This is a genomic window from Polaromonas sp. CG_9.11, assembly GCF_015752225.1.
Taxonomy (GTDB): Bacteria; Pseudomonadota; Gammaproteobacteria; order Burkholderiales; family Burkholderiaceae_C; genus Polaromonas.
Genome location: NZ_JADOVE010000007.1, coordinates 115,344 through 170,567, shown reverse-complemented (window position 1 = coordinate 170,567; position 55,224 = coordinate 115,344). Strand labels below are relative to the sequence as shown.

Sequence of the window (55,224 nt, the reverse complement as noted above, 5' to 3'; positions counted from 1 at the left end):
ACCTTGTTTCGACCTGCCGTTTCCCCATCGGCCATACGGTTCGCCAAAATGCCAAACCGACATGGTCAGCAATATCAGCACCATCAACCAGCCACTTTGTGCGCAGACCATGGCAAGCAGCACGACCGCCCCGACATAAGCAAGCAAAGCGCCTGCCAGGCGGCGTGCGCCGGCAAACTCGCGCTGCATCAAGACGATATCGAGAGCACCGTGGAAAAAGCCTGCCGTCAAGGTCAGACCCACAAAGAGCCATAGCCCAGTTCGCGCAAAGTTTTGGTCCAGGTAACGCATCGCGGCCAAAGCCAGCATGGCCAGCACCGCCAGCGCAACTTGGACAAGTGGGGGCCTGGAAAATACGGGGGAGGGCATCAGTGCGAGACTCCCGATAACTTCGACGCCCGCTTAAATAACAATGACAACGCCTGCGCCGAAAAAGGCAGGGTGGGCAGTGCACGGGTCACCAACAAACGTTGTCGCCAGCTTGCCTTGCCACTTAAAAACGCAACCATCGTCTCGGCATCGAGCCGCTCAAACAGCTGCATGAAGTACCATGAACTTCGACTCCAGTCACGCTCCAGCACTGTCAGAAAAACCGTGTCCATCCACTCATCAATCGCATGGCGCTTAAATGCCGCAGGTATCCAATTTTTCAGATCGCCCGTGCCGGCATGACTTTTAAGAGACATCGCTATTTGCGCTGAGTGCGCCAGCGTTTCTAAAAATGCGTAGCCGGTTGAAGCGCGCAAGGTTCCGGCCCCACGCCCCAAACGCGCCACATGCAACGCATGATTCGGCGTGGTGTGGCTCAAGCTCAGGTTCAACGAGCCTTTTTCTTCGTACACCACTTCATAGGCAGCCGATCCGACAAAGCTTGCAATAAATTGCTGCAATTCAGTGTCAAAGTCCGGCTTGACGGAGGCTGGGGAAATCCAGGTTGTCTCGATTAAAGCGTTGCGTGGGCTGTAGGGCAGCACATAAAAAAAGTGCAATCCGGCGGTGCTGGGCTGAAAATGCATTAACTCCACCATTGTGGGGTCGAACACATCGCTGTTGGTTGTTATCTCACGCCCTAAAAATTGCTGAACCAAGCGATTTTCGTTGGTTTGTATGGGTGGCCGGGCATCAAATACCCATGCAGCCTGTATCACTTCGCCTTCGCTGGTTTCTACGCTCGGCGTGTCTCCACCCACTATTTGCCGCACCGATGTGCCCAAACGCAACTCGACATGACCGCTTTTCGCGATGGCGCTTTGTGCCGCTGAATAAAAGGCGTCGCCGTCGAGTGTGCAATAACATGTCGCTTTGCCGTCTTCACCGTCTTTGGTGACAGTGGGTGACGCTTGCTGATGAGTGCTTACGCCTTGCCGCACACACCATTGGCTCCACTGCTGCCGCTCTAGGTGGCTGTAGCGATGTGCGGCGTTGTGGGGCGTTTTCCAGTAACTCCACGTACGGTCACGCACGTAGCTTTTGCGTTGTTCCAGCACCAGCACCCGCAGCTTTGAAAACTCAGCTTGCGCCAGTTCAGCGGCTAACGCTAAACCGCTAAGGCCCCCCCCCACAATGACGATATCGAACGCCATGGGCAGGGCATCAGACGTTGGCCGGAAAACCCGGAACCAGCGCCAGGTGTTTCAAGTCGTGGCCCACCACATCTCTTACTGCGGCGCTGGGAAATTGATCTGCGCCTGCGTAGCAAGCCAAGATTAATCTTATTTTCTCTAACCGTCCAAGCGATGTTCTGCCGAGCCAGTAACGGCCTGCACCACCGGTCAAAATCTTTTGTCCAATGCCCCGGTACAGGGCCGCTGCGACGCGTATGGCCCGGCGATTGCCAGAAGGTATGTACACCAGCCCTTGTTGTGAATAGGCGTAAAAGTCATCGGCCAAGTACAACAGCTTTTGGATGGCCGCAAAGCTCTGGATGGCTTGCGCAGGATTTTTTGGTGCGCGCAACGTTTCTGCGCGCACGCCCCACTGCGCGGGGATGTAACAGCGCCCGCGCGCTGCGTCTTCAACCACGTCGCGCGCAATATTGGTCAGCTGCATTGCCACGCCCAAAGCCGTCGCGTAGGGTTGCCCTTTGTTGGCAGTTCCCAAAATGGGACACATCATTTGCCCCACCGTGCCTGCAGCGCCATACGCAAATCGTAAAAGTTCTTCTGTTGTCTGAATACAGCGTGGGCTGGCGTCTTGAATCAAGCAGTCCATGAAATTGCGAATCACCTCGGCGCTAACCATCTTTGAACACAGCATCTTGCCGACTTGATGCCCCAGCTCGCTACCAGCACCGGGATTCAGCACATTGCTTTCCAACGCTTGTAATTGCCCCATGCGTTCAGCCCACTGACCCAGTGCCTCTTCATCGGCCAAGTCATCGGCCAATCGGGCAAACGCATAGAGTTGTGCGGCGTCGCGCCGCGCTTCGGGCAATAAAAACCGGGCAGCCCATGAAAAAGATTTGGCATGCAGATCCATCACGTTTTGCGGTGTCATTGAACAGATCCAAACATCAACCGCTCCACCACTTTGGCAGAAGTCATCACGCCGGGAACGCCCGCACCCGGATGGGTGCCTGCGCCGACAAAATACAAATTTGGGATGGTTTTTGACCGGTTCGGAAAGCGAAATCCCGCAGACTGCATCAGCGTCGGTGTGATGGAAAACCCCGCGCCCCACGGCGACAACAACTCTTTTGAAAAGTACTCCGGCGTCACGTAAAAATCATCAACGATGTGCTGTTCGAGATGAGGAAGTGCGCGCTGTGCCAAGGTTGCTTGCAGTGCTGCCTTGAATGTCTCGGCAACGTCTTCCCAAACAATATTGCCTCGCAAGTTGGGCACAGGCACCAGGGCATAGAAGCTGTCATGACCCGCAGGTGCGCAAGCGGGGTCTGTTGCGCTGGGACGGTGCAGGTAGATGCTCAAATCTTCCGGCAATTCAAGCGTGTTGAAAATTTTGTGGAGCACCTCGCGGTAGGTGTGACCAAACAAAATTGTGTGGTGTGCAACGTCGGGATAGGTAATGTCAGTGCTGAAATACCACACAAACAAACTCATGGAATATTGTTTGCGGTCTATGGCATCGACTTTGCGGTGAGGACTGGGGAGCAAGTGGGTCAGCACATAGCCCGGGTCTGCATTACAAACCACTGTGTCTGCCTGAACCGTGCGGCCATCATGCAGGCGTATGCAACTCGCCAAGCCACTGCTCACCTCAATAGCCGCCACTTCGGCGTTCCATAAAAACTGCACGCCATGGCGTGTGGCAAGCGCTACCAGCGCGTCCACCAGCCTCGCCATGCCACCGCGAACAAACCACACCCCCCATTTGCGTTCAAGGTAGTGGATCAGGCTGTAAATACTGGTGGTGTCGAACGGGTTGCCGCCAACCAGGAGCGGCTGGATACTGAAGGCTTTACGAACGTGATCATGCTTGAAGTAGCGTGCCGTCAGCGCGTAAACCGAGCGGTCTGCACGTAGCCGCGCCATGGCAGGCAGCGCCTTGACCATGGCGCGCCAGCCTAAAAACGGCTGCGTGCCCAGTTCTTCATACCCTTTTTCAAAAAGCTTTTTAGAGTGCTCTAAATAGGCTGGATAAGCCGCAGCATCGGCTTGGGAAAACTTGGCAATCTCCGCCTGAATTTGCTCAGTCGTGCCGCCGTAGTCCAAGTGGGAACCATCGGCAAATTGCATTTGATACCAAGGCTTGACGGGCATGAGTTCGACATGGTCTTCAAGCCGCTCGCCTAGCAATGCGAACAATTCTTCGAACAGCACGGGTGCAGTGAGCACTGTGGGTCCGGCGTCGTAGCGAAAAGTCAGACCTTCAGCATGACGAACAAACTCGGCAGCCCGTCCACCGGGCTTGTCCAGGCGATCAACCACCGTTGTGCGTACACCGCGTGCTGCAAGGCGAATCGATGCGGCGAGGCCACCAAATCCTGCCCCGACGACAACAGCCGTGTTGGTTGCAGCCGAAACGCTATTTTTACGGTTAGCGTCAGAAAGGAAATTAGATCTCAAGCTATCAATGGCCACCTATCAATGCCTCAAATTTATGCCCGAGTAAAACAGTGCGAAGCTGATGCGCGTAATCGCCCAGAAGTTCGCCCGTGTTGTACGGCAAACGCTTCGCCAACGCGATCGCAAGATCAATTTTTTCAAGTCCGAGTGTTCTTGCTTTTTCTATCGAGTCGTCCAAGGAGCCCGTTGCTTCAAGAACGGAAATAATGTTGTACGTGTTTTTTGCAGTGCGAGGGGATAGATCGCTTTGCAAGTCGTGCAAGTCATCGACTATTTGATAGCCGACTGCAAAAGCCTCGGCTGCGCACAAAACCTGCGGCAAATAGTTTTGATGGCCTGCTGCCAGAAGTACCAGTTCAAGGGGCAAGCTGAGCAAGGCACCCGACTTTGCCATTGCAATTTGCTCGTATCGCCTAAGCGCTGTTGCGTCATCACTGAATGATGACGTGCCTGCCGCCAGGTCAGCGCTTTGCCCCTCTATGGCTGTGGCCACACGTTCGTGCATCAGTAAAATCAGGTTGGCCACTGCCCCTGAATCATCAAGCTGACAAATCGTCGCATGGGCTGCAGACAACAATAAATCTCCAGCGCAGATGGCCGTATTCACACCGAAGCGAACCCATACCGCTTCCTTTCCACGCCGGACCTCATCGCGGTCCTGGATGTCATCGTGAATCAACGACGCGTTATGCAGCAGCTCTGCAGTTGCCGCAATGGTAATTACGTTTGTCGTGCTCAAACCAACGGCGAGTCCTGCATGAAGAGCCATCTTGGCTCTGACGCGTTGCCCGCCTGCACTTAAATGGTATGCGGCAGCGTTTGCGCCTCCCATTTTTTCTTTTGAAAAATTATCTGCTTTGGGCCGGATGGATCCAATCATTTTTTCCTGCACTGCATGCAGTAAAGGCAAAAGGGGGTCCGGCACCAATGCTGGATGGACTGCAATACAAGTTTGCATGGTTGATCCGGATTAAAAGGCTGCACGCACGGGTGAACGAATGAATTAATTCATTCATTCATTTTTTACAATAGGCTTTTCATGTTGTTGAAAGGCCTATTATTCAAGAACTGCGCGTCAATTACTTCTTCGAACCCTCAGTTTCGCTTACAGCAACCTGCCAGATAATCAAGCCGAATGCGATTTTATTGAGCACGTCTGCCAGGTTATAAATGATGTTCAAGGCATTGACGCTGCTCTCAGGGCTGCTACCGGTTAGATAACCGAAGAAATAGCCGACCGGATAAATTGCCCACCCGAAGGTCACGATCAAGCGCATGGTCTTGAATGCGGATTGCACAGAAGGAGGCGCGCTTTGGGCATTGATTTTGCTGGCTTCGCCCGCAAAAATTTCATACAAAATATATGCCCAGCCAACCATGCCGATGATGAAGGCAATCCATGTATTGAGATAACCAGCCTCACCCACATAACCACCCACCAGCATTACCAGTGTACCGACCATCAGGCGCCAGAAAACACCAACGGGGACCTTGGCGATGGCCGACAAGATGAGGTAGAACTCGATCATCAACAGCGGCACTGTGATTAACCAGTCGATGTAGCGGAACACGGTGGGCGTTGAGCCCGTGGTGACCCATACTTCCCGCATGTAGAAATAATGGACTGCTGCAACCAACGTGACAAGGCCAGACACCGTGAGTGACGTCTTCCACTTTGGCGACACCCTGTCGCGCTCCAGAAAGAAAAACACGGTGGCGGCAATTAGTGCCATGGAAATCAGCCAGAAACTGATTCCGACGAAATCGTCTGGTTTTAATACAGCCCCTGCTGCAGCGCTGGCTTGAGCAGTAAACAAAGCCAAAGATGCGCCGATACTAAAAACTGCTGCCGTTTTTGATTTAATGAACTTGAAAATCATGCGGATCTCCAGAAAATGCATGACCGGTTAAAACGAAGAATCCTAAGGTTCTTCACCAACCATGATTTCAGTGATCTCACATGAGCGAGTCCAGACTAATCATGAATTTGCAGTGTATGTGACCCTGCCAATTCCCTCGAAAAATATAACGGATAACCCCAGGAATAAGGTCTTTCAGCACTTCCGGAAGGCTGCAGGACCACTTCAAAAGGTAAAACCTCCTGTCGGGAAGGTCATCCCATTGAGCTCCACCGATGGGTCTTCGGAATAAGGTCTGTCGAGACCTGCAACACACAATATCTCGAGATTTCGAACTCGTGGGCGCTCTGCGTCGCTCCAAACGGCTTCGTATCGCTTCACAGGTCGGGCTAAGCGGCGGACTGTTCATGAAGCGGTCGGAACTCTACAAATTGGCTGGGTCGAGGTTGAGGGCCAACATCGTCAAAGAACGCGGCATACCGGACGTGGGCCTGGCGAAGGCATGTCGCCGGCATCACCTTCGCAACCTCAAAGGCAAGGTGGTCGCCAAAGGACTTCGGACTGGCGTTGGCAACGCATCTGGGCAGGTCCGGCCATTCAGTCTATCGCGCGTGCCGGTTGATCGCCGCAGCCAGCCATGCGGCAACAGCAGCCACCCAACTTGCCATGCCATTGGGGCGGGTTTGCCCTGTGGCGCGCCGATACAGGCCTAGTTGCCCAACAGATGCCCCGTTTTCACGAAGATGGTGCAGCCTTCTTGACTGAACGGTTGGTGCATGCTCATGTGCGGACTCCTGATCCATGAGCCGACCGGGTAGCGCCCGTGCTCATCTTCAAATACGCCATCCACGACAAAAATCTCTTCCCCGCCAAAATGCCTGTGCGGGTTGAAGTAGGTTTGTGGCGCCCACCGAACCAGCGTAGACCCCAGACCCTGGCGCATCAAGGGCATGACGGTAAGGCCCGGCACCATTCCTTGATGCCACTGCGCAGTGCGTGTATTGATGACTTCTCTGTGCTGTTGATCAGCCCCCAGGTGTCTAAGCTTCACGAAGAGAACACAACCCGTGTCGCTGCGGGGTGCGTGTGATGAACCGGGAGGGTTCATCATGTACGTTCCCGCCGGATAGTCTGCGTTTTCATCACTGAACACGCCTTGGAGCACCAGTATCTCTTCGCCCAATTCATGCGTGTGTGATTCGAATTTTGCGCCCGGTTGATAGCGCACGACCGAAGTGGCTTGGGCAACCTCGTCACCGACACGATCGAGCATGCGGCGCTTTACACCTGTTTGTGGACTTCCAACCCATTCAAGGTCGTGGTGGTTGAGAACAATCCGCTGACTGTAGTCTGCATTCAAGTGCATGGAATTGATTCCTGTTGCCGATTGACTGGATGAACCGTCAACCAAATTCTTCGAATTGCCGATTGAAAACAACCTGGATCATGCTGCTGATCGAACCCCCTGGATAAAAGAAGGGTTGCTGCCAGGTGCTGTGTGTTGCGGCAGTCCAGTAACGGCTGAATAAGCAGCCAGGCAGCGGGTCTGGTCCGACCCGCTTCACTCCACGGTCACGCTCTTGGCCAAATTGCGCGGCTTGTCAACATCCGTGCCCCGCGCACACGCCGTGTGATACGCCAGCAATTGCAACGGCACCACATGCAGCAGCGGGCTGAGCGCGCCGTAATGCTCGGGCATGCGGATGACATTCACGCCTTCGCTGCTGTCGATGCGGCTGTCGGCGTCGGCCAGCACATACAGCACGCCGCCCCGGGCGCGCACTTCCTGCATGTTGCTTTTGAGCTTTTCCAGCAGCGCGTCGTTCGGCGCGACGGTGACGATGGGCATGGCGTTGGTCACCAGCGCCAGCGGGCCGTGCTTGAGTTCACCGGCCGGGTAGGCCTCGGCATGGATGTAACTGATTTCTTTCAGCTTGAGCGCACCTTCCAGCGCAATCGGGTAGTGCATGCCCCGGCCCAGGAACAGCGCATTTTCCTTTTTCGCGAAGTCCTCGGACCAGCTGATGATTTGCGGCTCCAGCGCCAGCACGGCCTGCAGCGCGGCGGGCAGGTGGCGCAAGGCTTTCAGGTGGCCGGCCTCCTGGTCTTCGCTCAGGCGCCCCTTGGACTGGGCCAGCGCCAGCGTCAGCAGGAACAATCCAGCCAGCTGGGCGGTGAAAGCTTTTGTGGAGGCCACGCCGATCTCGACGCCGGCGCGGGTGATGTAGGCGAGCTTGCATTCGCGCACCATCGCCGAGGTGGCGACGTTGCAGATGGTCAGCGTTTGCGTTTGCCCCAAGCTTTGTGCATGGCGCAGCGCGGCCAGCGTGTCGGCGGTTTCGCCGCTCTGGGTGATGGTGACGACCAATGTGCGCGGGTTCGGCACCGAGGTGCGGTAGCGGTATTCACTGGCAACTTCCACTTGCGTCGGGATGCCGGCAATGGATTCGAGCCAGTACTTGGCGGTGCAGCCGCTGTAGTAGCTGGTGCCGCAGGCCAGGATCAGCACCGAATCGATGTCCTTGAAGGTGCGGTATGCCTCGTCGCCGAACAGCTCGGGCACGATGCCCACGACGCCCTCCAGCGTGTCGGCAATGGCGCGCGGCTGCTCGAAGATTTCCTTTTGCATGTAGTGGCGGTAAGGGCCGAGTTCGGCCGCGCCGCTGTGCGCATGCACCGTCTTGACTTCGCGCAGGGCGCGCTGGTGGTGGCGGTCAAAAATCCAGTATTTGCCGAGTTGCAGATCGACCAGGTCGCCTTCTTCCAGGTAAACGATCTGATCGGTGACGCCGGCCAGCGCCATCGCGTCGCTGGCGAGAAAGGTTTCACCGTTGTCGGCGCCAACGCCCAGGATCAGCGGTGACCCGGCGCGTGCGCCGACGACGCGGTGCGGCTCGTCCTTGCAAAAGGCGGCAATCGCATAGGCGCCGTGCAGTTGCGCCACGGCAGCCTTGAGCGCGTCGAACAGATCGCCGTCGTACAGGCTGTCCATCAGGTGGACGATGACTTCGGTGTCGGTCTGGCTTTCGAACACATAGCCCCGGGCCTGCAGGGCGGCGCGCAGTTCGTCGTGGTTTTCAATGATGCCGTTGTGCACCAGCGCGATCTTGCCCGGCCGCGCCGAACTGTCGGGGCCGGTGCCGTGGCTGAAATGCGGGTGCGCATTGTGCACCGCCGGCGCGCCGTGCGTGGCCCAGCGCGTGTGGGCAATGCCGGTGCCACCCTGGATGTGTTCGCTGCTGACCTGCGCCTGCAGCTCGGACACGCGCGCGGTGCTGCGCGCGCGTTTCAGGCCATTGGCGTACACCGCCACGCCGCAGGAGTCGTAGCCCCGGTATTCCAGCCGCTGCAGGCCCTGCACCAGGATGGGAACAATGTTTCGGCTGGAAACCGCTGCAACGATGCCGCACATAAAAAGTACTCCTGAAAAATGATGGGCTGATGCTAAGGATTAACCGCTTTTCTATGTGTTTGATTTTTTGTTATTTTTGAAATTAAATTTCAGGAATCAACATTCGTGAAATTTAATTTCTTTAATAATACTTTCATGGAACAAATAGAACTTGACCCTACCGACATCAAGCTGCTCGAATGCCTGCAAAGCGATGCCAGCCTGAGCAATCAGGCGCTGGCCGAACGCGTGCATGTGTCGCCGCCGACCTGCTTGCGGCGCGTCAAGCGGCTGCGCGATGCGGGGCTGATCGAGTGTGAAATCGCGGTGCTCAACGCCGACCGGCTGGGCGCCGCGCTGGGCCATGGCCTGACCGCGCTGGTCGAGATTTCGCTGGACCGCCAGGGTGCCGAGGAGCTGGAGGCGTTCGAGGCGCGGGCGGTGGGGGATGACGCCGTTCAGCAGTGTTACCGGGTGTCGCCGGGGCCGGACTTTATGCTGGTCGTGCATGTGGCCGACATGCCGGGTTATCTGGCGCTGGCGCAGCGGCTGTTTACCAGCGACGCGAATGTGCGGAATGTAAAGGCTTTTTTTAGTGTCAAGCGCGCTAAATTCAAGCCTAAAGTGCTGTTTGCGCAATGACTGCTTGCGTATTCAGCTATTTAATTCATAGCTCTGTTTTGTTTGTATTCGCTCCCTGTTTGGTCACGTGGTGGCGCTGCAGGGCTTGGCTGGCCGGGGGTAGCCCGGCGGCTACTCACTTTCTTTGCTTCGCCAAAGAAAGTAAGCAAAGAAAGGCGACCCCTGCTGTCCGCGACCCTTCGCTTCGCTACGGGCACCCTGCGGTGCTCGGTCCAGCCGGGGTCTCGTGCAAACTCGCCTTCGGCTCAAACAAGCACGAGCCCTGATCCGTCTAGCCTTCCGCTCCTCAGCGCAGACAGAAGGGGCTGGGAAATGGAATACACAGGCCAACACGAGCAGCCGAACAGCAAAACAGCAGAAGTCAAATAGACATCGCGCCAAATAAATAACGAATCTTACGAATTTGATAGCTGCTTGCGCATACCCCACCTGCACAAAAGTCGCTTTTAACTCCGAATCCGCCCCCGAACTCCACACCATCCCGTTCTGGCTGGGCCTGTGATGACCAGGGAAAGCGGGATCAGGGCGAGCGATTGTCTGAGCCGAAGGCGAGTTCGAGCTCGACCCCCGCTTTGCCTGGGCAGCACAGGTTGCCCGAAGCCCAGCGCAGGGACCCAGCCAGTCGGGTCGCCTTTTCTTTGCTTACTTTCTTTTGGCGAAGCAAAAGACAAGTGAGTTGCCGCCGGGCAACTCCCGGCCAGCAAAGCTATGCAAAGAAACCCGAGCTAAAAATTCGATAGCAGCCAGCGCAAGACAGCATTGCACCAACAGCCAATCAGCACCTCAACCCTTGGATTTCTTCAAAGGCCGCGACCAATTCGCAAGGTTCACCTGCTTGCCCCGCGCCACACTCAAACTGCCAGCCGGCACATCCTTGGTAATCGTCGAGCCGCCGCCTACCGTGCCGCCCACGCCCACCGTCACCGGCGCCACCAGCACGCAGTTGCTGCCAATGTGCACATCGGCCTCGATCACCGTGCGGTGCTTGTGGGCGCCGTCGTAGTTGGCGGTGATGCTGCCGGCACCGTAGTTGACGCGCTCGCCCACCGTGGCGTCGCCCAGATAAGCCAGGTGATTGGCCTTGGCACCCCGTGCCAGCGTGGAATTCTTGACCTCGACGAAATTGCCGATATGCACTTCGGCGCCCAGCACCGCACCGGGCCGCAAGCGGGCAAACGGGCCCACCAGCGCACCTTCGCCGACCTGCACGCCGAGCCTTTCGCCGTCGATGTGGGTGAAGGGGTGAATCACTGCGCCGGCGGCAATCACCGCATTCGCAATCACGCAGTTTGCGCCGATGCGCACACCCTGCCCCAGGCTGACCTGGCCGTCAAACACGCAGTTCACATCGATCTCGACATCCGCGCCGCAGGTCAAGGTGCCGCGCACGTCCAGCCGTGCCGGATCAGCCAGGCGAACACCCTGCTCCATCAGCGTGACGGCCAGGCGCTGCTGGTACACGCGTTCCAGTTCGGCCAGTTGCACCGGGCTGTTGACGCCGGCGACCTGCGCGGCGTCCGTGATCTGGTGCGCCACCACGGCCACGCCGTCGGCCACGGCAAACTTCACGATGTCGGTCAGGTAATACTCGTTTTGCGCATTCTGGTTGTCCAGCCGCGCCAGCCAGCGGCGCAGCAGGCGCGTCGGCACGGCCATGATGCCGCTGTAGATTTCATGGATGGCGCGCTCGGCTTCACTGGCGTCCTTGTGCTCGACGATGGCGCGCACCTGGCTAGAGGCCTGCGTGCCGGCGCGAACGATGCGGCCGTAGCCGGTCGGGTCGGCCATGCTGAGCGTCAGCAACGCCAGCCGCTGGCCATCGCATTGCGCCAAAAGCGCTTCCAGCGTGGCGGCCTGCGTCAGCGGCACGTCGCCCGACAGCACCAGCGTGATGCCGTCATCGGCCAGGAAAGGCATGGCCTGCTGCACCGCGTGGCCGGTGCCCAGCTGCGGCTCCTGGCGCGCAAAATTCAAACTCAAAGCGGCTGAAGCGCCCATCCTGCGGGCGCAGGCTGCTTCCACTTCCATAGCGCCATGACCGGTGACCACGACCGCCTGGCGGGCCGACAACTGACCAGCGCAGTCCATGACATGCGCCAGCAAGGCGCGTCCGCCCAATCGGTGCAACACTTTGGGCAATGCGCTTTTCATCCGCGTGCCTTTGCCTGCGGCCATGATGACAACGTCAAGAGGGTTCGACATGAGATTTCCTGTGAATTTTGGGCTGCTAAAAAGGGACAAAGCGCGGCCCGGCCTGCGCTTTCACCACCGGATTATCGGGGTGCTCGGCCTGCTGGCCGTGGCCGGCGTGCTGCAGGCCTGCAGCGTTGTGAAGCTGGCCTACAACCAGGCGCCCGACCTGGCTTATTGGTACCTTGACACTTACCTGGACCTCACGGGCGAGCAAAGCCTGCAGGTCAAGGCCAGCTTGAGCCAGCTCCAGGCCTGGCACCGGCAGACGCAGCTGCCGGTCTACATCACGGCGCTGCAGCAGCTCCAGCAGCAACTGCCGTCGGACACCACCGCCGCCGCAGCCTGCGCGGTGGCTGCCGACGTGCGCAGCAATCTTGGCGCGGTGGCGCAGCAGGCCGAATCGCTGGCCGCCGGGGTGGCCGTCATGCTCCAGCCGGGCCAGCTCAGGCACCTGGCGCAAAAATTTGCCAAAACCAATGCCGAGGCCGAAGACGAGTTGCAGGGCAACAACGGAAAAACCCGGCAAGGCAAGCGCTACCGGCAGTTGCTCAGCCGTGCCGAGAGCCTGTACGGGACGCTTGACGAGCCGCAGCGCGCCGTCATTGCCCGGCGCCTGGAGCAATCCCGGTTCGACCTGCGCGTGCTGTTCGCCGAAAGGCAGCGCCGTCAGCGCGACACGCTGCAGACCCTGCAGCCGATGGCGGCAGGCCAAGTCTCGCCCGCGCAGGCAAAGACCGCCCTGCGCGGGCTGGTCGAACGCACGCTGAACCCGCTGGAGCCGGTCTACCGGCGCTACCTGGACCAACTGGGCCAGGAAAACTGCCAGAGTTTTGCCGAACTGCACAACAGCACGACGCCGGCGCAGCGCGGCAAGGCCGTGGAAACCCTCAGGGGCTACGAGCAGGACTTCAGGATTCTGAACGCCCGCACACTCTGACGCGCCGCTACAGCAGCGGCACCCTGCGCGGCGGCGCGTCGTAGTAGTCGGCCAGCCGCTCCAGCGCCTTGGAATTGAGCAGCCAAAGCCGCCCGCCGCGTAGGTCGTGCAGCCCGAGCAACTTCAGCCGTCGAAGCGTCTTGTTGGTGTGCACCAGCGACAGGCCCAGGGTGTCGGCGATGTGTTGCTGGTTGATCGGAAATTCAACCGATCCTTCGTGCGCCAGCCCGAGCCGCTCCAGCCGGCGGTACAAATGCATCAGCAGCATTGCAACACGCTCGGCGGCATTGCGCTGGCCGGTGGTCAGCAGGTTGTCATCGACCATGCCTTCCTCGCGCGCGGCCAGCCAGGTGGTGTCGTAACCCAGGCGGGGAAAACTGCGGAACAGATCCAGCAGGCCTTCACGCGGAAACCCGCACAGGCTGACATTGGTCACGGCCTCGATGCCGCGCATGGCGCCGTCGCTAAACTCCTGCTGCAGGCCGATCAGGTCGCCCGGAAGCAAAAAGTTGAGAATCTGCCGGCGCCCGTCGCTCAAGGTCTTGTAGCGAAACGCCCAGCCTTCGTACAGCGTGTACAGCCGCCCGTTGGGCTTTTGCTCATGGATCAGGTACTGCCGGCCTGCCGGGTCAGGGCATCGCTGCGAAACGATTCGATGAACGCCAGCTCTTCACCCGACACCGCCGTGAAGGCACCGGTCTTTCGCAGCCGGCAAGCGGTGCAGGGCGGTGGACAGGAGACGGGAACGGGTTGAAAAATACGCATGCATGCCCCTTGGCAAAAATGAACTGAAACACTGTGTCTTTTGACATTGTTGTGTACTGCACAGCCTTGTACATTCTGCCGTACCACCATGCGCATGCCGTCTCCCGATCTCCACGAAATCATTTACGTCAGCACTTACGTCAGCACCCTTGCGGATGACGCGCCGGTCCGCGTGGTCGCCCACAGTGCCATGCAGTCGCGCAGCCACAATCAGCAGTCGGACATCACCGGCCTGCTGGTGTTCGACGGCCTGCATTTTTGCCAGCAACACGAAGGCTGTGCCCATAAAGTGGCAGCGGTCATGGCGCGTATCCAGGGCGATCCGCGTCACCGCAACGTCGAAGTCCTGCACCAGGGACCGCTGGACCAGCGGCGCTTCAGGCGCTTCAGGCTGGGCTATACGTCAGTGGAAGACATCGAACTGCTGGAGCGGCTGCAGCGGCTGAAGGGCCAGGCGGCGGTTGATGGTTTCGCGGCATTGCTGTCTGGGCTGGACGTGGATGGGTAAAACGGATGGATTTGGAGCAAAACGCTATGCCGCCAAGCCCAGGACACGGTGCAGACATGCGAAGCGATTGGCGCTGTGCCGTCTATATCACCTGCCGATAAAAATCAACGAAATCATCGTTTAGCGCATATAAAGCGTGCGCAGGCAGCTATATATTCAATAGCATCCCGATAAATGGCCATGCCTTCACAGCGGCCAGGCCACGCCCTGGTCATTGAGCAGCACATCAAGCGCAATATCGTGCGGCTCGGGCAGCAGGTCGGGCAGCCAGCCGTGGCTGAAACCCAGGCCGACGGTGACCGGGCGCGGCGACAGCGTGGCCAGCGTGCGGTCGTAGAAACCGCCGCCATAGCCCAGCCGGTAGCCGCCCGGCCCGTAGCCCACGCAAGGCACGAACAGCAGCGTGGGAACGATCACCTCGGTGTCCTTGGGCTTGGGAATGCCGTAGGCGTCTTCCTCCATCGGGCAGCCGGGGTACCAGGCGTGAAAGGTCAGCGTCTTGTGCAGCTTGTTGACCACCGGCAGGCCGATCTTGCGCGGCGACCTGCCCGCTATGCTTTCGGTAGCTAACTGCGCTTGTCCCGCCTGCGCAGAGGCCGTATTTTCTTTGAATTCCGGGGCCAGCACGGCATCTTCCTGCCAGCGGTACAGCGCTGGCAGCGGGTCGAACTCGCCCTTGATTGGCCAGTAGGCACCAATCACCTCATGGGGCGAGCCGACCAGCCAGATGCGCATCACCCGCTGGAGCAGGTCGGCCCGGGCCAGCCGGTCGGGCATGTCGAGGCGCGACTGCACCAGTGCTTTTCGTGTGCTTAATTTGTCCATAATCCTCCGATGCTATACAAAATTCTATGCAGCGCGGCAGTTTCAGCCGTGCTGGCCGCGCCAGCCCTGGCGCAAAGTCCTCCAATCGCCTGGACGCCGGGTGCCAATGCCGACGGCGACAGCCTCATCGTGGAGATGAACAAGGCCTTTCGCAGCAGCAACAAGGGCCGGCTGGCGCAACTGCTGCCGCAGGCCCGGGGCCATGCGCTGGAGCCCTGGGCGGCCTACTGGGAACTCAAGGCGCGGCTCGGCGAGGCCAGCCCGCAGGAGGTGCAGGGTTTCCTGTCGCGTTATGCCGGCAGCTACCAGGAAGACCGGCTGCGCAACGACTGGCTGCTGCTGCTCGGCCAGCGCCGCGACTGGGCCGGGTTTGCTGCCGAATACCCGAACTACCGCATGAACGACGACCGCGAGGTGCGATGCTACGCCCTGCTGATCGAGCACCTGAAGAATCCGGCGATCGATGCCCGGCTGTCCGACGAGGTGCGCAAGAACTGGTACGCCCAGCGCGATGCCGATGACGGCTGCAATGCCGCCGCTGAGCGGCTGGTGGGCAGCCAGAACCTGACGCCGCTCGACGTCTGGCAAAAGGCCCGGCTGGCGATGGAAGCCAACCGGCCGCGCGCCGCCAGCAATGCCGTGGCCATCGTCGCGCCCGAAGCGCTGGGCATGGTCACCGAGCTGAACAGCAGCCCCATCAAGTTCCTGGCCGGCAAGTACCTGGCGGTGCGCACGGTGCGCAAGGAAATCATCACGCTGGCGCTGGTCAAGCTGGCGGTCAGCGATTCGGAAGGCGCCGCTTTTCAGCTTGACGGCAAATGGTCGCTGCAGCTCACCGCCGAGGAACGCAACTGGCTCTGGGGCCTGATCGGCAAGCAGACCGCCAGCCGCATGGGCACGGTGCCGGCCGGCGATGCGCTGGCGTATTACGCCCGGGTCACCAAGGACACCGACCTGACCGATGACATGCTGGCCTGGAAGGCGCGCGCCGCCTTGCGCGCCGGCACCCTGCCGAGCTGGCAGCTGGTGCTCCAGGCCATCAATGCCATGAGTGAAGAGGGCCGCAAGGACCCGACCTGGACCTACTGGAAGGCGCGCGCGCTGCTGGCCACGTCGCCGCCCGACATTGCCACCGCCGCCATCACGCCGCAAGGCCCGGCGACCACCACGGCCATCGCACCGCAGCGCGCCGAGGCGCTGGCGCTGCTGCAGTCCATCGCCTCGGTGCGCGGCTTTTACGAGCAGCTGGCGCTCGAAGAGCTGGGCCTGAAGATTTCCGTGCCGCCCCGGCCCGCGCCCCTCACGGCCGAGGAAAAAGAAGCCGCGCGGGGCAACCCGAGCCTGATGCGGGCGGCCTACGCCATCCAGTCCGGGCTGCGCTCCGAAGGCGTGCGCGAATGGAACTACGCCACCAACCTGCACCGCAAGGGCGGCATGAACGAGCGCGACCTGCTGGCCGCCGCCCAGCTGGCCTGCGACCGTCAGATTTGGGACCGCTGCATCAACACCAGCGAGCGCACCAGCAGCGTGGCCGACTTCGAGCAGCGTTTTCCGATGCCGTTTCGCGAGGCCGTCGTCAGCCGCAGCCGGACCATCGGCCTGGACCCGGCTTATGTGTATGGCCTGATCCGCCAGGAAAGCCGCTTCATCATGGATGCCCGCTCGGGCGTGGGCGCTTCCGGGCTGATGCAGGTCATGCCGGCCACGGCGCGCTGGACTGCCAACAAGATCGGCTTGAGCAGCTTCACGCCCGACCAGATCAATGACCGTGACACCAACATCACCATTGGCACGGCCTACCTCAAGCTCGCGCTGGACGATTTGAACGGCTCGATGCCGATGGCCGCCGCCGCCTACAACGCCGGGCCGGGCCGGCCGCGCACCTGGCGCAACGGTCCGGTGCTGGATGCCGCCATCTGGGCCGAGAACATTCCGTTTGCCGAAACCCGCGACTATGTAAAAAAGGTGGTGTCCAACACCACCAACTATGCCGCCCTCCTGACCGGTCAGCCGCAGTCGCTGAAAAGCCGCCTGGGCAAGGTCGGACCGCGCGACGCGGCCACGCCCGAGCCCTACAAAGACCTGCCCTGAAGCGCCGCCGGGCGGCCGCCCCGGCCTGGCGCTGGTCTTTTGAGGGTGGCAACGTTCAATGAGCTCGCGGACTGCGCATTGACCTACAGGCAAACAGCCCGCTATCTGCTATGGTTTTTGGATGTTCTTGCCTTCTGAAAACCTTCCCCGCATCACGCCCGAGACGGCGCTTTTTCTTGACTTTGACGGAACGCTTGTGGCCCTGGCCGCGCAGCCCGAACTGGTGCAAGTCCCCCACGGCCTGGCCGGCACCCTGGCCGAACTGCACCGGCAGCTGGACGGCGCGCTGGCGCTGGTGTCCGGCCGGCGCCTGCTCGACCTGGACGGATTCCTGGCCCCGCTGCTGCTGCCAGCGGCCGGCGAACATGGCGCGCAGCGTCGCACGGCCGACGGCCTGATGATCAGCGCGCCCCCGGCGGACCTCGAGCTGCTGCTGCAGGCGGCGCAAGGCCTGGTCGCCCGCCATCCGGCGCTGAAGCTGGAACGCAAGAACCTGGCACTCAGCCTGCACTACCGGCAGGCGCCCGAACTCGAAGCGCTGTGCCTGCAGGTGATGCGCGAAGCGCTGGAACGCAGCCAGGGCGTCGAGTTGATGCAGGGAAAATGCGTGATCGACCTGAAACCCGAGGGCTTCAGCAAGGGCACGGCGATCGCGTTTTTCATGGGCGAAGCGCCGTTTGCCGGCCGTGTCCCGGTGTTTGCCGGTGACGACGTGACCGACGAGGCGGGTTTCGAGGCCGTGCAGCGCATGGGGGGCCACGCCATCAAGGTCGGCCCGGGGCCGACGCTGGCACAGCACCGCTGCGACGGCGTATTGCAATTGGCCGTATGGCTGCAATCGGCCGTGGCATCCCTGCCCGGCACCGGCTCGCCCGCCAGCCATCCGGGATTCACAGCATGAGCGCCCCGGCTGCCGCAGCCCCGCAATTTTTGCCGCCCGCGCCGCCGTCGCTGTCGCTGGGCGTCATCGGCAACTGCGCCTTCAGTGCACTGGTCGATGCGCGCGGGCGCATCGTCTGGTGCTGCCTGCCGCGCTTTGACGGCGACCCGGTGTTCAACGCGCTGCTCGACGCTACCCCCCAGGCCAGTGCTTTTGCCATCGAGATCGAGAATTTTTCCCACGCCACACAGTTCTACGACCCGAACACCGCCGTGCTGCGCACCCAGCTGTTCGACAAGATCGGCCAGGCGGTCGAGATCACCGACTTTGCGCCGCGCTTTTACAGCCGCTCGCGTTTTTACAAGCCGATGATGCTGGTGCGCCGGGTGCGCCCGGTCCACGGCGCGCCGCGCATCCGCGTGCTGCTCGACGTGCTGTTCGACTGGGGCCGCTCGCGGCCGGTGGTCACCCAGGGCAGCAACCACCTGCGCTATGTCGGTGATGCGCTGACGCTGCGCCTGAACACCGATGCGCCGCTGTCGCACCTGCTGGCCAAGCGGCCTTTCGTGCTGACGCGCGAGTACAATTTTTTGCTCGGCTCCGACGAGTCGCTGGCCGAAGGCATTGCCGACACGGCGCGCCTGTTCGAGCAGGAAACGCTGGCCTACTGGCGCAAGTGGAGCCAGCGGCTGCACGTTCCGCTGGAATGGCAGGAAGCGGTGATCCGCGCGGCCATCACGCTCAAGCTGTCGCTGTTCGAGGACACCGGCGCGATCGTCGCGGCCATGACCACCAGCATTCCCGAGGCGCCGAACAGCGGCCGCACCTGGGACTACCGCTTTTGCTGGCTGCGCGATGCCTTTTTCGTGGTGCGGGCGCTCAACAGCCTGTCCGAGGTCGGCACCATGGAGGACTACCTGCGCTGGCTGGGCAATGTCGTGGTGCAGGCCGACGGCGGGCATATCCAGCCCCTGTTCGGCATCGGCCTGGAAATGGAGCTGCCTGAAGCGGTGTATGGCCATCTGGGTGGCTACCGGGGCATGGGGCCGGTGCGCGTGGGCAACCAGGCGCAGGAGCATTTCCAGCACGACGTGTACGGCAACGTGGTGCTGGGCGCAGCGCAGGCATTCCACGACCATCGGCTGCTGCACCGGGCCGGCGCGGCCGAGTTCAAGCGCCTCGAAGCGGTCGGCGAGCAGGCCATTCGCTGCTACGACCAGCCCGACGCCGGCATGTGGGAGCTGCGCACCCGCGCCCGGGTGCATACCTCGTCGGCGCTGATGTGCTGGGCAGCCTGTGACCGGCTGGGCAAGATTGCCGTCACCCTGAAGCAATCCGAGCGCGCGCTGTACTGGAGCGGCCATGCGCAGGTCATGCGCGAGCGCATCCTGCGCGAGTCCTGGAGCGAGGAACGGCAGGCCTTTGCCGAAAGCTTTGGCGGACGCGACCTGGATGCCAGTGTGCTGCTGATGATCGAGGTCGGTTTCATCGAACCGAAGGACCCGCGCTTCGTGGCCACCGTGGATGCGCTGGAAAAGTACCTGTGCGACGGCCCCTACATGCGCCGCTACGAGGCGCCCGACGACTTCGGCAAGCCCGAGACGGCGTTCAACATCTGCACCTTCTGGCGCATCGACGCCTTAGCGCGCATCGGCCGCAAGGACGAGGCCCGGGCGATTTTCGAAACCATGCTGGCCGCCAGGAACCATGTCGGCCTGCTGTCCGAGGACACGCACCCGGTCACCGGCGAGATGTGGGGCAACTTTCCGCAAACCTATTCCATGGTCGGCATCATCAATGCCGCGATGCGCCTGTCGGCCCCTTGGGACAGCCAAGTATGACCCCCACGCTCCCCACTGCGTGTGGTTCGCACAACCCCTGAACCCCTGCACAGGAGAAACCCAATGAGCCGTCTGGTCGTTGTTTCCAATCGCATCGCCGATCCGCGCAAGTCGGCGGCGGCTGGCGGCCTGGCGGTGGCGCTGGGCGATGCGCTGTCGGCCAATGGCGGGCTGTGGTTCGGCTGGAGCGGCACGGTGGTCGAGAACGGCACGCCGGGCGAGGGCGAGGTGCATACCCAGCATGTCGGCAACGTCACCCTGACCACCGTCGACCTGTGCAAGGAAGACCACGACAGCTACTACTTGGGCTACAGCAACGGCGTGCTCTGGCCGGTGTTCCATTACCGGCTCGACCTGGCCGATTTCGATGCCGGCTACATCGGCGGCTACCGGCGGGTGAACAAGCTGCTGGCGCGTAAGCTGATGCCGCAGCTCTTGCCCGACGACATCATCTGGGTGCATGACTACCACCTGATCCCGATGGCGGCCGAGCTGCGCGCCATGGGCTGCAAGAACCGCATCGGGTTTTTCCTGCACATTCCGCTGCCGCCGCCGCTGATCCTGGCCGCCGTGCCGCAGCATGAATGGCTGATCCGCTCGCTGTTCGCCTATGACCTGGTCGGCTTTCAGGCACAGGCGGACGTCGAGCATTTTTCAAGCTATGTCGGCAAGGAGGTGGGTGCCGAGGCGCTGGACAAGCACCAGTTCCGCGCCTTCGGGCGCAAGGTGCAGGCGCAGGCCTTTCCGATTGGCATCGACGTGGACGAATTCGCCGCGCTGACGCATGCCAAGGAAGGCCGCGACATGTACGAGCGCATGAAAAACGAATATTCGCGACGCCGCATCCTGCTGGGCGTTGAGCGGCTGGACTATTCCAAGGGCCTGCCGCAACGCGTGAAGGCGTTTCGGGAACTGCTGAAGAACTACCCGGAAAACATCAACAGCGCCACCCTGATCCAGATTGCCTCGCCCAGCCGCGAGGCGCTGGACACCTATGCCGGCCTGCGCCAGGAGCTGGAAAGCCTGTGCGGCGCCATCAACGGCGACTATGGCGAACTGGACTGGATGCCGGTGCGCTACATCCACCGCAACGTCGCCCGCAAGCGCCTGCCGGGGCTGTACCGCGTGGCCGACGTGGCGCTGGTCACGCCGCTGCGCGACGGCATGAACCTGGTGGCCAAGGAATTCATCGTCGCGCAAGACCCGGCCGACCCCGGCGTGCTGGTGCTGTCGCGCTTTGCCGGCGCGGCCGAGCAGCTCAAGGAAGCCATCCTGGTCAATCCCTACGACACGCATGGCACGGCCGAAAGCATCCAGCTGGCGCTGCAGATGCCGCTGATCGAGCGCCAGCGGCGCCACCAGCAGCTGCTGGAGCGGGTGCGCAGCCAGGACGTGCACTGGTGGCGAAAAACCTACCTGGCTGCGCTGGCGGCCTGCGAGCCCGACTGAAGTCCCTGCCGGCGGCGTCAAGCAACCAGGGCCAGCGCTGCAAAGTCGCCTACCCGCTCGCCCAGGCCAGCCGGCACCAGCGTGCAGCCGTCGGTCAGCGCGGGCAGCCGGCCCTTGAGTTGCGCCTGCAGGCGCGGCAGCAAATAATCGCGGTGGTGCCAGAAGACGCTGCCGCCCAGGCTGATGCGCTGCAGGTCCAAGGTGACGACCAGGTTGTAGAGCATCCGGCCCATCACCCGGCATATTTCATCAATAATGGCTATGGCGCCGGTCTCGCCTGCCTTGGCAGCTATCAAAACGCTAGCGGCGTCAAGCCAGGCCGGAAAACGCCGGGGCAACGCGTTGCCCGCCACCAGCGCCTCCACATCGCCGATATTGCCGCAGCCGCACAGCGCATCCAGGTTGTCGCTGACAAACATGTGGCCGGCATGCCCGGCATTGCCGTTCTTGCCGCGAAGCACCCGGCCATCGACGCACAGGCCAACGCCGACGCCGGTGCTCCAGGTGACGTAGGCACAGTGGTCCAGGCCCTGCAATGCGCCCCAGCGGCGCTCGGCCTGCAGCGCGGCAATGCCGTCGTTTTCTACCCGCACCCGGGCAAACACCTCGCGCAGCGGCGCTTCGAGCACGGCGGTGGTCCAGTCGTTGGGCAGGCCGCGACCGCTGCCTGCCAAGGCACCGCAAATGTTCGGCGACGCCAGCTCGACCAGTCCCTGGTTCAACACAAACGGGCCGCAGGAGGCCACCCCGACGGCGGCGATGTCACGCGCATCGATATGGGCGGCCTCGCAGCTGGCGCCTATCATGCCCAGCACCTGCCGGGCCAGCGCATCGGGCGCGCCCTGTTTGGCCGTCGGCTCGACCCGCCGGCCCAAGGCGCCACGATGGTCCACCATGTTGACGGCCACCTTGGTGCCGCCAATATCGACACAGGCCACCGGCGCCGCGCCTTGTGCCAGACGAAGTTCGGGTGGCATGGCTTGGGGAAATGACGGAGCGTTCATGGCGGGCGTGTCCTTTGCATCAGATCAGCTGGCTGACCAGGCTGGCAACGAAGCTCAGCAAAATGGTGGTGGTCACCGGAATGAACCATTCGCGGCCAAACAGGCGAAAGCGCAGGTCGCCCGGCAGCTTGCCGAAACCGAGTTTTTGCAGCAACGGACTGAACCAGCTGATGAGCATCAGGGCCAAAAAAATGACGATGAACCAGCGGATCATGGCTGCAGCTTACAGCGTATGCAGGCGGTCACCCGCCGAAAAACCGAGTGGTTTCCATACCGGGCGGCCCTTGGCGCCAAACGCGATCACCTTGAACAACTCGCCCATTTCATGCTCGTTCACCAGCTTTTGCACCATGACGCGCCGCGCCAGGCTGGCGGCGTCAATGCCGCTGTCAAGACCCTCCAGCAGGCCGCAGTTCAGCAGGAAACGCCCCTGGCTGGTGTAGCCCAGCACTTCCAGCCCCGCGTCCTGCCCGGCCAGCGCGATGCCGGTGAAGTTGACATGGGCGGTGATGTCCTTTTCACCGACATCGGCCAGCGGATCGGCGTCCGCCAGGTGCGCGCGGTGGCACATCACCGTGCCCATGCTGCGCTGCGGATGGTAATACTCCTGCTCCGGAAAACCGTAATCCAGCAGGAACACCGCGCCGGACTCCAGCCGGTCGGCCAGCGTGCGGATGAAACCTTCGGCCTGCAGATGAATTTCGGTAACGTAATCGTGCATGCCAGCCACCTCCAGCGGTGGCCGCAGCTCGGTGGGGCTGTCAGCGTAGGTAAAACGCCCTTCGTGCATCGCCACGCCGCGCTCGTACCAGGCACCGTTCAGCCGGGCCAGCAGCTTGACCGGCATGGCGTCGAGCACTTCGTTGCCCAGCACCACACCGCGCATCCGGTCCGGCAATTCGCTCGCCCAGTGCACCTTGCCGGCGTGGGCCGCCAGCCGCGTGCGCTGGCGTTCGCGCAAGACGCTGGAGAGATCGACGATCGTGTAGCGCGCCACCTGGCCGCCCAGCGCGTCGAGCAACTGCTGCGCCAGCGCGCCGGAACCTGCCCCGAACTCCCAGACTTCGTCCGTGCCCGAAGCCTGCAGCGCCTGCGCCACCTGCCGCGCCAGCGTGCGGCCGAAATGCGGCGACAACTCGGGCGCGGTGACGAAATCGCTGCCGCCGCCCTGCGCGCCATCACCCATGCGGGCTACCGCAGGCATACGTCCGAATTTCTGCGAGTCATTGGCGTAGTAGCCCAGGTCCGGCTGGTACAGCGCCAGCGCCATGAAGGCGTCAAAACCCTGCCATCCGCCAGCCGCGTCAATTGCCTTGGCCATCACGGCCTGCAAGGTGGTCGTTAAAATAGAGGAATTCGTCATGTTTGTCACCGAGCCTGATTGTCTGCGATTCCCCCGACCCTTTAAACGCCCTCCTGCGCCACCCAATGACACCTGCCCTGCCCCGACCCGTTGTCCTTGTGACCGGCGCTGCCCTGCGGCTGGGCCGCGAAATAGCGCTGACACTGGCGGCCGCTGGCTGGCGAGTGGCGGTGCATTACCGCAACTCCGCAGAAGACGCTATTAAAACCGTAGCTGACTGTGACGGCCTGACGTGCGGAGCAGCCGCTTTTGATGCAGATTTATCGAGTGAAGCCGCCGTGCGCGGCCTGCTGCCCCGCGTCATCGCGCATTTTGGCCGTGTCGATGCGGTGGTCAACAGCGCCTCGACCTTCGAGCACGACAGCGCCGCGTCCTTTGGCTTTGCCGCGCTGGACAAGCACCTGCACAGCAACGCCGGAGCGCCCATTTTGCTGGCCCAGGCGCTGCATGCGCATGTCGTGTCACGGGGGGCGCTGGATGGTGAGCCGGAACACGCCGGCCAGTGCGCGGTCGTCAACCTGCTCGACCAGAAGCTCTGGAACCAGAACCCGGATTTCTTCAGCTACACGCTGTCAAAGGCCGCGCTGGAAGCGGCCGGCACCATGCTGGCGATGGCGCTGGCGCCACGCGTGCGGGTGGTTGGCGTCGCGCCTGGCCTGACGCTGACCAGCCACCTCCTGAGCGACGAGCAGTTCGCCGCGCACCACAAGCTCTCGCCGCTGGGCCGCTCGTCCACGCCGGCCGATGTGGCCAGCGCGGTGAAATTTGCGCTGGAGAATTCGTCGATCACCGGCACCACGCTGCTGGTCGATGGCGGCCAGCACCTGATGCGCTTCGAACGCGATTTTTCGCTGATGTAAGCCTTGCCACGACCCAAGCGTCGGCAATGGCTGACAGACTCCCTCTTCTTACCTATTACAGACTGTCAACATGTTCACCACCCGGGGCACCCAGATCCTGAACCTCACCGGCTTGCGCTTTGACGCCAACCTGGGCATCCTTGAGCACGAGAAAAACGCGCCGCAGCCGATCCAGGTTGATGCCGAACTCAACCTGGGCGCGCAGCCGCTGCAGCCCCGCGACGACGACATCACGCATGTGCTGGACTACCGCAAAGTGCGCCAGATCATCATCACCGAATGCACCGCAGAACATGCCAACCTGCTGGAAAGCCTGATCGGCAAGCTGGCACACCGGCTGATGCAACTGCCCGGCGTGCTGGGCGTGCGGGTGAAAATCGCCAAACTTGAAATTTTTGACGACTGCGAAGTGGCCATTCGCGTCGAGACAGGACAGTGGTGACCGACATGAGCGCCATCTGGATAGACGAACAGCTGGAAACTTCATCCCGGGTGCAGAACGCGATGAAGATCGAACGCGAAGACCACAAGCTGGAAAAGCGCCTGTGCCGCGAGGTTGGCCGGGCCATTGTGGATTTCAACATGATTGAGGAAGGCGACAAGGTGATGGTCTGCGTGTCGGGCGGCAAGGACAGCTACGCCATGCTGGACATTTTGCTGAAATTGCAAAAGCGCGCGCCGATCAATTTCGAGTTGGTTGCCGTCAACCTCGACCAGAAGCAGCCGGGCTTTCCCGAGCATGTGCTGCCGGAATACCTGGCCAAGCTGGGCGTGCCCTTCCACATCGAGAACCAGGACACCTACAGCATCGTCACACGCGTGATTCCCGAGGGCAAGACGCTGTGCTCGCTCTGCTCGCGGCTGCGGCGCGGCATCCTGTACCGCGTGGCGGGCGAGCTGGGTTGCACCAAGGTCGCGCTGGGCCACCACCGCGACGACATGCTGCAGACCTTCTTCCTGAACCTGTTCTTTGCCGCCAAGCTCAAGGGCATGCCGCCCAAGCTGGTGAGCGATGACGGCAAGAACATTGTGATCCGCCCGATGGCCTACGTGACCGAAAAGGACCTGACGCGCTGGGCCGAGGTGCAAGACTTCCCCATCATTCCGTGCACGCTGTGCGGCAGCCAGGAAAACCTGCAGCGCAAGCAGGTCGGCAACCTGCTGCGCGACTGGCAAAAGCAGTATCCCGGCCGCATCGAGAACATGTTCGCGGCGCTGCAGAACATCGTGCCGTCTCACCTCATGGACAGCAAGCGCCACGACTTCAAGGGCATCAAGACGACCGGCGTGGCCAATCCCGAAGGCGACAAGGCCTTCGATGCCGAGGAGTTCATGGAGGTGGCCCCCCCGGGCCGCACCGCAATCGGCATCAGCCCGCGAACGTCCGACTGACCGTTTTTTCTTACCCGTTCCTACAGGAGGCCTTATGAAACGAGCGCTTGCGGCAATTTTTTCAATCGCTTTGCTGGGATTTTTCATGGCCGGCTGTTCCGGACTGCAGGTGGTTGAAAACAACGTCACCGCGTTCCACAACTGGAACGCACCGCCGCCCGGGCCCGGCACGCCCTACCGCTTCGAGCGCCTGCCGTCGCAGCAGATAAGCGCCGCCTACCAGGGCCGCGTCGAGGAAGCCGCGCGCATTGCGCTGGCCAGGGTCGGGATGGAACTGAACCCCGCGTCGCCGATCTTCAGCGTGCAGGTACGGGTCAGCACCCAGGTGATCGAAGCCCTGCCCTATGGGCCCGGCCATGATGGCTTCGGATTTGGCATGCCCGGCGTTTTTCTGGGTGGCGGCAACCGGGGTGCGGCCTTCGGCCTGTCCTTTCCGCTGGGGTATTCAACGCCCAGCCCTTACTTTCACCGCGACCTGACGCTGCTGGTGCGCAACCTGGGCAGCAGCCAGGTTGTTTTTGAAACCCGCGTCACCAATGATGGCGTTCAGAACGAAACGCCTGCGGTGTTGTCAGCCATGCTGGACGCGGCGCTGCAGGGCTTTCCGCAACCGCCGCCAGGGCCGCGCCGCATCAATGTGCAAATCCCGCGGTGAATATGACCCCCACGGTCGCCCACTGCGTGTGGCTTCCTGCCCCCCCCCGAGGGGGCCGCTGCACCTGCGGCCCGGCAAAGCCGCTGAATATGGCCCCCACGTTCCCCACTTCGTGTGGTTCACTGCCCCCCGAGGGGGCGTTGCGCCTGCAGTCCGGCAAAGCCGGTTCTGCGGCCCCGGCGGGGTAGAACGGGGTCAACCGCACCTATCACCTGTCATCCTTTTTTCACCTTGACCTTTTCCGTCAACCGGCACTTACCCCATGCTTGAACCGACCCGCATCATTGCCATCCGCCATGGCGAAACCACCTGGAATGTGGACACCCGCATCCAGGGCCGCCTCGACATTCCCCTGAACGCCACCGGCCGCGTGCAGGCTGCCCGCATGGCGCGGGCGCTGAAGCATGAGCCGATCACGGCGGTGTACGCCAGCGACCTGGTGCGTGCCTGGGAAACGGCGGAGTACCTGGGGCGCGCGCACGGGCTGCCAGTCAACGCTGAAACCGGCCTGCGCGAACGCGGCTTTGGCGACTTCGAAGGCAAGACCTTTGCCGAGATCGAGGCCCTGCTGCCCGACCAGTCGATGCGCTGGCGCAAACGCGATCCGGAATTTGCCCCAACCGGCGGCGAGTCGCTGCAAGACCTGAATCTCCGGGTAGTCGAGGCCGTCGAGCGGCTGGCCGCCAGGCATCCAGGCGAGTTGATCGCGGTGGTTGGCCACGGCGGCGTGATGGATGTGCTTTACCGCGCGGCCACGCGCCTGCACATTCAGGCGCCACGCACCTGGACGCTGGGCAACGCGGCCATCAACCGCTTGCTCTGGACGCCACAGGGCTTCAGCCTGGTGGGCTGGGCAGACACCCAGCACCTGGACGACGAGTCGCTGGATGACGGCCTGTTCGCCGCCGGTCCGGCTGCTGCGGGCACCGGCACCCGATGAACAAACCTGCGCCTTACCTGTCCGAGTTGATCGGCAAATCCGTCCACGACATCGACACCCCGGCCCTGGTGATTGACCTGGACGCCATGAAACGCAACCTGGGCCGGATGGCCGAATTCGCCAAAAAACACCACGTCCTGTGGCGCCCCCATGCCAAGCTGCACAAGTGCGTGCTGCTGGCCAAGATGCAGGTCAAGGCCGGCGCCGTCGGCGTGTGCGTGCAGAAGACCTCCGAGGCCGAGATCATGGTCGCCGGCGGGGTGAATGATGTGTACATCAGCAACGAGGTGATCGCGCCGGCCAAGCTGGCGCGGGTGGCAGCCCTGACGCAGGCCGTGGCCGGGCAGGGTGGACAGATCGCCATTGCCGTGGACAGCCTGGAAGGCGTGGGCCGGCTGGCGCAGGCGATGACCGAGGCCCGGACGGGCTCGCGCAACGGCACACCGAACGCAGCCACGGTGATCGACGTATTTGTCGAGATCGACGTCGGCCAGGGCCGCTGCGGCGTTCAGCCCGGGCCGGACGCGGTCCTGCTGGCACTGGAAATCCGCAAGCATCCGGCGCTGCGTTTTGCCGGACTGCAGGCCTACCATGGCAAGGTCCAGCACGTACGCAACATACAGGAGCGGCGCATGGCCGCCGCCGATGCCATGAAGGCGGTCGAGTTGACCTGCCAGTTGCTCAAGGCCGAGGGCATCGCGCCAGGGCTGGTGACCGGCGCCGGAACCGGCAGCTTTGCGCTGGAGGCCGCCAGCGGTGTTTATGGGGAATTGCAGGCCGGCTCCTTCATCTTCATGGATGCCGACTATGCGCAGAACCAGCGCGACCCGGTGCAGCCCTGCTTCGAGCACGCCCTGTTCGTCAGGACACAGGTCATCAGCGGCCATGCCAGCCACGCGGTGTGCGACGCCGGCCACAAGAGCCACGCCATCGACTCCGGCCTGCCCCAGGTGCATGCCTTTGATGGCCAGGGCGGTCTGGACTACTTCAACGGCGGCGACGAACACGGCATCTTGCGGCCGTCGGCCGGCCACACCCGCCTGCCCGACCTGGGCCAGCTGTTGTGGCTGATTCCCGGCCATTGCGACCCGACCGTGAACCTGCATGACGTGATGATCGGCGTGAGCGGCGGGCTGAAAAGCGGCACCGTTGAACGCATCCTCCAGGTGGATGCGCGTGGCGCGATCACCTGAAACTCAAGAAAATAGGGCTTTCCCGCACTGTTGGCCAACACAAGAGGCTATTAAATTAATAGCAAAAAACTTATCAGTCCCACAGCATGCCATGGCGAAGCTAGGCTGAGATCGTGTTTAATTGGGATTGCAATGCACCAGCGCTTGGTCCTGCGAGAATCGGACCAAGCTGTCAACCGTCCCGATGCGTTCCGGATGCATGCCCCGGACGCTCCGGCATCCGGCCACGGTCACGCCGGGTATGTGCAGGCATCGGAACGACTTCGTCCTGAATTTACGCCTGATTCCAGCCTATAAAGCCGGCGCCGGGGCATTGAAATTTCAGGCATGCCGAAGCCCGCGAAATGCTCGCAAGTCCTACAGTGCACTGCCGGGGGACTGCCCATGATCAAATCCGACAATTGGAGCCTGACCTTGAAAAACGTTTTTGCCATTCTTGCGGCCTGTGGCCTGTCGATGTCAGCCCATGCAGGCTGCTACAGCGTGTACAACCCTGCGGGCAGTCTGATCCACCAGTCCAGCGAGGCCCCGGTGGACACACGGTATGAATACCATCGGACCGTGCCCCAGCGCTTTGGCCAGGGCGCGACCCTGGTGTACGTCAACGACGACCAGCACTGCCCAGCAGTGGGCACGATGGCCGGCGTGTCAGACGCCAGCCCCGGCAGAATCCAGGGCAGGACAGGCCGGGCGGACAGGGGCTGAGCCATCGGTCCGCATGAAGGTATTGCCTCGTGGCAGGGACGCCAGGAGTCTGGTCGGCAGAAAGGACGTGCGCTGCAAAGCGGCCGCACCGGTCCATTTTTCACCGCCTTTTCTCCATGCATACCTTTTGCCGCCCAGGCTCCTGGAATCGTTTCGGCGCGCAACCAGACTTTGTTTTAAATCTGTCCGGGACTGGAGCCGGAGCCGCAAAAAGTGCTGTGCGGCCAGGCCAGGCATAGCCATACCGGAATTGATTTGGAAATTGAACAACCCACAGGAGCTCGCATGCCCGACCGTCCACCCCATTTCAAACCGCTGGACCCCGGTCGCATCGACATCATTGACCGGGAAGAACTTGCCTACTGGAGCAAGGAACTCCACTGCACCGAGCCCGAACTGGCGCAGGCAGTCACCCAGGTCGGCGAACACGTCACGGCCGTGCGCGAGCATCTGGCGTCGCGCAAATAAGCACAAGGGAAACGGTGCTCCCCGGGCACACCGGGCGCGGCAGAAGAACATGACCAAAAAGGCCGGCTGAAAAATTCAGCCCGCCCGTTCGTGTCAGGTTACTTCACGTCAATCCAAAAGCTGTGGCTGCGGCGCTTGCGCTCAGACTCGAGGCTCGCCCTGGCCATTCACCGTGATGGTCCTGCCAGGCTGCGACGTGGTCTGAATCGTGTGCTCCTGGCCCCGGAAGGTATAGCTCACGTCCCAAAACTCCGTCTTGGCCTGGCTTGGCCCCGTTTCGCACTTCTGCACATCCTGGCCAGCCATCTGCGGACTGGCTCCCGCATTACGGCCCACGTTGGCGCCGACCGCCGCACCTGCCACCGCGCCGCCAACCGTGGCGATCTGTTTGCCGGTTCCGCCGCCTACCTGATGGCCGAGCACGCCGCCAATCAGGGCGCCAACAAGGGCGCCGCCAATGTTGTAATTAGTGCCTGGCTGTGCCGCCACCGGCTCACGCTCTATCCAGCAGCGCTTTTCGGGCGCGGCCAGCACGGCGCGCACGGACGTGACCTCGACGTCGTAAAGGCGCTCCTCGCTGCGGCGGCGGTTGTCGTACACCGGCGCCGGCAGCGGCGCATAACGCTCATTGCCGACCCGCGCATTGGCCGCCACGCCGCGGATCGACGACACCCGGTCCTCCATGCCCATGGACACCAGCGAGGCATAGCGGCCAGGCCGCAGCACCACGCAACGGCCGCTGAACCGGACGTTTTCGCACACCTCCCACTGGTCACCCAGCACCACCACCGAGGAAGCCCGGTCGTTGAAGCCGTAGCGGGTGAAATCGTCAATCTGGCTCTGCGCAGTGAACGACTGGCCCTGGAAGTTTTCATTCGCGTAAAAAATCACCTGGGCGTTGGTCGGCACGGCAGCTGCCACTGGCGCGTAACGGCTTTCATCGATCCGTTCATTGCGGTCCACGGCGCGGACAGACGCCACGCGCTGCGCCAGTCCCAGCGCCGCCAGCGACGGGTACTGGCCAGGGCGCAGCACCGTGCAGTGGCCGCCAAAGCGCGGCCGGTCGCACACTTCCCACAGCTTGCCGGAAACGATGACCGATGCTGCCTTGCCATTGAAGCCGGACTGCCTGAGGTTTTCGACGGGCCGGTCGGTGGTGAAGGTGGCGCCCTGGTAATTGTCGTCCTGGTAGAACGTGGCCTGTGCCATGGCCTGGCCAGCCGCCAACAGCGCCGCAATCGCCAGGGTTGTCTTGAGGAATGATGTCATGTGGGTTTTCCGGTTGGAAATACGGGTGGGGGTCACCAGTCTGGGGTTAATACGTGTTCTGCAGCGAATGGCCGTTTTTCACGGCTTTTTCTGTTCAGCCGAGCAAGCCCACGATGATGTCAACGATCAGGTTGTTTTGCTGCTGCACCAGAACGATGTCGCCGCCAATGCGTGCATACCGGTAGCCGTAGGGCGCCGGAGGCAGGCGACGAAGCACCGGCGGGGCGACCGAGTAAACCGTCACGCCCCGGGGTACCGGCTGGCCGACAGACCAGTTCCGGGCCTGGCCCGGAGGCATGCAGCCGTTGTGCTTTTTGGCCAGGCCGGGCGGGCAATTCCTGCCGTGTCCGTAGTTCTGGCTGTAGTACTGGCGCGCATAGGTGCGCTGCTGGTCATTGAAATACGCACCTGGGCTGATTTCCTGCCGCTGGCGCTGCACGGCATGTTGCTGCTCCTTTTGCGGCTTGACCTTGTGCACCTCGGCATGCTTGCCGTGGCCCTTGTCCTTTTGCTTGTCCCTGCCGTGTTCCTCGTCGCCGTGGTCTTTTGCAAAGCTGGACCCTGCCATGAAAAGCGACGCAATGGCCAGCGCAACGAGGCGATGGGAGTGGGTAAAACGGGTCATTGTGTTGTCCAGGCCGTGGTAAACCTGTTTAACGGCTGCCAGTGCATGAAAGTTGACCCGTCGGAAGGTAAAGAGGAATGTAAAGACCGATGGATAGTCAGCCGGCCGCCAGGCAATGCCGGCGTTCCGGGTCTGCGCACGGGATGAAACACGGACGCGGCCGATGCCCCTGAATGCTTCTGAAAAGAGGAAACAACCGATCGAACGGGCATGGCGCAGACGCCAGCAACGCGCCCCCCCCGATAACGCTGGCAGCGTCCTACAGGGCCGTTGCATGCGGCGGCCTACCATGTCCTGCTGTGTCAAGGAAAATGCCATGCCGACTGCCAAGGTGTCCGCAAACTGTCTGTTTTTCCTGCGCTTCGTGAAGCCGGTGGCATGGACATGCCTTGCCGCATCCGCCTGCTTGAACGCGGTCGCGCAGGGTACAACCGGCGGCGATCTCCCGACGGTCACGATCTCGGCCAAGGCGAACCCCGACCCTGTCGAAAAATCCTACCGGAAAATGATCAGCGCAATGGACCTGTTCGACCAGGAGCGCGGCCTTCGGTCTCCCGACGCGACGCTGCGCTTCAAGCTGCTGCCGCGCCGGCCTGACACCAACATGCAGCGCATCGAGATGGAAGTGGTCGGCTCCACGGTGGATTTCGGGGTGCCGATTGCGCCGGACCAGACCTTCACGCTGGCGCGCAGCCAGAAAGCCTATGACGAAAACGCCCAGGTGTCGCCCAACCGGAGGGCGCAAAGCATGACCTGGCGCAGCCAGATCAAAACGCCCGGTCTGCCGCCCGACACCCGGCGCCTTGGAGACCTCCGGATGGAATGCCGGGTGGGCATGGAAGCCGGCCTGATTTCCAACCCGAGCAACCTCGTGGGCCGGATGGTCAAGGCCGTGCTGGACACGCCGGCCTACTGCGACAGGCAGGTGCCGCTCTACCTGTTCTTTGCCGACCGGCCACTGTTCAGCGTCGCGCTGGTGGCCGGCCCGCGCCGCGAAATTCTGCCCATCGACATGCTCTACGCGGCCGCCAGCGACGATCCCAAGCTGAAGGACGAACTGCCCTATTGCGATTGCGAGGTGTTGGTGGACCGCACCTATGTCTTGCCGCTCGGCGACCGCAGCTGGCCGGACGACACGCGCGTCGAATTTGAATACATGGAGGACGAATGAAGACCGGCGCCATCCAGCCTTGGCTGATGGTCGCGTGCCTGTGGCTGGCCGGTTGCGCCGGGCCGTTCAACGCCTCCGGCACGGCCGGGCTATTTCGCGATCCCGGGCTGTCGATGCAGGCCGCGAGCGGGGCAGTCGTGCTTGGCCAGTCCAGCAAAGACGATGTGCTGGCGGTACTCGGCCCAGCCACCGTGGTGCGGTTCGACAGCGCTTATGAAGTCTGGGTTTACCGCCAGAATCCGCTCAGGAGCGAGGCGGCCAATGCTGAACTCGTCATTTTGTTCGACCCGTCAGGGCGCGTGAAAAAATCGCGCGTTCGCCCCGCTTATGCCCCGCAGGGCGGTTGAACCCGGCCGCTGGCCGGGCAGCTCGGGCGCAAGGGATGCGTCAGGCAAACTCAGCGGGGCTGACAAACAGATTGCTATGTTTTCAATAGCTTTTTATTCAAGCCCAACCTGCGCAAGCGCCTGATTTGATAACCCAACCAGCGCCCGGTCACGTGCCAAACAGCCCATCGCCCGACTGCGGCGGCGCCACACCCAGGTGCCGATACGCCGCCAGCGTGGCGATGCGCCCGCGCGGCGTGCGCTGGATGAAGCCCTGCTGGATCAGGTAGGGCTCGATCATGTCTTCAATCGTGCCGGGCTCCTCACCAATGCTGGCGGCAATGTTGTCCAGCCCGACCGGGCCGCCGTCGAAGCGGTGGATCAGCGCCTCCAGGAACTTGCGGTCCATCAGGTCAAACCCCAGCGGATCAACGTCCAGCATCGCCAGCGCACGGTTGGCAATGTCCAGCGTGATGGTGCCGCTGCCTTTCACATCGGCATAGTCGCGCACCCGGCGCAGCAGCCGGTTGGCAATGCGCGGCGTGCCACGCGAGCGCCGGGCGATTTCAAAACCGCCGGCCTCGTCCATCGGCGCATTGAGCAGGCCGGCGCTGCGCTTAACGATGCGCGCCAGTTCCTCGGGTGTGTAGAACTCCAGCCGGGCGACGATGCCGAAGCGGTCGCGCAGCGGGTTGGTCAGCATGCCGGCGCGCGTGGTGGCGCCGACCAGCGTGAACGGCTGCAAGTCGAGCTTGATGGAACGCGCCGCCGGGCCTTCGCCGATCATGATGTCGATCTGGTAGTCCTCCAGCGCCGGGTAGAGGATTTCCTCGACCACCGGGCTCAGGCGGTGGATTTCGTCGATGAACAGCACATCGTTTTTTTCGAGGTTGGTCAAGAGCGCGGCCAGGTCCTTGGGCTTTTCCAGCACCGGCCCCGAGGTCTGGCGCATGTTCACGCCCAGTTCGTGCGCAATGATGTGCGACAGCGTGGTCTTGCCCAGGCCCGGCGGGCCGAACAGTAGCACATGGTCCAGCGCCTCGCCGCGCTTGTTCGCCGCGCCGATGAAGATTTCCAGTTGCTCGCGGGCCTTGGCCTGTCCGACATAGTCGTCGAACAGCTTGGGCCGCAGCGCGCGCTCGATGGCCTCTTCCTTGGGCGAAGCCGGGGCGCTAGAGAGCATGCGCCGGGCAGGCGGCAGGTCGGCCATGTCGAAGTCGTCGGTTTGGATACTCATGGTTTTTCAGACCTTCAAAATAGGGCCGGGGTAGCTGGCCAGCAGAGCATCGGCCGTGACCAGCGTCAGGTCTTCGCGCATCGCCTGGGCCAGCAGCAAGCGGTCAAACGGGTCTTTGTGCAGATCGGGAAGGTTGCGAACGTCCATGGCGTGCAAGGAAGTGATGCCAAGCTCCTGATAGCCGTTGGCCAGCATGCCGGCTCGCCACTCCTGGACATCAATCGCCAGATCCTTGCGTGGCCGACTCAGCTTGATGTTGATTTCCCAAATGCTGGCGGCGCTGAAATACAGCGTATTCGCCGTATCACGCATCAGCCGGTCTGCTTTTTCAGGCAGGCGCTCTGGAAACAAGGCCGCCCATAACAGCAGGTGGGTGTCGAGCAAAAGCCGCTGGCTCACGGCGTGCCGTCGCCATTGAACAGGTCTTCGATTTCCTTGGCATACATCGTGTCGAAGTCTTCAGGGATTTTCCCCTTGCCCCGCATGAAGCCCAACCGCGCCGGCGTGTGCGGCGTCTCGGGCTCTATCGGCACCACCCGCACCATGGGCTTGCCCGCCTTGGCAATGATGAAGGATTCGCCTTTGGAGGCACGCTCGACGAGGCGCGACAAATGGGTTTTGGCTTCGTGGATGTTGACGGTTTGCATCAAGGGCTCTTGTGGACCAAGTCGGGTTAGTTTAATCAATCCAATGGAAAAATGGATCAAGCTGACCGTGCGGATTTATTTCCCCAGACTCTTCAGCGCCAGCTTGATACCGTCGCTCACGCCCACGTCCTGCGGCAGGGCTTTCAATGCCAGGGCGGCATCCTTGTCGCTGTAGCCCAGCGCGACCAGCGCCTGCAGGATGTCGAGCTGCGCTTCGTTGCTCACGCTGACCTGCGCGCCAATGTCGGCGCCGAGCTTGCCCTTGAGTTCCAGCAGCAAGCGTTCGGCGGTTTTCTTGCCGATGCCCGGCACCTTGATGATGCGGCCGGTCTCTTGCAGGGTCACCGCCTGCGCCAGATCGGCCACGCTCATGCCACTGAGCACGCTGAGCGCCATGCGCGGGCCAATGCCGGTGATCTTGATCAACAGGCGAAACGCGGCGCGTTCGGCGGTGCTGCCAAAGCCGTAAAGCAATTGCGCATCCTCGCGCACGATGAAATGGGTGTGCAGGCTGACCTTCTCGCCCAGCCCCGGCAGGTTGTAGAAGGTGCTCATGGGCACCAGCACTTCGTAGCCGACGCCATGGCAGTCCACCAGGATTTCGGGCGGATTTTTTTCGGCCAGCTGGCCAGTGAGTCTTCCGATCATGGGCAAATCTTAGCAGCCGGCCAGCGGCGCGGATTTAGGCAGACAATCGCCTTTTACCGCCCTGTTTTGACTGCTTTAGGAAACCCTGATCTTGATGCTTCGCCACACTTTCACGCCGCCCAACAACACCCGTATGGCCAACCTGTGCGGGCCCATGGACATCCACATCCGCACCATCGAGGCGGGGCTGCAGGTGACGATTGCGCACCGCTTCGAGCAGTTCAAGATCGACGGCACCAAGCTGCGCGCGACCCAGGCGCTGGAAGTGCTGCAGGCGCTGTATGAAATCGCCCAGCGGCCGATCGAACCGGAAACCGTGCAGCTGATGCTGGCCGGCGACATGGCGCTGAACACGACCGAAGGCGGCATCACGCTGACGACGCGCCGCGCTGATTTGCGCGCGCGCACCGTCAACCAGGGCACGTACCTGGAAAATATTGCCGCGCACGACATCACCTTCGGCATCGGCCCGGCCGGCACTGGCAAGACCTATCTGGCGGTGGCTTGCGCGGTCGATGCGCTGGAACGCAGCACGGTGCAGCGCATTGTCCTGACGCGCCCGGCGGTCGAGGCCGGTGAGCGCCTGGGCTTTTTGCCCGGCGACATGGCGCAAAAGGTCGATCCCTACCTGCGGCCGCTGTACGACGCGCTGCACGAGTTGATGGGTTTCGAGCGCGTGCAAAAGGCCTTCGAGCGCCAGCAGATCGAGATTGCGCCGCTGGCTTTCATGCGCGGGCGCACGCTGAACCATGCCTTCGTGATCCTGGACGAGGCACAGAACACCACGCCCGAGCAGATGAAGATGTTCCTGACGCGCATCGGTTTTGGCAGCAAGGCGGTGGTGACCGGCGATGTGAGCCAGGTCGATTTGCCGCGTACGCAGATGAGCGGGCTGATCGATGCCGAACGCGTGCTCAAACGCGTGCAGGGCATTGCCATCACCCGGCTGACCAGCGCCGACGTGGTGCGGCACCCGCTGGTGGCGCGCATTGTGGACGCCTACGACAAGACGCCGAGCAACCGGGACGATGTCAAGGCGGCGCTTGAAGCGGCAGATGACGCTGTTGATGTGCTGGCGACTCCCATCCGCAAGACGAGCGCCAGGAGCCGAAATGGCTCTTGATTCACTGAGCTTGTCGCTGCAGTTCGGAAAATTCCCCGACGCCGCCCTGCACCGCGCTGCTTTGCCCCGGCACAGCGTCGCCCGCTGGATTCGTCACGCCCTGCAAAGCGATGCCGAAATCACCGTGCGCATTGTCGGCCAGGAAGAAGGCCAGACGCTGAACCGCGATTACCGGGGCAAGGATTACGCGACCAACGTGCTGACCTTCGATTACACGCAGGAGCCGGTCGTCACGGCCGATCTGGTGCTGTGCGCACCAGTGGTAGCGCGAGAAGCGCAAGATAACGGCAAGACCCTGCAGGCGCATTACGCGCACCTGCTGGTGCATGGCACGCTGCACGCGCAAGGCTGGGACCACGAAACCGGCGACGAGGAGGCGCAAAAAATGGAAGCCTGCGAAATCGACATCCTGGCCGGTTTGGGCATCGACAACCCCTACTGCTGACAGTTTTTTGCATCAAATACAGCTTTTGCGCAATCAGGACGGGCGCAAGCAGCTATTTAAACCATAGCAACCACCGGTTCTTCAGGCATCAGGCGCGATGTGCAGCGGAATCGTCACCGGCCCGTCGTTGACCAGGTGCACCTGCATGTCGGCGGCGAACCGGCCGGTTTCGACTTGCGGATGCAGCTTGCGGGCCTGGACCACGAAATAATCGTAAAGCCGCCGCCCGTCTTCGGGAGTTGCCGCGCCGGTGAAGCTCGGCCGGTTGCCCCCCGACACATCCGCCGCCAGCGTGAACTGGCTGACGATCAACAGCCCGCCGCACGCGCCCTGCCCGTCCAGGTCCTGCACGCTGCGGTTCATCTTGCCGGCATCGTCCGAAAAGATGCGCAGCTTGAGAAGCTTGGCCAGCAACTTGTCGGCTTGCGTTTCGCTGTCGCCGCGTTCGGCGCAGACCAGCACCAGCAAACCCCGGCCAATCTGGCCAACGGTTTGGCCATTCACCACGACGCGGGCTTCGGCCGCACGCTGCAGCACGGCTTTCATGAACGCTGCGCCCGGCGCATCAGCTCAGCGTGACCCGCGCAAACTTGCGCTTGCCAACCTGCACCACATAAACTCCGGCCGGCAGTTTCAGCGCCTTGTCGCTGACCACGCTCGAATCGACGCGAACGCCACCGCCGTCAATCAGCCGGCTGGCTTCGCTGCCCGAAGGTGCCAGGCCCGCCGCCTTGAGCAGTGCCCCAATGCCGATCGGAGCGCCTGCCAGCTGCACCTCGGGAATCTCGTCGGGCACGCCGCCCTTGCTGCGGTTGATGAAATCCTGCTCGGCGGCGTCAGCAGCGGCCACTGAATGAAAGCGCGCCGTGATTTCCTTGGCCAGCGCCACCTTGGCATCCTTGGGGTTGCGGCCGCCTTCAACCTCGGTCTTCAGCGCGGCAATGGCGGCTTCGCTTTTGAACGACAGCAGCGTGTACCACTTCCACATCAGCACGTCGGAAATCGACAGCACCTTGGCGAACATGCTGTTGGCGTCCTCGGAAATGCCGATGTAGTTGTGCTTGCTTTTCGACATCTTCTCGATGCCGTCCAGGCCTTCGAGCAGCGGCATGGTCAGGATGCACTGTGGCTCCTGGCCGTATTCCTGCTGCAGGTGCCGCCCCATCAGCAAATTGAACTTCTGGTCGGTGCCGCCAAGTTCCAGGTCACTTTTGAGCGCCACCGAGTCATAACCCTGCAGCAGCGGGTACAAAAACTCATGCACGCTGATCGGCGTTCCGGCATGGAAGCGGTCATGAAAGTCGTTGCGCTCCATCATGCGCGCCACGTTGTAGCGCGATGCCAGTTGGATCATGCCGCGCGCACCCAGCGGGTCGCACCATTCGCTGTTGTAGCGAATCTCGGTTTTGGCCGGGTCCAGCACCAGGCTGGCCTGGCGGTAGTAGGTTTCGGCATTCAGCTTGATCTGCTCGGCTGTCAGCGGCGGGCGGGTGCTGTTGCGCCCCGACGGGTCGCCAATCAGCGTGGTGAAGTCGCCAATCAGGAAAATCACGGTGTGGCCCAGGTCCTGCAACTGGCGCATCTTGTTCAGCACCACGGTGTGACCAATGTGGATGTCGGGTGCGGTCGGGTCCAGCCCGAGCTTGATGCGCAACGGCACGCCGGTGGCTTCGCTGCGGACCAGCTTGCGCGTCCATTCGTCCTGCGGAATCAGCTCTTCGCAGCCCCGCAGGGAGACTGCCAGCGCCGACTTGACATGCTCAGACAGGGGGTTATTTGTAACAAGCTCTTGATTCATAAGGGTTTTTCCAGGGGCTGCCGGATGTCTGACAGATATAATTCCGACTTTCCTACATCGGGCCGCCATTTTAAAGGCGCTACTGATCGCTGGCGAGGAAGCCAAAATTTTCGAGTTCAATGCCCCCTCGCGCTGGCAAAACGCCTGGACACGGCATCGATCGACCTGTCATCACTGTCCGGCCGCTCCTGAGAGCCCGGTGCACTCTAGTTGGGATTTACGTTTTGCGCCTGCCCGTCGCCTCTCATGTTCCGCTGACCCTTTCCCGCATATTGACCGCTGTAGGCGAAAGCCTGCGCCGCCACCCCCGGCGCATCACCGGCAGCCTGGCCATGCTGCTGCTGGGAACCGGCGTGACGGCTTTCGGTGTTGCGCCGCTGGCGCCTGATGCCGCCGACCTGCCGGTCCGCCAGGTGCTCGAAGCCATTCAGCCGCTGGCGCCCGCGTCAGCTCAAGCCCAGACCGAAGCGCTCGCCGACTTCAGCTTCAGCTTGTTCCGTACCGAGGCCACACGCAGCAGCGACACGGCGGCTTCGCTGCTCAGGCGGCTCAACCTTGATGACGCACCAGCCGATGCTTTTCTGCGGAGTGACCCCAATGCGCAACTGGTTCTGGCCGGTCAGCCGGGCAAGAATGTAACAGTTGAAGCCAATGACAGCCAGCAGTTGCTCAAGCTCAGCATGCGCTGGCCGAGCGACGACGAACAGATGTTCCAGCGCCTGGTGATCGAGCGCAGCAGCGCAGGCTTTACATCGCGCATCGAGACTGCGCCCTACACCCGCTCGGCCCAGCTGGCCAGCGCCGCCATCCAGTCCACGCTGTTTGCCGCCATCGACGATGCACGCATCCCCGACGGGGTCGGCGTGCAGATCGCAGAAATCTTCTCGGCCGACATTGACTTTCGCCGCTCGCTGCGCAAAGGCGACCGCTTCAACGTGGTGTACGAAACCCTGGAAGCCGATGGCGAAACCATGCGCGTCGGCCGCGTGCTGTCGGCCGAGTTTGTCAACGGCGGCAAGACATTCCAGGCGATGTGGTTCCAGCCGCCGGGCATTGACACCGCCGGCGTGCCCCTCAAGGGCGGCTACTACACGCTGGACGGCCAGAGCCTGCGCCGCTCCTTCCTGAGTTCCCCGGTCGAGTTCTCGCGCATCAGCAGCGGCTTCTCGATGCGCTTTCATCCGGTGCTGCAAACCTGGCGAGCCCACAACGGCACCGACTTTGCCGCCACCACCGGCACACCGGCCCGCACCGTCGGAGATGGCGTGGTCGAGTTCGCCGGTGTGCAGAACGGTTTTGGCAACGTGGTCTTCGTCAAGCACCGCAACAACATGGAAACCGTCTACGCCCACCTGAGCAAGATCAATGTACAGGCCGGCCAGACCGTGACGCAGGGCCAGACCATCGGCCTGGTCGGCGCCACCGGCTGGGCCACCGGGCCGCACCTGCATTTCGAGGTGCGCATCAACGGCGTTCAGCAGGACCCGATGACGATTGCCCGGCAAAGCGACGTGGTTCCGGTGCCCGCCGCCGCCCTGCCCCAGTTCAGGCAGCTGGCCAATGGTTTTCGCAACCAGTTGCAGGCCGCTGCCACCATCGACCAGACGCGCGCCGAATAAGCCGGAACAGGCGGCGACTGCGGCAAAATCGCTGCATGCACGACTATTTCATCGGCCTGATGTCAGGCACCTCTCTTGACGGCGCCGATGGCGTGATGGTCGATTTTTCCGGTGACAGACTGCGCGTCGTCGCCAGTGCCAGCGAACCGTTTGCCGGCAGCTTCCGGGCCGAACTGCTGGCGCTCAATGCGCCTTCCCACAATGAACTGCATCGCGCTGCACTGGCAGGCAGCGAACTGGCGGTGGTGTATGCACGGGTGGTTGCCGCCCTGATGCATCAGGCGCAAGCGCAGGGAATTTACGCCGTCCATGTCCAGGCAATAGGCGCGCATGGGCAGACCGTCAGGCATCAGCCGCAGCGAACTTCCAATGCGCCCTCGGGCGTGGGCTACACACTCCAGCTCAACCACCCCGCCCTGTTGGCCGAGCTGAGCGGGATCGATGTGGTGGCGGATTTCCGCAGCCGCGATGTCGCCGCAGGCGGCCAGGGTGCGCCCTTGGTACCGGCTTTTCACCAAGGCATTTTTGGCAACGGCGATGACAGCGTGGCGGTGCTGAACCTGGGCGGCATTTCGAATCTCAGCGTGCTGCCGCCCTCAGGCGCCACATGGCCTGTGGTCGGCTTTGACTGCGGGCCGGGCAATGCCCTGATGGACGCCTGGTGCCTTCGGCACACCGGCCAGCCGTTTGACGCAGGCGGCGCCTGGGCCAAAAGCGGCCGGCTGATTCCGGCGCTGCTGGGCCGCCTGCTCGACGAGCCCTACTTTGGGCAGCCTATTCCCAAGAGTACGGGGCGCGATCTTTTCAGCCTGGCGTGGCTGGCTGAAAAGATCCAGCCCTTTGCCGGTGAACGCCCCGAGGATATTCAGAATACATTGACCGAATTGACGGTTTGTGCATGTACTGCCGGCGTAAGCAGCTATGGAAAAAAGAGCAGTGAGTTGATTGTCTGCGGCGGCGGCGCTTTCAATCTGCATCTGCTTGAGCGCCTGCAGACGGCATTGCCCTGGCTGCGCGTCAGCACTTCGGATGCGCACGGCCTGGGACCGCTGCAGGTCGAGGCGGCCGCGTTTGCCTGGCTGGCCCGCCAGATGCTCAGGCGCCAGCCGGGCAACCTGCCCGGCGTGACCGGCGCGGCCGGTGCGCGCGTGCTGGGGGCGCTGTATCCGGCCTGAACAGGCTTCGGGTCATGGGAGAAAATTTTCCTGGAATTGAAAAAGCCGCCCTGAAGGCGGCTTGTGCGAAAAGGCAACGTGAACGGCCCTTACATCACCCGCTCAGACCGAGAAGCTCGATCCGCAACCGCACGAACTGCTGGCGTTCGGATTCTTGATCACGAACTGTGCGCCTTCCAGATCGTCCTTGTAGTCGATTTCCGCACCGACCAGGTACTGGTAGCTCATGGCGTCGATCAACAGCGATACGCCATTTTTCGTCATGGTGGTGTCGTCGTCATTGGTGATTTCATCGAAGGTGAAACCGTACTGGAACCCGGAACAGCCGCCGCCCTGCACGAAGACGCGCAACTTCAGGTCGGGGTTTCCTTCCTCGGCAATCAGTTCGGCCACCTTGGAGGCCGCGCTGTCGGTGAACACGAAGGGGGAAGGCATTTCGGTCTGGATATTTTCGGCAACTGCACTCATGGGGAACTCCGTTGATCAATAGGCAATAGGGGGAAATAGTACAGTAAATCGATCAACCATACCGGCTGCGCGCCTTAACACACAACGCAACGCCCAATGAAAAAAGCCGCCCGGCGAACCAGGCGGCTTTTTGCGAAGCAGGGAAAGCGGAATTAACGCTTGCTGAACTGCTTGCGGCGGCGGGCTGAGCGGAAACCGACCTTTTTACGTTCGACTTCACGGGCATCGCGGGTCACGAAACCGGCCTGGCTCAACGCTGGCTTGAGCGTTGCGTCATAGTCGATCAGGGCGCGGGTGATGCCGTGGCGCACAGCGCCGGCCTGGCCGGACTCGCCGCCGCCGTGGACGTTGATCATGATGTCAAACGTCTCGACGTGGTTCGTCAGGAACAGGGGCTGGCGGCAGATCATGATGGAGGTCTGGCGACCGAAGAACACCTGGATGTCCTTGTCGTTGACCGTGATCTTGCCGGTGCCTTTTTTCAAGAACACGCGGGCAACGCTGGATTTGCGACGGCCGGTGCCGTTGTTCCATTCACCGATCATTTGGCGACTCCTGCGATTTCCAGCACTTTAGGCTGTTGGGCGGTATGCGGATGCTCTGCACCGCCGTACACCTTGAGTTTCTTGATCATGGCGTAACCGAGCGGGCCTTTGGGCAGCATGCCCTTGACGGCTTTTTCCAGGGCACGGCCCGGGAACTTGGTTTGCATGTCGCGGAAATTGGTGGCAGTGATGCCGCCTGGATAACCGGAATGGCGGTAGTAAATCTTGTCGGTCGACTTGGCACCGGTCACGCGCAGCTGGGCTGCGTTGATGATGATGATGAAATCACCGGTGTCGATGTGAGGCGTGTAAATGGCCTTGTGTTTGCCGCGCAAACGGAGAGCAACTTCGCTGGCTACTCGTCCGAGGACCTTGTCGGTCGCGTCAATCACAAACCACTCGTGCGTCACATCAGCGGGTTTGGCGCTGAAGGTTTTCATGAGTTTTCTTTTCGGAAAAAAGGGTTTGTCGGGTTCTTTTCCACGGTCGGCGTTCCTCTGATGAGAACCTCTTAGGTGGTCATTTGCCTGCAGGCGTTCTCTGGACAAGTCCAGAAAAAATCTTCAAGCAACCCTGCCGCGGAACCACATGTGCGCTGCAGAGCCTGCGATTATATGAAGAATCAAGCGCTGGCGTCAATTTTTGAGGGTCTTCGCGTGCGAGAAGGTACGATAGAGGGATGTTTTCCTACCGCCACGCCTTCCATGCAGGCAACCATGCCGACGTTCTCAAGCACACCACCTTGGTTGCGTTGATGAAGTACCTGACCCAGAAAGACACGGCATTGACCGTGATCGACACCCACGCCGGCGCCGGACTGTACCGCCTCGACGGCGACTACACCGAGACCAGCGGCGAAGCCAGCGAAGGTATCTTCAAGCTGATTTTGGCATCAAAATCCGCTCCAGCGCAAGCAGGACGTTCCAGTACAGCTACCAAAAAAATAGCAAATGACACCAAGCCCGCGCCTGCCGCGGCCGATGCCGCCTCGCCTCCAGCTGGCAGCTACGCCTGGGCGCCGGCTTTGCTGGATTACCTGGAACTGCTGCGCAGCCTGAACCCGCATTTTGCCCAGACCGGCGATCCGGCGCATCTGAAAATTTACCCGGGCTCGCCCTTCATCGAACAAAAATTCCTGAGCGGGCGTGACAAGCTCAAGTTGTTCGAGCTGCACCCGACCGATTTCAAGTCGCTTTCCGGCAACATCGAGCAGCTCGGCGTTGGCCGCCAGGTGGCGGTGGCACGCGAAGACGGCTTTGAGGCGCTGAAGACCTTTTTGCCGCCACCGGCCCGGCGCGCCATGGTGCTGTGCGACCCGAGCTATGAAATGAAGAGCGACTATGCGCGCGTGGCCGCCTGCATGGCGGACGCCGTCAAGCGCTTTGCCACCGGCACCTACGTGGTCTGGTACCCGATCATTCCGCGCCCCGAAGCCCACGACCTGCCGCGCAAGCTGAAAACCCTGGCAGTCAAGGCGCACCGCAGCTGGCTGCATGCCACGCTGACGGTCAAGTCGAGCAAGCTGACGCTAGATCCCGAAGGCGAGGTGGTCCGCCCCGGCCTGCCTGCCAGCGGCATGTTCATCATCAACCCGCCGCACACGCTGAAGGCCGACCTGAACGCCGCGCTGCCGCAAATGGTCGCCCTGCTCGGCCAGGACCGCAACGCCGGTTTCACCCTGGAACACGGCGGCTGAGCCCCAGCAACAAACGACACGTCCTCAGCCCGAGGGCTACGCGCACATCGGCAACGAGCCTTGAAACCGGTTTTGCCAAGCTGCATTTGCAACCCCTCCTCGGGGGGCCAAGAAATCACAAATAGAACGCGATCGTAGGCGCGCTCCTCCTAACCAGCAGGGGCCACGGAACCGGCTTTGCCGGGCCGTAGGCGCAGCGGCCCCCTAGGGGGGGCAGGAAGCCACACGCAGTGGGCGACCGTGGGGGCCTAATATTTCAGCGCGGTGCTCTTGCCCCAAAACACGCGGTAGGCAAACACCGTGTAGCCAATGATCATCGGCAACACGACGGCGGCGCCGACCAAAATGATGCCCATGGATTCCGGTGCAATGGCGGCTTGCCAGATGGTGATCCGGTCGATCACGAGCCATGGAAACAGGCTGTAGGCCAGGCCATAGAACGCCAGCACAAACACCCCGATGGTCGCGCCGAAGGGCACCCAGGCGCCGTATTCATTGCCCTGTGCCAGCCGCGTGGGCAGGCGCTGCAGGCTGCGGTAGATCACCCAGAACAGCACGGCGGTGGCGGCAGGAATCGGCAGCAGCAGCACGATGTTGGGAAAGCCAAACCACTTGTCAAAGATGTTTTGGCTTACCAGCGGCGTGGCGACCGAAATTGCGGCAATGCCCGTCATGGTGAAGAACAGGCTGGCCCGCCCCCATCGCACCGCCTGCAACTGCAGGTCGCCTTCGGACTTGATGATCAGCCAGCCGGCACCCAGCAGGCAGTAGGCCGACACCAGCGCCGCGCCAATCACCGCATTGAAGGCGATGACCCAGCCGCCTGAGTCAAAGCCGGTGATCAGCGAGCCAAGCATGTAGCCCTGGCTCCAGCTGGCCAGCACCGAGCCGGCAAAAAAAGCGCGGTTCCAGAGCGGCTTGAGCGCAGCGCGCGCCTTGACGCGAAAGTCGAATGCCACACCGCGCAGCGTCAGGCCGATCAGCATCATCGCCACCGGCAGGTAGAGCGAACCCAGGATCACCCCGTGCGCCATCGGAAACACCGTCAGCAAGATGCCCACGCCCAGCACCAGCCAGGTCTCGTTGGCGTCCCAGAAGGGGCCGATGCTGGCAATCATGCTGTCCTTGTGGTCTTCGCTGGCGCGGTTCATCAGCACGCCGACGCCGAGGTCGTAGCCGTCGAGCACCACATAGGCCAGCATCGCCAGGCCCATCACCACCAGGAACACCATCGGCATCCAGCCGGCGGCCTGCGTCAGGTCGGGAGCAAGGTCAAGCATGAGAGGCTCCTGCGGGTTTGACTTTCCGGGCGGCGCTTGGGTCCGGGTAGTTCACCGGATTGAGCGTGTCTTCCATGCCGGCCTCGAAGGGCTTGTCGGCATGCGTGCGGTGGCGCGCCAGGTAAAACACCACCGAGACATAGGCTGTGATCAGCGCGGCATACAAGGCCAGGTACAGGAAAAGCGTCAGCGCGATCTTGGGCGCCACCACCTGCGAGGCCGCGTCGGCGGCGGTCAGCACGCCCGACACCAGCCAGGGCTGGCGGCCGATTTCTGTGGTGTACCAGCCGGCAATCAAGGCCACCCAGCCGGCAAAGGTCATGGCCACCAGTGCCCTCGCCTGCCAGGTTTTCAACTCGCGTGCAGGAGGAAGTATGGTGCCGCTGGCAAGCCCTTCCCCCCCAGTCAGGGCCGCGGAACCGGCTTCGCCGGGCCGCAGGCGCAGCGCCCCCTCGGGGGGCAGCGCAGTACGCGAAGCGACTAGCATGGGGGCTTGCTTCTTCCAGGGCGCCAGTTGCAGCACACTCGACCAGCTGACGGCCAGCATCAGCAGGCCCATGCCGACCATGATGCGAAACGCCCAGAACACCGGGGCGACGGGCGGATGTTTGCCCTCGAATTCGTTCAACCCCTTGACCTCGCCGTCCAGGCTGTGCGTCAGGTAGAGCGACGCCAGCTTGGGAATGGCAATTTCATAGCGGTTCGTCCGGGTTTTCTCGTCCGGCAGCGCAAACAGCACGGCCGGCACGCCTTTCTGGGTTTCCCAGATGCCTTCCATGGCGGCCAGCTTGGCCGGCTGGTGCTCCAGCGTGTTCAGGCCGTGAAAGTCGCCCGCCACGATCTGCAGCGGAATCAGGAAGGCGGCCAGGTAGATGCCGGTCTTCAGGCTGGCCATCACGTCGGCGGCACGGTCCTGGCGCAGCCAGCGGTAGGCGGAAATGCCGGCCACCAGAAAGGCCACCGTGAGGCCCGACGCCAGCATCATGTGCGTGAAGCGGTAGGGAAACGACGGGTTGAAGATCACTTCGAGCCAGCTGGTCACATGCGCCTGGCCGTTGATCATTTCAAAGCCGGCCGGCGTGTGCATCCATGAATTGAGCGCCAGTATCCAGAAGGCCGACAGCGTGGTGCCGCCGGCCACCAGCAGCGTGGCAATGGTGTGCATCCGTTCACTGACGCGGGACCGGCCGAACAGCATCACGCCGAGCATGGTGGCTTCCAGGAAGAACGCCGTCATCACTTCGTAGGCCAGCAAAGGACCGGCCACATTGCCGACGGTTTCCATGAAACCCGGCCAGTTGGTGCCGAACTGGAAACTCATGGTGATGCCGCTGACCACGCCCAGCGCGAAGGTCAGCGCAAAAATCTTCACCCAGAACTGGTAGGCGTCCATCCAGTGTTGCTGGCCGGTTTTGACAAAGCGCAGCTTGAAAAACAGCAGCACCCAGGCCAGCGAGATGCTGATCGTCGGGAACAAAATGTGAAAGGTCATGTTGGCCGCGAACTGAATACGGGCCAAGACAACGGGGTCAAGTCCATCCATGATCAACTCCTGTCGTTATCAGAAAAAGCAACCGCCGCCTTCAGTGCCAACTCCGGTGTCGGCGCTGAAATTGGCAAAATACGACCCCTGAATCCGGCTTTGACAGTACTCGCTACTTTGTCCTTGGCTTCCAGCAGCTTTTGCACTTTCGCACCCATCTTCATGAGGCTGACCAGCGTCGCCGAATCCATCTTCTGCACGTCAAGCAGCCAGCCGGTCATCAGTTCGACCAGGTCGTGCATCTGCTTCATGCGCGCCTGGGCATGGATGTCGTCCTCGCCGCTGGGCTGCTCCATCAGCGCATCGCGCAACATGGACAGCGTCGGGTCGATCTCACGCTTGCGCCGCTCTTCTGCCAGCGTGCGGAAAATGGCCCACACGTCTTCGGGCGCCTGGAAGTATTCGCGCCGGTCGCCCGGCAGGTGCTGCAACCGGACCAGGTTCCAGGACTGGAGCTCCTTCAACCCCATGCTGACGTTGGAGCGCGAAAACGACAGCGCGTCGCCGATGTCGTCAGCATTCAGTGCCCGGGGCGAGACATACAGCAAGGCATAGATCTGCCCCACGGTGCGGTTGATGCCCCAGCGACTGCCCATCTCACCGAAATGCAGGACAAAACGCTGGGTCAAGGGAGCAAGGTTCATGGTACGCAATCTACTGAAGTTTCAGGAATTACTGAAATTTTAGTAAACACGCAAGCGATGCGCTGGCAGTTTTGTTTGACCTTGCGCGAAAACGGATAAGCAGGCAACACCGGCTGCGCCAAGCCCAACCATGCAGGGGTTGGTGGACGCCGGACGGCTGACTCCCTTTCCAGATCAATCCGGTATCCCGTTGCTTCACTTGGCGCGTGCTGCAGCACTTTCTCCGGCTTCGCGCCTACTCTCGGCTGGGTTTGTCAACCGAATGAAGCGGCAGAAAGACTAGTGGCGGTAGGGGTCGGCAGGCTTGCGTGCAGCGTGGCGCGGCGCGCTTTTCTTGCGTGAACGCGAAGGTGTGGTGTCGCCGGGACTGTTGGCGACGTTCAGCGACACCTCGGCAATGCCAGCGCCCACCAGCCCCAGCGCCTCGGCAGCGGCCTGGCTCACGTCAATCACCCGACCCGGGGAAAACGGTCCCCGGTCGTTGATGCGCACATCGACCTCGCGGCCCAGCGCCAGGCTGCGCACCCGCACGATGGTGCCGAAAGGCAGCGTCTTGTGCGCCGCCGTCAGCGCATATTTGTCGTAGTTTTCGCCGCTGGCGGTGCGGCGGCCATGGAACCGCGCGCCATACCACGAAGCGTGGCCGCGCTCGAGTTCGCGGGCGTCTTCGCCGGTGAACTGGTATTTTTCATCCACCGGCATGTCTGGCATCGCTGGCGTTTCAGCCTCGACGGCAGGCACGGCGGACTCGATTTGCCGGCGAAAGCGCCTGGCAATGAAATCCGTCAGGCGTGACGGCCGCGGCGTTTCGGCGACAGGCGCCAATGAAGGCGTTGCAGGCGTCGACGCCGTGGACGCCGTAGGAGATAAAACCAGTGCCGTGTCAGCCGGCACTGGCGGTTCAGGTGGCGTGACGCAGCCAGCCAGCAGTGCAAGACAACCTGCCGCCAGCCAGCACTTGACGGCAGCCTGGAAAGCGAAGACCTGCCCCGCCATCAGGCCGGCGTCAACCGGCGAATGATCTCGGACGTCGCTGCCGCCTGGTTCATCGTATAAAAATGAATGCCCGGCACACCCGCCGTGCGCAACTGGTCGCACAGGTCGGTCATCACGTCCAGGCCAAAGCTCCTGATCGACGCCGTGTCGTCGCCAAAGCCCTGGAGCCGCAGGCGGATCCAGCGCGGAATTTCGGCCCCGCAGGCGTCCGAAAAGCGCATCAGCTGGGCCCCATTGGTGATCGGCATGATGCCCGGCACCACCGGCACGTCGGCGCCCAGGCGCTGCACGTCGTCGACAAAGCGGAAATAGGCGTCGGCGTTGAAAAAATACTGGGTGATCGCCGAATCGGCGCCGGCCCTGACCTTGGCCGCAAAGGCCTGCAGGTCGGCGTCGGCGGATTTGGCCTGCGGATGGATTTCCGGGTAGGCGGCCACCTCGATGTGAAAGGCATCGCCAGTCTCACGCCGGATGAAGGCCACCAGGTCGCTGGCGTAATGGAACTCGCCGCCCGCGCCATAGCCACTGGGCAGGTCGCCGCGCAAGGCTACCAGCCGCTTGACGCCCATGGCTCGCAAGGCAGCCAGCTGTTCGCGAACTGTCGCCTGGGTGGCGCCCACGCACGAGAAGTGGCAAGCGGCGGCCTCGCCCTCGTCAAGAATAGCCTTGACGGTGCTGAAGGTGCCCTCTTGCGTCGAGCCGCCGGCGCCAAACGTGACCGAGCAAAACTCGGGCTGGCAGGCGTACAGCGCCTGGCGCGTCAGGCACAGTTTGCCGACGCCCTCGGGGGTCTTGGGCGGGAAAAATTCAAAACTGACCGGAATGTTCATTGCGGGCTTTCTAGTCGCTGGTGGCGTTGTCGTCGGCTTTCTTGCCGCGCCGCTTGGCCGGGCCATGCTGGCCGGCATGCGCGGCCTCGGCCGCCTCGGAGTCTTCGTGCGGCTCGCGGGAGGCGCGCATTTCGCTGCGCGACACGCGCTTGGCAACTTGTCGTTTTGGCGCGGCGGCCAGTGGCTGGTCTTCGCCTTCTACTTCGTGGCCCTTCTGGGCATGGATGAAGAATTCGCGGTTGCCGTCGCCGCCGGCAATCGGCGACGCCAGCCAGCCCTTGACCTCCAGCCCCAAAGCGGCACAGGCATCGCGCAGGCGCTTTTCCACAAACTCGAAATGCACCGCGTCGCGCACGATGCCGCCCTTGCCGATCTGGCCGGGCTGCAGCTCGAACTGCGGCTTGACCAGCATCAACAGCTGGCCGTCGGCCTTGAGCAGGCGCGCCACGGCGGGCAGCACCAGCGTCAGCGAGATAAAGGACAGGTCGCCTGTCAGGAAGTCGAACACCGGATCGAACCCGTCCATGTCCTGGTCGCTGTAGCCGTCTTCCTCGACATCGGCAAACGCATCGTCACCCAGGCTGCGGCCATGCAAGGCGCGGCGGTAATGCTCGCTCAGTTCGTCGGCTGTCAGCGACCGCGCATTCACCCCCTCGATGCAGACCACGCGCTCGTCGCTGCGCAGGCTGTCGTGCAACTGACCATGGCCGACATCGACACCCACGACCTGCGCAGCGCCGTGCTGCAGCAGGCAGTCGGTGAAGCCGCCGGTGGACTGTCCGATGTCGAGGCAGCGCAGGCCACTCACCTTCAGGCCGGTAGCCTTCAGTGCACCTTCAAGCTTGAGGCCGCCGCGCGAGATGTATTTCGCTTCGGTGGTGTCAAGCAGTTGCAGTTCGGCAGCGGCGGGAATCTCGTCGCCGTTCTTGGCGATTTTTTTCCACGCCACCGCCTCGTCAACCCGCCAGTGCACGCCAGAGGCAATCAGGCGCTGGGCCTGGGAACGGGTGGTGGCATGGCCGTGTTCGACAAGAAATAGATCAGCGCGCATAGGTTCGGGCAACGTCAAGGTTGCGTGCAGGGAAATGAAACTATCATCTTGATAGCTGACAACGCATGCACAGCATGCGCCGGAGGCCAATATGGCTTAAAAACCCCCCGCACCGTGATGCAGGGGACGCCAACCACTTCAATAGCGGTAGGTGTTGGCTTTGTACGGGCCGGCTTTGGACACGCCAATGTACGCGGCCTGCTCGTCGCTCAGTTCGGACAGCATGGCGCCGACCTTTTTCAGGTGCAGGCGGGCGACTTTTTCGTCAAGGTGCTTTGGCAACACATAGACCTTGCCGGCGTCGTATTCAGCCTGTTTGGTGAACAGCTCGATCTGGGCAATCGTCTGGTTGGCAAAGCTCGACGACATCACGAAGCTCGGGTGGCCGGTGCCGCAGCCCAGGTTCACGAGGCGGCCCTTGGCCAGCAGGATGATGCGCTTGCCGTCCGGGAAGATCACATGGTCCACCTGCGGCTTGATTTCTTCCCAGGTGCATTTTTCCAGCGCCACCACGTCGATTTCGTTGTCGAAATGGCCGATGTTGCAAACGATGGCCTGGTCTTTCATGGCCGCCATGTGGTCATAGGTGATGACGTTCTTGTTGCCGGTGGCGGAGACGAAGATGTCGCACTTGTCGGCGGCGTATTCCATGGTCACGACCTTGTAGCCCTCCATGGCGGCTTGCAGCGCGTTGATCGGGTCGATCTCGGTCACCCAGACCTGGGCGCTCAGCGCGCGCAGCGCTTGGGCCGAGCCCTTGCCCACGTCGCCGTAGCCGGCAACCACGGCAACCTTGCCGGCGATCATCACGTCGGTGGCGCGCTTGATGGCATCGACCAGCGACTCGCGGCAGCCGTAGAGGTTGTCGAACTTGGACTTGGTGACCGAATCGTTCACATTGATGGCGCGAAACGCCAGCGTGCCCTTGACCGACATTTCATTCAGGCGCAGCACGCCGGTGGTGGTTTCCTCGGTCACGCCGATGATGTTTTTCAGGCGGCGGCTGTACCAGGTCGGGTCTTTTGCCAGCTTGGCCTTGATGGCGGCGAACAGACAGATTTCCTCTTCGCTGCCGGGCCGGGAGATCACGCTGGCATCGGTTTCAGCCTGGGCGCCCAGGTGCATCAGCAGCGTCGCATCGCCGCCGTCGTCCAGGATCATGTTCGGGCCTTCTTCCGGCGTGCCTTTGTGGCCAGTGAACTCGAAAATGCGGTGCGTGTAGTCCCAGTAATCGGCCAGGGTTTCGCCCTTGATGGCGAACACTGGCGTGCCTTCGGCGGCAATCGCGGCGGCGGCATGGTCCTGCGTCGAGAAAATGTTGCACGATGCCCAGCGCACTTCGGCGCCCAGCGCCTGCAGCGTTTCGATCAGCACGCCGGTCTGGATCGTCATGTGCAGCGAGCCGGTGATGCGTGCGCCTTTGAGCGGCTGGGCAGCGGCAAATTCCTGGCGAATCGCCATCAGGCCGGGCATTTCGGTCTCGGCAATCTTCAGTTCCTTGCGTCCCCACGCGGCCAGGGTCAAGTCGGCGATGATGTGGTCGGTATTCAGGATGGTCTTCAAAACGGCGTTCATTTGGGTCTCTCCAAAATCAGGGTCAAGCGGGCAAAATAGCCACGACCGCAGGGCTTGTGAAGGAAAGTGTGGAATTCACTCACCCGGCATCAAGGCACATGCGGGTGAGCGTGGTTGCAAGAAAAAGTCCTGAGCCTAGACCACATGCCGTGGGTTGCAACGCTCCTCAGGAGAGGGTGCATTGTACAGAACACGTCAAACCAGGCCGCGCATCCCGACAAAAGCCTGCATGCCAAAATGAACCGATGCAAGCACTTGAACACTGGCCAATGGACCGTCGCAGCCGAATCACCGGCGTTTTCACCGACATTGACGACACCCTGACCACCGAAGGCGCCATCACGCCCGACGCGCTGGCTGCACTGACCGCCCTGAAAAGCGCCGGCCTTGACGTCATGGCCATCACCGGCCGGCCAGTGGGCTGGAGCGAACCCTTTGCGCTGGCCTGGCCGGTCGATGCCATCGTGGCCGAGAACGGCGCCGTGGCCTTGGTTAACAATAAAAAAGGCATTTTCCGCACGGCTGGCGGGCGCCAGGCGCTATCAAAAATATACCAATCGGATGCATCAACCCGCGCGGCCAACCTGGCGCGCCTGCAGGCGGTGCTGGCGCGCATCGAGCGCGAACTGCCGGATGCCCGCCGCGCCACCGACTCGCCCGGGCGGGAAACCGACATCGCCATCGACCACAGCGAATTCGAGCACCTGGACATGGCGCAGGTTGCCGATGTGGTGCGCATCATGCGCAGCGAAGGCTTGAATGCCACCGTCAGCTCGATCCACATCAACGGCTGGCTGGGCGACCACGACAAGCTGCAGGGCGCGGGCTGGATCGTTCGCGAGTTGCTGGGACGCGACCTGGAAGCCGAAAGGGACCGCTGGGTTTACGTCGGCGACTCGACCAACGACCAGCGGATGTTCGAGGCCTTCGGCAACAGCATCGGCGTGGCCAATGTGCGGCGCTTTGAGGCGCAGCTCAGCCACCTGCCGCGCTACATCACCCGGGGCGAGCGCGGCGCCGGCTTTGCCGAAGTGGCGGCGGCCGTGCTGGCAGCCCGTACCGCTTGAAGCGGTAGCGGACCGCGTCAGGACGGCTTGCCCAGCCCCAGCTTTTCGACCAGCGCCTTTTCCTTCAGGAAGGTTTCCTGCGCAAACTTGCTGTAGTCGGCCGTGCCCATGTAGTTGGGCTGCATGTCGTAGCGGCCCAGCGCCGTCACGTAGCTGGGTTCTTCCATGGCTTTCTTGAACGCATCGTGCAGCCGCCTGACCACCTCGGGCGGCGTGTTCTTGGGCGCGCCAATGCCGAAGGGCGAGTTCTGCACAATGTCGTAGCCCAGTTCCTTGAGCGTCGGCGCATTCGGAAACTTGTCCAGCCGCTTGTCGCCCCAGGTGTTGAGCACCCGCAGCTTGCCGGCCTCGACCTGCGGCGCAAAGCCGGTGCTGTCGGCCGCCGCCATCAGCTGGCCGCTGAGCACCGCCAGCATGAGGTCGGCGCTGCCCTTGTAGGGAATGTGCTGCAGTTCGATGCCGGCCTTTTGCGCGATCAGCTCGGTGGTCAGGTGCGGACTGGTCAGCGTGCCGGTCGAGCCGTAGGTCAGCTTGCCCGGATTGGCCTTGGCATAGGCGACCAAGTCGGCCCAGGTCTTGAACGGCGAGTCGGCCGGCACGACGATGCCAAAGGCATAGCCGGTGATGTTGAGCACATAGCTGATGTCCTTGACCGGGTCCCAGTTGATCTTGGTGGTGTAGGGCAGGCGGAACACGCCCAGCGGAATCTGCGCGAGCGTGTAGCCGTCGGCTGGCGCGGTCTGCAGCTGCTGCGCCGGCAGCGTGCCGCCGGCACCGGGCTTGTTGTCGATGATGACCGGCTGGCCGAGGATTTTCGACGCGTTTTCGGCCAGCGAGCGCATGGTGATGTCGGTCGGCCCACCGGCTGGAAAGGCAACGATGAGCTTGATCGGCCGGACCGGAAAGCCCTGGGCCTGGGCGAAGGCGGCGCCCAGCGAACCCAGCGCGGGAACGGCCAGGACGGCAGCGGATTGGAGTAGTTGGCGGCGTTGCATGTAAGCGTCTCCTTAAAAGTCTGGCGGTTGGCGAAACCCTGATGATGCGTCACCTTGGCTCCAACCACATCAGGGCAACACCTGAAGCGCTGTCACCTGCGCGTCAGCTGGTTTTACAAGCCTTTCAGGGCTTTTGCGCAATGGGCGCAGGTGTAAGCAGCTATTTTGTTGATAGCGCCTGATCGTTCGTGGTCGGCAGCCCTGCCGCCACGTCCCGGAACGCTGCCAGCGCCGCTTCCAGGTGGTCGATGATTTTTTGCTGCAGCACATCGGGTGGCGGCAGGTCGTCGAGGTTGTCCAGCGTGTCGCCCTTGAGCCAGAAAATGTCCAGACTGGCATTGTCCCTTGCCACCAGTTCGGCATACGAATAGCGTTTGAATCGTTCGGTCTCAGTGCGCTGGTGGCGGTTTGCCGTGCGATAGCCGGTGATGAAATCCTGCAAGTCTTCAACTTTCAGCGTGCGGG

At 62.2% G+C, this 55,224-nt stretch carries 55 protein-coding genes, 2 pseudogenes and 1 riboswitch (2 of these 58 running past the window's edge); of the genes and pseudogenes, 23 read left to right on the top strand and 34 right to left on the bottom strand.

The features are described 5' to 3' along the window. The 8 genes from IWX85_RS08195 to glmS form a co-directional block, all read right to left on the bottom strand. A protein-coding gene (locus IWX85_RS08195) for a Brp/Blh family beta-carotene 15,15'-dioxygenase (protein WP_196869408.1) crosses the window boundary here: on the bottom strand, positions 1-309 show its start. Its footprint begins 609 nt before the window's first position; only the first 309 of its 918 coding nucleotides appear in the window; it begins with the start codon at positions 307-309; its stop codon lies beyond the left edge, outside the window. A 59-nt stretch (positions 310-368) separates the two neighbouring features. Continuing rightward, positions 369-1,583, bottom strand: a complete 1,215-nt coding sequence (locus IWX85_RS08190) for a lycopene cyclase family protein (protein WP_196869407.1) — start codon at positions 1,581-1,583, stop codon at positions 369-371. A gap of 10 nt (positions 1,584-1,593) precedes the next feature. Further along, positions 1,594-2,478, bottom strand: a complete 885-nt coding sequence (locus tag IWX85_RS08185) for a phytoene/squalene synthase family protein (protein WP_231379623.1) — start codon at positions 2,476-2,478, stop codon at positions 1,594-1,596. Positions 2,479-2,492: 14 nt separating this feature from the next. Next, the gene (gene crtI / locus IWX85_RS08180; protein ID WP_370584242.1) at positions 2,493-4,040 is read right to left on the bottom strand and encodes a phytoene desaturase family protein; all 1,548 of its coding nucleotides are present in this window, start codon (positions 4,038-4,040) and stop codon (positions 2,493-2,495) included. Continuing rightward, positions 4,030-4,983: a polyprenyl synthetase family protein gene (locus tag IWX85_RS08175; RefSeq protein ID WP_196869405.1), complete on the bottom strand. Its 954-nt coding sequence runs from the start codon at positions 4,981-4,983 to the stop codon at positions 4,030-4,032. The genes crtI and IWX85_RS08175 overlap by 11 nt, the downstream gene beginning before the upstream one ends. 121 nt (positions 4,984-5,104) lie before the next feature. Further along, positions 5,105-5,905: a bacteriorhodopsin-like gene (locus IWX85_RS08170; protein WP_196869404.1), complete on the bottom strand. Its 801-nt coding sequence runs from the start codon at positions 5,903-5,905 to the stop codon at positions 5,105-5,107. 688 nt (positions 5,906-6,593) lie between these two features. After that, positions 6,594-7,250, bottom strand: coding sequence for a cupin domain-containing protein (locus IWX85_RS08165; protein WP_196869403.1), 657 nt, complete (start codon positions 7,248-7,250; stop codon positions 6,594-6,596). Positions 7,251-7,445: 195 nt separating this feature from the next. After that, a complete protein-coding gene (gene glmS / locus IWX85_RS08160) occupies positions 7,446-9,296 on the bottom strand; it encodes a glutamine--fructose-6-phosphate transaminase (isomerizing) (RefSeq protein WP_196869402.1) in 1,851 nt (616 codons plus the stop codon). Between the two features lie 135 nt (positions 9,297-9,431). On the opposite strand from glmS, the gene IWX85_RS08155 reads away from it, so the two are divergent. After that, a complete protein-coding gene (locus IWX85_RS08155; protein WP_196869401.1) occupies positions 9,432-9,917 on the top strand; it encodes an Lrp/AsnC family transcriptional regulator in 486 nt (161 codons plus the stop codon). A gap of 783 nt (positions 9,918-10,700) precedes the next feature. Here the strand turns inward: IWX85_RS08155 and glmU are convergent. Further along, entirely contained in the window at positions 10,701-12,119 is a 1,419-nt protein-coding gene (glmU, locus tag IWX85_RS08150; protein ID WP_196869400.1) for a bifunctional UDP-N-acetylglucosamine diphosphorylase/glucosamine-1-phosphate N-acetyltransferase GlmU, read from the bottom strand. Here glmU and IWX85_RS08145 point away from each other — a divergent pair. Beyond that, a complete protein-coding gene (locus IWX85_RS08145) occupies positions 12,118-13,047 on the top strand; it encodes a DUF6279 family lipoprotein (protein ID WP_231379622.1) in 930 nt (309 codons plus the stop codon). The genes glmU and IWX85_RS08145 overlap by 2 nt on opposite strands. Positions 13,048-13,054: 7 nt before the next feature. Here IWX85_RS08145 and IWX85_RS08140 read toward each other — a convergent pair. Next, positions 13,055-13,812 (bottom strand): annotated as a pseudogene (locus IWX85_RS08140) (Crp/Fnr family transcriptional regulator). 94 nt (positions 13,813-13,906) lie between these two features. Here IWX85_RS08140 and IWX85_RS08135 point away from each other — a divergent pair. After that, positions 13,907-14,320: a BLUF domain-containing protein gene (locus IWX85_RS08135; protein WP_231379621.1), complete on the top strand. Its 414-nt coding sequence runs from the start codon at positions 13,907-13,909 to the stop codon at positions 14,318-14,320. 186 nt (positions 14,321-14,506) lie between these two features. Here the strand turns inward: IWX85_RS08135 and IWX85_RS08130 are convergent, their stop codons facing one another. After that, on the bottom strand, positions 14,507-15,145 hold the full coding sequence (locus IWX85_RS08130) for a 5-formyltetrahydrofolate cyclo-ligase (protein WP_036806254.1): 639 nt from the start codon (positions 15,143-15,145) through the stop codon (positions 14,507-14,509). 9 nt (positions 15,146-15,154) lie between these two features. Between IWX85_RS08130 and IWX85_RS08125 the strand changes: the two genes are divergently transcribed. The 4 genes from IWX85_RS08125 to otsA all read left to right on the top strand — a co-directional run bounded on the left by IWX85_RS08125 (position 15,155) and on the right by otsA (position 21,406). Continuing rightward, the gene (locus IWX85_RS08125; RefSeq protein WP_036806257.1) at positions 15,155-17,236 is read left to right on the top strand and encodes a lytic transglycosylase domain-containing protein; all 2,082 of its coding nucleotides are present in this window, start codon (positions 15,155-15,157) and stop codon (positions 17,234-17,236) included. Positions 17,237-17,357: 121 nt separating this feature from the next. Then, entirely contained in the window at positions 17,358-18,137 is a 780-nt protein-coding gene (gene otsB, locus IWX85_RS08120) for a trehalose-phosphatase (protein ID WP_036806260.1), read from the top strand. Further along, positions 18,134-19,957 carry a glycoside hydrolase family 15 protein gene (locus IWX85_RS08115; protein ID WP_196869398.1) on the top strand — a complete coding sequence of 608 codons (1,824 nt, stop codon included), beginning with the start codon at positions 18,134-18,136 and terminating at the stop codon, positions 19,955-19,957. Before otsB ends, IWX85_RS08115 begins: the two co-directional genes overlap by 4 nt. Positions 19,958-20,020: 63 nt before the next feature. Beyond that, on the top strand, positions 20,021-21,406 hold the full coding sequence (otsA, locus tag IWX85_RS08110; RefSeq protein WP_196869397.1) for an alpha,alpha-trehalose-phosphate synthase (UDP-forming): 1,386 nt from the start codon (positions 20,021-20,023) through the stop codon (positions 21,404-21,406). A 17-nt stretch (positions 21,407-21,423) separates the two neighbouring features. Here otsA and IWX85_RS08105 read toward each other — a convergent pair whose 3' ends face one another. The 3 genes from IWX85_RS08105 to IWX85_RS08095 are packed head-to-tail and all read right to left on the bottom strand — an operon-like array spanning position 21,424 to position 23,773. Then, positions 21,424-22,383, bottom strand: a complete 960-nt coding sequence (locus IWX85_RS08105; protein WP_051984097.1) for an ROK family protein — start codon at positions 22,381-22,383, stop codon at positions 21,424-21,426. Positions 22,384-22,429: 46 nt separating this feature from the next. Beyond that, positions 22,430-22,624 (bottom strand): DUF2905 domain-containing protein, encoded by a 195-nt coding sequence (locus IWX85_RS08100; protein WP_036806265.1) that lies wholly within the window; start codon positions 22,622-22,624, stop codon positions 22,430-22,432. Positions 22,625-22,633: 9 nt separating this feature from the next. Continuing rightward, entirely contained in the window at positions 22,634-23,773 is a 1,140-nt protein-coding gene (locus IWX85_RS08095; RefSeq protein ID WP_196869396.1) for a class I SAM-dependent methyltransferase, read from the bottom strand. Between the two features lie 65 nt (positions 23,774-23,838). On the opposite strand from IWX85_RS08095, the gene IWX85_RS08090 reads away from it, so the two are divergent. The 8 genes from IWX85_RS08090 (at position 23,839) to IWX85_RS08055 (ending at position 29,986) form a co-directional block, all read left to right on the top strand. Then, the gene (locus tag IWX85_RS08090; protein WP_196869395.1) at positions 23,839-24,633 is read left to right on the top strand and encodes an SDR family oxidoreductase; all 795 of its coding nucleotides are present in this window, start codon (positions 23,839-23,841) and stop codon (positions 24,631-24,633) included. 70 nt (positions 24,634-24,703) lie between these two features. Beyond that, complete coding sequence (locus IWX85_RS08085; RefSeq protein WP_036806273.1) at positions 24,704-25,075, top strand: dihydroneopterin aldolase; 372 nt, start codon at positions 24,704-24,706, stop codon at positions 25,073-25,075. A gap of 5 nt (positions 25,076-25,080) precedes the next feature. Then, on the top strand, positions 25,081-26,025 hold the full coding sequence (ttcA, locus tag IWX85_RS08080) for a tRNA 2-thiocytidine(32) synthetase TtcA (protein WP_196869394.1): 945 nt from the start codon (positions 25,081-25,083) through the stop codon (positions 26,023-26,025). 34 nt (positions 26,026-26,059) lie between these two features. Next, entirely contained in the window at positions 26,060-26,680 is a 621-nt protein-coding gene (locus IWX85_RS08075; protein ID WP_036806276.1) for a DUF4136 domain-containing protein, read from the top strand. Between the two features lie 262 nt (positions 26,681-26,942). Beyond that, positions 26,943-27,620, top strand: a complete 678-nt coding sequence (locus IWX85_RS08070; RefSeq protein ID WP_196869393.1) for a histidine phosphatase family protein — start codon at positions 26,943-26,945, stop codon at positions 27,618-27,620. Beyond that, a complete protein-coding gene (locus IWX85_RS08065; protein WP_036806282.1) occupies positions 27,617-28,813 on the top strand; it encodes a DSD1 family PLP-dependent enzyme in 1,197 nt (398 codons plus the stop codon). The genes IWX85_RS08070 and IWX85_RS08065 overlap by 4 nt, the downstream gene beginning before the upstream one ends. 384 nt (positions 28,814-29,197) lie before the next feature. Next, positions 29,198-29,518 carry a hypothetical protein gene (locus tag IWX85_RS08060; RefSeq protein ID WP_051984098.1) on the top strand — a complete coding sequence of 107 codons (321 nt, stop codon included), beginning with the start codon at positions 29,198-29,200 and terminating at the stop codon, positions 29,516-29,518. Positions 29,519-29,803: 285 nt separating this feature from the next. After that, positions 29,804-29,986: a DUF3606 domain-containing protein gene (locus IWX85_RS08055; RefSeq protein ID WP_036806285.1), complete on the top strand. Its 183-nt coding sequence runs from the start codon at positions 29,804-29,806 to the stop codon at positions 29,984-29,986. Positions 29,987-30,127: 141 nt separating this feature from the next. Here the strand turns inward: IWX85_RS08055 and IWX85_RS08050 are convergent, their stop codons facing one another. Together IWX85_RS08050 and IWX85_RS08045 are read right to left on the bottom strand one after the other, a co-directional pair. Continuing rightward, the gene (locus IWX85_RS08050) at positions 30,128-31,255 is read right to left on the bottom strand and encodes a beta/gamma crystallin-related protein (protein WP_196869392.1); all 1,128 of its coding nucleotides are present in this window, start codon (positions 31,253-31,255) and stop codon (positions 30,128-30,130) included. Between the two features lie 94 nt (positions 31,256-31,349). Then, a complete protein-coding gene (locus IWX85_RS08045; RefSeq protein WP_051984099.1) occupies positions 31,350-31,880 on the bottom strand; it encodes an RcnB family protein in 531 nt (176 codons plus the stop codon). Positions 31,881-32,196: 316 nt separating this feature from the next. Here IWX85_RS08045 and IWX85_RS08040 point away from each other — a divergent pair, with 316 nt between their 5' ends. Together IWX85_RS08040 and IWX85_RS08035 are read left to right on the top strand one after the other, a co-directional pair. Continuing rightward, complete coding sequence (locus IWX85_RS08040) at positions 32,197-33,051, top strand: hypothetical protein (protein WP_231379620.1); 855 nt, start codon at positions 32,197-32,199, stop codon at positions 33,049-33,051. Further along, positions 33,048-33,398, top strand: a complete 351-nt coding sequence (locus IWX85_RS08035) for a hypothetical protein (RefSeq protein WP_196869391.1) — start codon at positions 33,048-33,050, stop codon at positions 33,396-33,398. Before IWX85_RS08040 ends, IWX85_RS08035 begins: the two co-directional genes overlap by 4 nt. A gap of 148 nt (positions 33,399-33,546) precedes the next feature. Here IWX85_RS08035 and ruvB read toward each other — a convergent pair whose 3' ends face one another. The 4 genes from ruvB to ruvA form a co-directional block, all read right to left on the bottom strand. Beyond that, entirely contained in the window at positions 33,547-34,614 is a 1,068-nt protein-coding gene (gene ruvB, locus IWX85_RS08030) for a Holliday junction branch migration DNA helicase RuvB (RefSeq protein WP_196869390.1), read from the bottom strand. A 6-nt stretch (positions 34,615-34,620) separates the two neighbouring features. Next, entirely contained in the window at positions 34,621-35,013 is a 393-nt protein-coding gene (locus IWX85_RS08025) for a type II toxin-antitoxin system VapC family toxin (RefSeq protein WP_036806296.1), read from the bottom strand. Continuing rightward, positions 35,010-35,261: a type II toxin-antitoxin system Phd/YefM family antitoxin gene (locus IWX85_RS08020; RefSeq protein WP_036806298.1), complete on the bottom strand. Its 252-nt coding sequence runs from the start codon at positions 35,259-35,261 to the stop codon at positions 35,010-35,012. Before IWX85_RS08020 ends, IWX85_RS08025 begins: the two co-directional genes overlap by 4 nt. 75 nt (positions 35,262-35,336) lie before the next feature. Then, positions 35,337-35,909, bottom strand: coding sequence for a Holliday junction branch migration protein RuvA (ruvA, locus tag IWX85_RS08015; RefSeq protein WP_036806301.1), 573 nt, complete (start codon positions 35,907-35,909; stop codon positions 35,337-35,339). A gap of 91 nt (positions 35,910-36,000) precedes the next feature. Between ruvA and IWX85_RS08010 the strand changes: the two genes are divergently transcribed. Then, on the top strand, positions 36,001-37,032 hold the full coding sequence (locus IWX85_RS08010; RefSeq protein ID WP_196869389.1) for a PhoH family protein: 1,032 nt from the start codon (positions 36,001-36,003) through the stop codon (positions 37,030-37,032). Continuing rightward, positions 37,022-37,477 (top strand): rRNA maturation RNase YbeY, encoded by a 456-nt coding sequence (gene ybeY / locus IWX85_RS08005; protein WP_036806305.1) that lies wholly within the window; start codon positions 37,022-37,024, stop codon positions 37,475-37,477. The genes IWX85_RS08010 and ybeY overlap by 11 nt, the downstream gene beginning before the upstream one ends. An 81-nt stretch (positions 37,478-37,558) precedes the next feature. Here the strand turns inward: ybeY and dtd are convergent, their stop codons facing one another. Both dtd and tyrS read right to left on the bottom strand, forming a co-directional pair. Then, positions 37,559-38,023 (bottom strand): D-aminoacyl-tRNA deacylase, encoded by a 465-nt coding sequence (gene dtd, locus IWX85_RS08000; RefSeq protein ID WP_036806307.1) that lies wholly within the window; start codon positions 38,021-38,023, stop codon positions 37,559-37,561. Positions 38,024-38,042: 19 nt separating this feature from the next. Beyond that, entirely contained in the window at positions 38,043-39,275 is a 1,233-nt protein-coding gene (gene tyrS / locus IWX85_RS07995) for a tyrosine--tRNA ligase (RefSeq protein WP_036806309.1), read from the bottom strand. A 224-nt stretch (positions 39,276-39,499) separates the two neighbouring features. Between tyrS and IWX85_RS07990 the strand changes: the two genes are divergently transcribed. Both IWX85_RS07990 and IWX85_RS07985 read left to right on the top strand, forming a co-directional pair. Next, a complete protein-coding gene (locus IWX85_RS07990) occupies positions 39,500-40,894 on the top strand; it encodes a peptidoglycan DD-metalloendopeptidase family protein (RefSeq protein ID WP_370584241.1) in 1,395 nt (464 codons plus the stop codon). Between the two features lie 35 nt (positions 40,895-40,929). Then, positions 40,930-42,069, top strand: coding sequence for an anhydro-N-acetylmuramic acid kinase (locus IWX85_RS07985; protein WP_196869387.1), 1,140 nt, complete (start codon positions 40,930-40,932; stop codon positions 42,067-42,069). Positions 42,070-42,171: 102 nt separating this feature from the next. Here the strand turns inward: IWX85_RS07985 and erpA are convergent, their stop codons facing one another. From erpA to rplM, 3 genes are all read right to left on the bottom strand, one after another. Then, positions 42,172-42,537 (bottom strand): iron-sulfur cluster insertion protein ErpA, encoded by a 366-nt coding sequence (gene erpA, locus IWX85_RS07980; RefSeq protein WP_036806313.1) that lies wholly within the window; start codon positions 42,535-42,537, stop codon positions 42,172-42,174. A gap of 152 nt (positions 42,538-42,689) precedes the next feature. Beyond that, on the bottom strand, positions 42,690-43,082 hold the full coding sequence (gene rpsI, locus IWX85_RS07975) for a 30S ribosomal protein S9 (protein ID WP_026781089.1): 393 nt from the start codon (positions 43,080-43,082) through the stop codon (positions 42,690-42,692). Beyond that, a complete protein-coding gene (gene rplM, locus IWX85_RS07970; protein WP_029527546.1) occupies positions 43,079-43,522 on the bottom strand; it encodes a 50S ribosomal protein L13 in 444 nt (147 codons plus the stop codon). The genes rpsI and rplM overlap by 4 nt, the downstream gene beginning before the upstream one ends. 239 nt (positions 43,523-43,761) lie before the next feature. Here rplM and IWX85_RS07965 point away from each other — a divergent pair, with 239 nt between their 5' ends. Next, the gene (locus tag IWX85_RS07965) at positions 43,762-44,778 is read left to right on the top strand and encodes a 23S rRNA (adenine(2030)-N(6))-methyltransferase RlmJ (RefSeq protein WP_196869386.1); all 1,017 of its coding nucleotides are present in this window, start codon (positions 43,762-43,764) and stop codon (positions 44,776-44,778) included. A 248-nt stretch (positions 44,779-45,026) separates the two neighbouring features. On the opposite strand, the gene IWX85_RS07960 is transcribed toward IWX85_RS07965, so the two are convergent. From IWX85_RS07960 to ahcY, 7 genes are all read right to left on the bottom strand, one after another. Beyond that, positions 45,027-46,058 (bottom strand): cytochrome d ubiquinol oxidase subunit II, encoded by a 1,032-nt coding sequence (locus IWX85_RS07960; protein WP_196869385.1) that lies wholly within the window; start codon positions 46,056-46,058, stop codon positions 45,027-45,029. After that, positions 46,051-47,601 carry a cytochrome ubiquinol oxidase subunit I gene (locus IWX85_RS07955; RefSeq protein WP_196869384.1) on the bottom strand — a complete coding sequence of 517 codons (1,551 nt, stop codon included), beginning with the start codon at positions 47,599-47,601 and terminating at the stop codon, positions 46,051-46,053. The genes IWX85_RS07960 and IWX85_RS07955 overlap by 8 nt, the downstream gene beginning before the upstream one ends. Before the next feature lie 2 nt (positions 47,602-47,603). Next, entirely contained in the window at positions 47,604-48,245 is a 642-nt protein-coding gene (locus tag IWX85_RS07950; protein WP_231379619.1) for a GbsR/MarR family transcriptional regulator, read from the bottom strand. Positions 48,246-48,524: 279 nt separating this feature from the next. Beyond that, positions 48,525-49,241, bottom strand: a complete 717-nt coding sequence (locus IWX85_RS07945) for a septal ring lytic transglycosylase RlpA family protein (protein ID WP_196869383.1) — start codon at positions 49,239-49,241, stop codon at positions 48,525-48,527. Further along, positions 49,241-50,071 (bottom strand): methylenetetrahydrofolate reductase [NAD(P)H], encoded by an 831-nt coding sequence (gene metF, locus IWX85_RS07940; protein ID WP_196869382.1) that lies wholly within the window; start codon positions 50,069-50,071, stop codon positions 49,241-49,243. Before metF ends, IWX85_RS07945 begins: the two co-directional genes overlap by 1 nt. Positions 50,072-50,081: 10 nt before the next feature. Further along, positions 50,082-51,122: a TlyA family RNA methyltransferase gene (locus IWX85_RS07935; protein ID WP_196869381.1), complete on the bottom strand. Its 1,041-nt coding sequence runs from the start codon at positions 51,120-51,122 to the stop codon at positions 50,082-50,084. 138 nt (positions 51,123-51,260) lie between these two features. Beyond that, positions 51,261-52,697 carry an adenosylhomocysteinase gene (gene ahcY, locus IWX85_RS07930; protein ID WP_036806331.1) on the bottom strand — a complete coding sequence of 479 codons (1,437 nt, stop codon included), beginning with the start codon at positions 52,695-52,697 and terminating at the stop codon, positions 51,261-51,263. Positions 52,698-52,796: 99 nt separating this feature from the next. Then, a riboswitch (S-adenosyl-L-homocysteine riboswitch) is annotated at positions 52,797-52,871 on the bottom strand. 71 nt (positions 52,872-52,942) lie between these two features. Here ahcY and IWX85_RS07925 point away from each other — a divergent pair. Next, a complete protein-coding gene (locus IWX85_RS07925; RefSeq protein ID WP_196869380.1) occupies positions 52,943-53,764 on the top strand; it encodes an HAD family hydrolase in 822 nt (273 codons plus the stop codon). Between the two features lie 17 nt (positions 53,765-53,781). On the opposite strand, the gene IWX85_RS07920 is transcribed toward IWX85_RS07925, so the two are convergent. Both IWX85_RS07920 and IWX85_RS07915 read right to left on the bottom strand, forming a co-directional pair. After that, on the bottom strand, positions 53,782-54,759 hold the full coding sequence (locus IWX85_RS07920; RefSeq protein WP_036806336.1) for a tripartite tricarboxylate transporter substrate binding protein: 978 nt from the start codon (positions 54,757-54,759) through the stop codon (positions 53,782-53,784). Positions 54,760-54,919: 160 nt separating this feature from the next. Continuing rightward, positions 54,920-55,224: pseudogene (locus IWX85_RS07915) on the bottom strand (class I SAM-dependent DNA methyltransferase); it runs 813 nt beyond the window's last position.

Excerpts from the sequence above, each read along its gene's own strand:
- IWX85_RS08190 (WP_196869407.1), bottom strand. The coding sequence starts at position 1,583 with ATGGCGTTCGATATCGTCATTGTGGGGGGGGGCCTTAGCGGTTTAGCG.
- IWX85_RS08185 (WP_231379623.1), bottom strand. The coding sequence starts at position 2,478 with ATGGATCTGCATGCCAAATCTTTTTCATGGGCTGCCCGGTTTTTATTG.
- IWX85_RS08175 (WP_196869405.1), bottom strand. The coding sequence starts at position 4,983 with ATGCAAACTTGTATTGCAGTCCATCCAGCATTGGTGCCGGACCCCCTT.
- IWX85_RS08170 (WP_196869404.1), bottom strand. The coding sequence starts at position 5,905 with ATGATTTTCAAGTTCATTAAATCAAAAACGGCAGCAGTTTTTAGTATC.
- IWX85_RS08165 (WP_196869403.1), bottom strand. The coding sequence starts at position 7,250 with ATGCACTTGAATGCAGACTACAGTCAGCGGATTGTTCTCAACCACCAC.
- glmS (WP_196869402.1), bottom strand. The coding sequence starts at position 9,296 with ATGTGCGGCATCGTTGCAGCGGTTTCCAGCCGAAACATTGTTCCCATC.
- IWX85_RS08155 (WP_196869401.1), top strand. The coding sequence starts at position 9,432 with ATGGAACAAATAGAACTTGACCCTACCGACATCAAGCTGCTCGAATGC.
- IWX85_RS08145 (WP_231379622.1), top strand. The coding sequence starts at position 12,118 with ATGAGATTTCCTGTGAATTTTGGGCTGCTAAAAAGGGACAAAGCGCGG.
- glmU (WP_196869400.1), bottom strand. The coding sequence starts at position 12,119 with ATGTCGAACCCTCTTGACGTTGTCATCATGGCCGCAGGCAAAGGCACG.
- IWX85_RS08135 (WP_231379621.1), top strand. The coding sequence starts at position 13,907 with ATGCCGTCTCCCGATCTCCACGAAATCATTTACGTCAGCACTTACGTC.
- IWX85_RS08130 (WP_036806254.1), bottom strand. The coding sequence starts at position 15,145 with ATGGACAAATTAAGCACACGAAAAGCACTGGTGCAGTCGCGCCTCGAC.
- IWX85_RS08125 (WP_036806257.1), top strand. The coding sequence starts at position 15,155 with ATGCTATACAAAATTCTATGCAGCGCGGCAGTTTCAGCCGTGCTGGCC.
- otsB (WP_036806260.1), top strand. The coding sequence starts at position 17,358 with ATGTTCTTGCCTTCTGAAAACCTTCCCCGCATCACGCCCGAGACGGCG.
- IWX85_RS08115 (WP_196869398.1), top strand. The coding sequence starts at position 18,134 with ATGAGCGCCCCGGCTGCCGCAGCCCCGCAATTTTTGCCGCCCGCGCCG.
- otsA (WP_196869397.1), top strand. The coding sequence starts at position 20,021 with ATGAGCCGTCTGGTCGTTGTTTCCAATCGCATCGCCGATCCGCGCAAG.
- IWX85_RS08105 (WP_051984097.1), bottom strand. The coding sequence starts at position 22,383 with ATGCCACCCGAACTTCGTCTGGCACAAGGCGCGGCGCCGGTGGCCTGT.
- IWX85_RS08100 (WP_036806265.1), bottom strand. The coding sequence starts at position 22,624 with ATGATCCGCTGGTTCATCGTCATTTTTTTGGCCCTGATGCTCATCAGC.
- IWX85_RS08095 (WP_196869396.1), bottom strand. The coding sequence starts at position 23,773 with ATGACGAATTCCTCTATTTTAACGACCACCTTGCAGGCCGTGATGGCC.
- IWX85_RS08090 (WP_196869395.1), top strand. The coding sequence starts at position 23,839 with ATGACACCTGCCCTGCCCCGACCCGTTGTCCTTGTGACCGGCGCTGCC.
- IWX85_RS08085 (WP_036806273.1), top strand. The coding sequence starts at position 24,704 with ATGTTCACCACCCGGGGCACCCAGATCCTGAACCTCACCGGCTTGCGC.
- ttcA (WP_196869394.1), top strand. The coding sequence starts at position 25,081 with ATGAGCGCCATCTGGATAGACGAACAGCTGGAAACTTCATCCCGGGTG.
- IWX85_RS08075 (WP_036806276.1), top strand. The coding sequence starts at position 26,060 with ATGAAACGAGCGCTTGCGGCAATTTTTTCAATCGCTTTGCTGGGATTT.
- IWX85_RS08070 (WP_196869393.1), top strand. The coding sequence starts at position 26,943 with ATGCTTGAACCGACCCGCATCATTGCCATCCGCCATGGCGAAACCACC.
- IWX85_RS08065 (WP_036806282.1), top strand. The coding sequence starts at position 27,617 with ATGAACAAACCTGCGCCTTACCTGTCCGAGTTGATCGGCAAATCCGTC.
- IWX85_RS08060 (WP_051984098.1), top strand. The coding sequence starts at position 29,198 with ATGATCAAATCCGACAATTGGAGCCTGACCTTGAAAAACGTTTTTGCC.
- IWX85_RS08055 (WP_036806285.1), top strand. The coding sequence starts at position 29,804 with ATGCCCGACCGTCCACCCCATTTCAAACCGCTGGACCCCGGTCGCATC.
- IWX85_RS08050 (WP_196869392.1), bottom strand. The coding sequence starts at position 31,255 with ATGACATCATTCCTCAAGACAACCCTGGCGATTGCGGCGCTGTTGGCG.
- IWX85_RS08045 (WP_051984099.1), bottom strand. The coding sequence starts at position 31,880 with ATGACCCGTTTTACCCACTCCCATCGCCTCGTTGCGCTGGCCATTGCG.
- IWX85_RS08040 (WP_231379620.1), top strand. The coding sequence starts at position 32,197 with ATGCCGACTGCCAAGGTGTCCGCAAACTGTCTGTTTTTCCTGCGCTTC.
- IWX85_RS08035 (WP_196869391.1), top strand. The coding sequence starts at position 33,048 with ATGAAGACCGGCGCCATCCAGCCTTGGCTGATGGTCGCGTGCCTGTGG.
- ruvB (WP_196869390.1), bottom strand. The coding sequence starts at position 34,614 with ATGAGTATCCAAACCGACGACTTCGACATGGCCGACCTGCCGCCTGCC.
- IWX85_RS08020 (WP_036806298.1), bottom strand. The coding sequence starts at position 35,261 with ATGCAAACCGTCAACATCCACGAAGCCAAAACCCATTTGTCGCGCCTC.
- ruvA (WP_036806301.1), bottom strand. The coding sequence starts at position 35,909 with ATGATCGGAAGACTCACTGGCCAGCTGGCCGAAAAAAATCCGCCCGAA.
- ybeY (WP_036806305.1), top strand. The coding sequence starts at position 37,022 with ATGGCTCTTGATTCACTGAGCTTGTCGCTGCAGTTCGGAAAATTCCCC.
- dtd (WP_036806307.1), bottom strand. The coding sequence starts at position 38,023 with ATGAAAGCCGTGCTGCAGCGTGCGGCCGAAGCCCGCGTCGTGGTGAAT.
- tyrS (WP_036806309.1), bottom strand. The coding sequence starts at position 39,275 with ATGAATCAAGAGCTTGTTACAAATAACCCCCTGTCTGAGCATGTCAAG.
- IWX85_RS07985 (WP_196869387.1), top strand. The coding sequence starts at position 40,930 with ATGCACGACTATTTCATCGGCCTGATGTCAGGCACCTCTCTTGACGGC.
- erpA (WP_036806313.1), bottom strand. The coding sequence starts at position 42,537 with ATGAGTGCAGTTGCCGAAAATATCCAGACCGAAATGCCTTCCCCCTTC.
- rpsI (WP_026781089.1), bottom strand. The coding sequence starts at position 43,082 with ATGATCGGTGAATGGAACAACGGCACCGGCCGTCGCAAATCCAGCGTT.
- rplM (WP_029527546.1), bottom strand. The coding sequence starts at position 43,522 with ATGAAAACCTTCAGCGCCAAACCCGCTGATGTGACGCACGAGTGGTTT.
- IWX85_RS07965 (WP_196869386.1), top strand. The coding sequence starts at position 43,762 with ATGTTTTCCTACCGCCACGCCTTCCATGCAGGCAACCATGCCGACGTT.
- IWX85_RS07960 (WP_196869385.1), bottom strand. The coding sequence starts at position 46,058 with ATGCTTGACCTTGCTCCCGACCTGACGCAGGCCGCCGGCTGGATGCCG.
- IWX85_RS07955 (WP_196869384.1), bottom strand. The coding sequence starts at position 47,601 with ATGGATGGACTTGACCCCGTTGTCTTGGCCCGTATTCAGTTCGCGGCC.
- IWX85_RS07950 (WP_231379619.1), bottom strand. The coding sequence starts at position 48,245 with ATGAACCTTGCTCCCTTGACCCAGCGTTTTGTCCTGCATTTCGGTGAG.
- IWX85_RS07945 (WP_196869383.1), bottom strand. The coding sequence starts at position 49,241 with ATGGCGGGGCAGGTCTTCGCTTTCCAGGCTGCCGTCAAGTGCTGGCTG.
- metF (WP_196869382.1), bottom strand. The coding sequence starts at position 50,071 with ATGAACATTCCGGTCAGTTTTGAATTTTTCCCGCCCAAGACCCCCGAG.
- IWX85_RS07935 (WP_196869381.1), bottom strand. The coding sequence starts at position 51,122 with ATGCGCGCTGATCTATTTCTTGTCGAACACGGCCATGCCACCACCCGT.
- ahcY (WP_036806331.1), bottom strand. The coding sequence starts at position 52,697 with ATGAACGCCGTTTTGAAGACCATCCTGAATACCGACCACATCATCGCC.
- IWX85_RS07925 (WP_196869380.1), top strand. The coding sequence starts at position 52,943 with ATGCAAGCACTTGAACACTGGCCAATGGACCGTCGCAGCCGAATCACC.
- IWX85_RS07920 (WP_036806336.1), bottom strand. The coding sequence starts at position 54,759 with ATGCAACGCCGCCAACTACTCCAATCCGCTGCCGTCCTGGCCGTTCCC.